This is a genomic window from Micromonospora lupini str. Lupac 08 (assembly GCF_000297395.2).
Classification (GTDB): Bacteria; Actinomycetota; Actinomycetes; order Mycobacteriales; family Micromonosporaceae; genus Micromonospora; species Micromonospora lupini.
Genome location: NZ_HF570108.1, coordinates 6740938 through 6797959 on the forward strand (window position 1 = coordinate 6740938; position 57022 = coordinate 6797959).

Consider the following 57022-nt stretch of genomic DNA (forward strand, 5'->3'; position numbering starts at 1 on the left):
CACCGAAACGTCCGCACTGACACAGACGACGATCGGGACCTCTGCACCACCCGCGACCACCACCCGATGATAGTGACGCATGCCGATCTATTTCGGGACCCCGCCCACGGTCGGAATGACGCCACGTCACTGACCAGGTACTGAACGGCGTTATTCACTGAGCACCGTCCGAGTACGCCTGAGCAGGACTGTCAGCGGACGTGGGGGCGCCACCCCACCCCACCACCCGCTGGGCGGCCGTCCCGGCGGTGCGCGCCCGTCCCGAACCCGTCGGGACCCAATGTGGGGAGGAACAGTGCTCCGACCATCAACCCTGAGGTCCGCTCTCTGGCGGACGGCCGTGGCCTGCGGCGCGGCCCTGCTGGCCCTCACCGCCCAGCCCGCGGTCGCCGCCCGACCCGCGCCCGCGCCGGCCCACGTGGACAAGCGACTGCTCCGCCAACTCGGCACGACGGGCCACGTGAGTTTCCTGGTCTACCTGCGGGACACCGCACCGGTGGCGCGAACCGCGAAGCTGCGCGACCCGGACGACCGGGCCCGCGAGGTGCACCGGCTGCTCACGACGACCGCCACGCGCACCCAGAAGGGCCTGCGCGCGCTGCTCACGACCCGCAGGGCGCCGCACACCGCCTACTGGATCGCCAACGCCGTGCGCGTGACAGGCGACCGCACGCTGCTCGACGAGATCGCCAAGCGGCCCGAGGTGGCCCGGATCGAACCCACCCACAGCTACCGCCTGGTGCGCCCGACACCGACCACCGGCGGCCACGCCGACGCCGACGGGCCCGAGTGGGGACTCACCAACATCAACGCCCCGCAGGTGTGGAACGAGCTCGGCGACCGCGGCGAGGGCGTGGTGGTCGCCAACATCGACAGCGGCGTCCAGTACGACCACCCGGCGCTTGTCGGGGCGTACCGCGGCAATCTCGGCGGTGGCGCCTTCGACCACAACCACAACTGGTACGACCCGGCCGGCGTGTGCCCGAGCGCCGCGCCCTGCGACAACAACGGGCACGGCACGCACACCATGGGAACGATGGTCGGCGACGACCGCGCCGGCAACCAGATCGGCGTCGCACCCGGCGCGAAGTGGATCACCGCGAAGGGCTGCGAGACCGACTCCTGCTCCGACGCCTCGCTGCTCGCGGCCGGCCAGTGGGTGCTGGCGCCGACCGACCTGAACGGACAGAACCCCCGCCCCGACCTGCGCCCCGACGTGGTCAACAACTCCTGGGGCGGCGCCGGCGGCGACCCGTGGTTCCAGCAGACCATCGCGGCCTGGCGGGCGGCCGGCATCTTCGGAGTCTTCTCGGCCGGCAACGACGGCCCGGACTGCGGCAGCGCCGGCTCACCCGGAGACAGCGCCGACGCGTACGCGGTCGGCTCGTACGACGTGCACGACGCGATCTCCGACTTCTCCGGCCGGGGCGACGCCACCGACGCGCGGTCGTACAAGCCGAACGTCGCCGCTCCGGGCAGCAACGTGCGCTCCAGCGTCCCGGGCAACTCCTACGCCGCGTTCGACGGCACCTCGATGGCCGCGCCGCACGTCTCCGGCACTGTCGCGCTGCTCTGGTCGGCCGCTGCGGGCCTGAAGGGCGACGTCACCGCCACCGAGGAGCTGCTCGACCGGACGGCCCGCGACGTCGACGCCACCACCTGCGGAGGCACCGCCGCCGACAACAACGTCTTCGGCGAAGGCCGGCTGGACGCGTACGCCGCGGTGCGGGCCTCCTCGCGCGGCGCCGTCGGGCGGATCATCGGCACGGTCACCGCCGCCGGGAACGGCGACCCGATCGTCGGCGCGACAGTCGGCGACGGCACCCGCAGCGTCACCACCGGCACGGACGGCCGGTACGCGCTCACCCTGCCGGCCGGGCAGGCCACGGTCACCGTCAGCGCCTACGGGTACGCCGGGCAGACGGCCACGGTCACCGTCACCGACGACGGCACGGTCACCGAGGACTTCGCACTGGCGGCGAACCCGCCGGTCACCGTTCGTGGCCGGGTCACCGACGGCTCGGGGCACGGCTGGCCGCTGTACGCCCGGATCGAGGTCGCCGGGCGTCCCGGGGGGCCGGTGTTCACCGACCCGGCCACCGGGCGGTACTCGTTCACCGTTCCGGGCGACACCACGTACCGGCTCACCGTCACCGCCCGCTACCCCGGCTACCGCACTGTCACCCGGGACGTGGTCACCGGCACCGGGCCGGCAACGGCCGACGTCGCCGTACCGGTCGAGCCCGTCTGCACGGCTGCCGGTTACACAGGCAGCTTCGGCGCGCCGGTGCTGGACGAGAGCTTCGACGGCCGCACCGCGCCGGACGGCTGGTCGGTGCGCAACCGCACCGACGACGGTGGCTGGGACTTCACCGACGCCGGTGAGCGGGGCAACCTCACCGGCGGCAGCGGCGCCTTCGCCATCGCCGACAGCGACCGTCTCGGGTCCGGCAAGACCCAGGACACCGACCTGGTGACCCCGACCGTCGACCTGCGTGCCACACCCGCGCCGGTGCTGCGTTTCCGCAGCGACTGGTGGGCGGTAGGCGTGACCGACGCCGCCGACGTGGACGTCTCCACCGACGGCGGCGCCACCTGGACCACGGTCTGGCACCAGACCGGCAGCCGGCGTGGACCGCTGCTCGAGGAGGTGCCCCTGGCACCAGCGGCCGGAGCCTCCACCGTGCGGGTCCGGTTCCGCTTCCACGGCACCTTCGCCTGGTGGTGGCAGGTGGACGACGTACAGCTGGTCAACCGCGACTGCGTGCCGACCGCCGGCGGCCTGCTGCTCGGCGTCACCACCGACCGCAACACCGGCACACCGCTCAACGGGGTCGCCGTGGTCAGTGCCGACCGACCCGCCGACCTCGCCACGTCGGCGTCGACACCTGACGACCCGACCCTGCCGGACGGCTTCTACTGGCTCTTCTCCGGGCTGACCGGGGCGCATCCGTTCACCACGAGCCGTACTCCGTACCAACCGAGCACGAAGACGGCGACGGTGACCGCCGACGACGCCCGACGCCTGGACGTCGCGCTGGCCGCCGGTCGACTCACCGTCACCCCGGCCGACGTCCAGTCGTACCAGCCGTACGCCAGCAGCCGGACCACGAAGGTGACGGTGCGCAACACCGGCAGCGCGCCGGCAGCCGTGAACCTGGTGGAGCGCGGCGGGCGGTTCGACAGGCTGTCCAGAGCTGGTGCGCCCCTGCGGGAGCAGAAGGTGAAGGGGATCAGCAAGGCCCGCGCGGGCACCGCGTACGGCGGGGCCGCGACCGAGGCCGCGTCCCGGGCCCAGGACGCCTGGACCGGGATCGCCGCCCTGCCGGCGGCGGTCTACGACAACGCTGCGGCCACCCTCGACGGCAGGGTCTACTCCGTCGGCGGTGGCGGCGGCAGTGGCCTGGAGGGCAAGGCCTGGCGCTACGACCCCGACACCGACGCCTGGGCCGCGCTGCCCGACCTGCCGACCCCCCGGGCCAAGCCCGTCGCGGCAGCGGTCGGCGGCAAGCTGTACGTCCTCGGCGGCTGGGGCGCCGACAACGACACGGTCGCCTCGGTGGACGTGTTCGACCCGGCCACCGGAAGTTGGAGCACGGTGGCCGGGGCGACCAACCCGTTCCCGGCGGCGGCGGCCGGCGGCGCGGTGACAGGTGGAAAGGTCTACCTGGTCGGTGGCTGCCTGGACAGCGACTGCACCGACTCGGACCGGCTCGTCGTCTTCGACCCGGCGACCGGCGCGTTCCACACCGGCGCCGCCTACCCGCATCCGGTCTCCTGGCTCTCCTGCGGCGGGATCGGCGGCGCCGTCTACTGCGCCGGCGGCACCGGCGGCGCCGGCGGCACCGAGCACACCGACGCCTACCGCTACGACCCGGCGGCGGACGCGTGGCACCCGCTGCCGAACCTGCCGCTGGACCTCTGGGGTTCCCAGTACACGGCGACCGGTGACCTCCTGGTCCTGGCCGGCGGGGTCACCGCGGCGTCGACCACTGTGACCAACCGGACCATCGCGTACGACCCGGTGGCCGGGAGTTGGCGCGACCTGCCCAACGTCCAGTTCGGCAGGTACCGGGGCGCCGCCGCCTGCGGCGCGTACAAGATCGGTGGTTCGCCGTCGTCCTTCGTCGGCTCGACCGAGAGTGAACGGCTGAGCGGCCTGGACCTGTGCGGCGGGGAGGCGGACCTCCCCTGGCTCGCCACCACGCCCGGCACCTTCACCCTGGCCCCGGGCGCCTCCCGGACGGTCACCGTCAAGCTGACCGCCACGGCGACGGCCGGCGTGGCCCAGCCGGGCACCTACTCCGGCGAACTGGCCATCGCCTCCGACACCCCGTACCGGGTCTCGGCGGTGCCGGTGCGGATGAACGTGTCGCCGCCGGCCAGTTGGGGCAGGATCCAGGGCACCGTCACCGGTGTCACCTGCCGAGGCGCCACCGTCGGCGTCGCGGCGACGGTCCGGGTGAACCTGCTGGGTACCACGACCGGCTACACCCTGACCGCGGACGCCCAGGGCCGGTACGTCTGGTGGCTGCCGAAGGGCCGCTACGAGGTGATCGTCGCCAAGGACGCCTGGGTGCCGCAGACGCAGCGCACCCGGATCGAGGCCGGCATCGTCCAGACGCTCGACTTCACCCTCGACCCGGCCTCGTCCTGCACGAGAGCCACAGGCATCTGACGGACACCCGCGGGTGGCCGGCGACCTTTCGGTCCCGGCCACCCGGCGGTGACGACGACCGGGGCCGGCCACCCAGGAGGGTGACCGGCCCCGGTCGATCAGAGCAGTGGGTCAGGCGACGGTGACGGTGACCTCGTTGATGCCCCGGCCGGCGGTGACGGCGGCGTCGCCGTTGCCGTGCCGGGACAGCGCCCGCAGCGTCCAGGAACCCGGCGCGGCGAAGAACCGGAACTGGCCGGCCGCCGAGGTGACCACCTCGGCGGTGAACTCACCTGTCGAGTCGAGCAGCCGGACGTACGCGCCCGGCACGGCCTCGTCCGTCGCCGAGCGGACGATGCCCGTGATGACGGTTTCCTTCTCCAGGTCCAGGCTGGCCGGCAGCGGCGCGGCCTGGTCGGGTGCGGCGCAACCCGCAGCGGTGGGAGCAGTCATGGCGGATCAGGCCTCCCCGGGCTCGTCGCCGAGCGCGACCGGCACGCCGACGAGCGAGCCGTACTCGGTCCAGGAACCGTCGTAGTTCTTCACGTTGCGGTGGCCGAGCAGCTCCTGCAGCACGAACCAGGTGTGCGAGGAACGCTCGCCGATCCGGCAGTACGCGATGGTCTCCTTGCCGTCGTCGAGCCCCGCGTCGCCGTAGATCTTGCGCAGCTCGTCGTCGGACCGGAAGGTGCCGTCCTCGTTGGCCGCCTTGGACCACGGGACGCTGATCGCGGTCGGGATGTGACCGGCCCGCTGCGCCTGCTCCTGCGGCAGGTGGGCGGGGGCGAGCAGCCGGCCGGCGAACTCGTCGGGGCTGCGCACGTCGACCAGGTTCTTGGTGCCGATCGCGGCGACGACCTCGTCGCGGAAGGCCCGGATGGAGGTGTCCGGCTCCTGCGCGACGTACTGGGTGGCCGGGCGGGTCGCCGTCTCGGTGACAAGCGGACGGGCGTCCAGCTCCCACTTCTTGCGACCACCGTCGAGCAGCTTGACGTCGCGGTGGCCGTAGAGCTTGAAGTACCAGTAGGCGTACGCCGCGAACCAGTTGTTGTTGCCGCCGTAGAGGATGACGGTGTCGTCGTTGCTGATGCCCCGCTCGGACAGCAGCGCCTCGAACTGGGTCTTGTTGACGAAGTCGCGGCGGACCTGGTCCTGGAGGTCGGTCTTCCAGTCGATCTTGATGGCGCCGGCGATGTGGCCGGTCTCGTAGGCCGAGGTGTCCTCGTCGACCTCGACGAAGACGACGCCCGGGGCGTCGAGGTTCTTCTCGGCCCACTCGACCGAGACGAGTGCGGTGTCGCGACTCATCGAATCACTCCCTGGTGAGGATGGATGGTGAGCCAACGCGCGAATATCGATGGGTTGAACTGTCGCACCGCGCGCGGGACCCAGCGGAAGGACGGGATCACGGGTTCGTGCGACGGCGCCGCTGCCGGGCGTTCGGTGGGATCACCGCAAAGGGTCGAGGACCCTGCGTGCCGGTGGCCGCCGTCAGGCGGCCAGAAACAGCCCCGCCGTCAGATGACAGGGCGACACAGGCAGGTGGCCACGCGGCACAGGTCGACCGCGCGCCGTTTGGTGAGGTGGGTCCCCATGAGCACGGAGCCTACCAGCCAGTGACCGGCCTGCCACTGGACCGACCACCATCCGGGATCGTCCGGGCTGCGGGGCCGGTGCGGCGTCCCGCGGCCCGGACGATTGACGCGCCGCTCAGCCGGCGGAGTTGATGGGCACGTTCTTCGCGTCGGCGGTGACCGCCAGCCCGTCGGGCAACGGCCGGACCTCCCGGACCGCGAGCTGGAACGGCAGGTCGGGCAGCGGCACGTCGATGGAGATGCCCTCGGCGTACTTGTTCAGGATCGTGCGGGCAAGCGGCAGGTTCGGCAGGCCGGCGGCGTCCAGGTTGCTGAAGCGCAGGGCCACGGCGCCGTTCTTGGCGACTGTGACGTCGGCGGTGCCGGCCACTGTGAACTTCTGGCCGAGGATGTCGACCGGGGCGGTGACGGCGAGCTTGCCGCCCTGCTCCCCAAGGGTGAGCCCGGGTCGCTTCAGCAGCGCGGCGAGGCTCTCGTAGCTGATCGTGCCGGTGCCGTTGACCGTGTCGGCCACGACGTCGCCCTGCCCCGACCGCAGCGTGTCCAGCGAGGCACGCACGTTGCGGGCGTCGACGTCCAGCACCGGCAGCCGTACGGCGTCACCCTCCACCGACCCCTGCACGTCCCGCAGCGTGATGGAGATCCGCTCGTACCGCCCGTCCAGCACCTGGGTGAGGAACGGCGTCCCGGCGACCTCGACGTCGGGCTCGGCCGACTGCGCCCCCTGCTTGCTGATCTCCTGGCTGACCCGCTCGGCGATGAGCCGCTCGGCAACGCCGACCGCCACCCGGTCGGCGACCACCAGCAGACCCGCCACCACCAGGAGCAGAACGACCAGGCCGATGAGCAGCTTGCGGCCGCGCCGTCGGGGCCGGGTTTCGCCAGCCGGATACTCCTGGGCCACGCCGCCTCCTGTCTTCGCCCGCCGCGATGCGGCGGGACGTCCGAACCGGTGCCGCAGCGCGGCGCACCCGTAGGTACCCGACCGACACCGGCCTCAACCGTGGGCTCAGAGGAACAGCATGCACATGGCGTACGCGGCAGGCGCAGCCAGGGCGAACCCGCCGAGCGGACCCTGCATGTGCCGGGCGACCCACATGGTGGGCGGTTCGCCGGCCATCAGACGACCCGCCTCCGCGTACCCCACGGCGAGATCGGAGAGGACGGCGGTGACGGCCGCGACCAGGCCGATCATCGCGGCCCGGGTCGGCGTGAAGGGTGCCACCAGATAGCTGCCGAGGACCGCGCTGCCAAGCGTGCCCACCATCGCGCCGGCGACGACGCCTGCCGCGCCCCGGGGCACCTGCGGGGCCAGCCGGGGCCACGGCAGCACCGCGTCGGTGAGCCGGGCGACGGTCAGGGCCACCCCACTCGCGGTCAGGCAGACCGTGATCGCCTGCGTGCCGGCCGGGATGCGGCTGAGCACGATCAGGGTGCCGAAGGCCACGACCCCGACCACGATGAGCAGTGTGGCGCCGAGTGAGTCAGTGACCCGGATGCGGTCGACCCGGCGGACCAGTTGGCCGAGCACTGCGGCGAGGAAGCCACCGACGGCCAGGTAGCCCAGCGGCGCCAGACCGGCGACGTCGCTCTGGACGGCGGCGATGTCGGCGGCTGCGGCGACCACGGCGCTGATCCCGCCGACCAGCAGCAGCGCGGGCGGGCGCATGGCCATCGTCCAGGCGAGCACGAACAGCAGTTGGACGCCGAAGACGATGAAGGCGAACGGCAGGCGGTGACCCGGCCCGGACGTCTGCGCGCCGAGCACCAGACCCACCCCGAGCAGCGCGGCGAAGCCGGCGATGGTCAACGCCAGCGGGCGGTGCACCTCCACCGGGACGACGGCCTCCTCCTCCGGCTCGTCGACCTCGTCCTCGGATCGGCGGGCCGGTTCCCCGGCGCGGCGGGCCCGGCGTGGCTTGCCCCGTTCACGGCGTTCGCCGTCGACGACGGCCGGTCCGGTGCGCGGCGCGGGGGGCTGGCCACGGGTCGGAGCGGCCGGACCCGGGCGGGGACCGTCGGACCACGATTCGCGGCCGGCGTCGGGCGAGGTGGAGGGAAACACGCCCCGATCGTGCCAGATCGGCTGCCCGACGCGGCGGTCACGGGTTTCCGCAACGTTAAAACCTGCGCCACGATCAGGGGCAAGCTAGACAAACGGGAAATGGCCTGGAGGCGTGGCCGAGGCGATCGGTTACGCTCAACGCGTTACCCGCCCGTCAGCGACGCCGGGACCACGCAATTTCTCAGCGCACTCTGCCACGAGTGTGTCTGGTCGCGTGCGGCCTCGCGCCGCCGGGACGGAGGTGATCGTGGAGATCCTGCTGCTGGTGACCGCGCGCGCAGGGGAACCGTCGGCTGTGCTGCCGGCGCTCGACCTGCTGCCACACTCAGTTCGCACCGCGCCGCGCGACGTCCGCACCCTGGTCGCCGGGCCCAGCCCCGACGCGGTGCTTGTCGACGCCCGCTCGGAGCTGAGCGAGGCCCGAGCGACCTGCCGGATGCTGCACGCCACCGGGCTCGGGGTGCCGCTGGTCGCGGTGGTGACCGAGGCCGGCCTGATCGCGCTGAACGCGGACTGGGGCGTCGACGACGTCATCCTCGCGTCGGCCGGTCCCGCCGAGGTCGAGGCGCGACTGCGGCTCGCGGTCGGCCGCCTGAGCAACGCGACCGCCGGCGCCGGCGGCTCGATCCGGGCCGGTGAGCTGAACATCGACCCCGACACGTACGCGGCCAAGCTGAAGGGTCGTCCGCTCGACCTCACCTACAAGGAGTTCGAGCTGCTGAAGTTCCTGGCCCAGCACCCGGGCCGGGTGTTCACCCGCGATCAACTGCTGCGCGAGGTCTGGGGCTACGACTACTTCGGGGGCACCCGGACGGTGGACGTGCACGTCCGGCGGCTGCGCGCCAAGCTCGGCTCGGAGTACGAGTCGATGATCGGCACGGTCCGCCAGGTGGGTTACAAGTTCGTCGTGCCGCCGTCGCGCTCCCTGCCCGAGACGGAGCACGCGCCGCTGCCCGTCTGACCTCCAGCCCGAGTTTCCCATATGCCCCTTTTGCGCAGCTCGCCAGTCCTATTCTGACTGCCGGGTTTGTCGGAAAAGGGGGGCGACGGTGTCGGCAGGTAGCACGGGGGCGAGGTGCCGGCACGTCCGGCCGGCCGGGTGGAAGCCGTGACGCGGGTCAGCTCGACCGCGCGGGCGGCAGGGATCGTGACGGTGGTGGTGGTCGCGCTGCTCGGCTCGGCGTACGTGCTGGGCCGCAGCCTCGTCCCCGACCAGGCCCAGCAGCACGCCACAGGTGTCACCACCGAGGGCGACGGGCCGCACTACGCCGACCAGCCTGCCGAAAAGCCCTCGACCGGCACCCCGGCCGGCACCCCGACCGACATCCCGACCACGGGCCAGAGCGCCGGCCCCAGCGAGGCCGGCCAGGACGGCTCGGGGCGGGACGCCGGCGGCGACAAGCTGTTCGGCGCCCACACCGGCACCGGCTCCGCCAAACTCGCGCTGACCTTCGACGACGGGCCGGACCCGCGCTACACCCCGCAGGTCCTCGCGACACTGCGCGAGTACGACGTCAAGGCCACGTTCTGCGTGGTCGGCGAGAACGCCCAGGACCATCCCGACCTGATCCAGGCGATCGTGGCCGACGGCCACACCCTCTGCAACCACTCCTGGCACCACGACGTCTCCCTGGGCAACCGCTCCGCCGCCCAGATCCGCGCCGACCTGGTACGCACCAACGAGGCGATCCGCGCCGCGGTGCCGGACGCGCCGATCGTCTGGTACCGCCAACCCGGTGGCGCCTGGACCTACCCAGTGGTGTCGGTGTGCACGGGGCTCGGCATGACCCCGCTGCACTGGTCGGTGGACCCGTCGGACTGGCAGGCCCCCGGTGCCAGCAAGATCGCCACGACGGTGCTCGCGCAGGTGCAACCCGGTGGGGTGGTCCTCATGCACGACGCCGGCGGGGACCGGCAGGGCACCGTCGACGCGCTGCGCCGGATCCTGCCCGAACTCAGCACGCGCTACGAGTTGGAGGCGTTGCCCACCGACCCGACGTGAGCCACGGCCCCTTACTCGGCGACCCTCCGAGGCGTACGAGGCGCAGCCGCTACGGTGACGGAATGAGCAGCGCGGAGCCGACCAGCGACCAGGTGACCCGGACCGACCGACTGGCCCCGACGGAGATCGCCGGCGTGCTGGCCCTGGCCCGCACGGCGGGCGACACCGACGGCGCGGACCCGCTCGACGAGCACGTCCTGCTCCGCCTGCGCGATCCGGAGGCGCCGGCGGTGCACCTGCTGGCCCACGCCGACGACGGCACCCTCACCGGGTACGCCCACCTGGACACCACCGACCCGGTGGGCGGGATCGGGGTGGAGCTGGTGGTGCACCCGGCGTACCGGCGGCGGGGCACCGGTCGGGCGCTGGCCCGGGGGGTGCTCGCCTCGGCCACCGGGCCGCTGCGGGCATGGGCGCACGGCGACCACCCGTCGGCGGCGGCACTCGCCGTGGACCTCGGGTTCACCCGGGCCCGCGTGCTCTGGCAGCTCCGCCGGCCGTTGGCCGCCCCGCTGGGCGAGCCGCGCCTGCCCGACGGGGTGACGCTGCGCGCGTTCCGGCCGGGGGCCGACGACGCGGCCTGGCTGACCCTGAACGCGCGGGCCTTCGCCGAGCACCCCGAGCAGGGTCGGTGGACGTCGGACGACCTCCGGGTCCGCCTCGCCGAGCCGTGGTTCGATCCGGCCGGCTTCCTCCTCGCCGAGGAGACCACGACCGGGCGGCTGCTCGGCTTCCACTGGACGAAGGTGCACGAGCGGCCCGGGTCGGCCCGCATCGGCGAGGTGTACGTGCTCGGCGTGGAGCCGACCGCGCACGGCGGCGGGCTCGGTCGGGCGCTGACCACCGCGGGGCTCGCGTACCTGCGGGACAAGCGCGGTCTCGACCGGGTGATGCTCTTCGTGGACGACTCGAACACCGGAGCGGTCGCGCTCTACGAGCGGTTGGGCTTCGCCCGCTGGTCCGCGCACATCAACTACCACCTGGGCTGACGGCCGGGCACGCGACGGGCGGGTCACCGGCGGATCACGGGCGCGACTCGGCGGGATAACAGCGTACCGGAAATATGGCCATACTTCCGACAGGCGTACCCCGGTTCACTTAACGGACAACTCACCCTCAGCAAGCGGTCACCTCGGGGGCCGTACGTGTTCACCTTGCGTTCACTTGCGACCGGCGAACCGGCTACCTGGCACTCCTAACTTTCGTGTCAGCCGGTCAGTGCCGGTCCTCGGGCCCCGGTATCGGGGCGCCAAGTCAGACGCGAAGGGAAACCCCTCAGGTGAAGCTCCAGCGGTACGGCACTATTGCCTGCCTCGCTCTTGCCGCGACGCTCGGCCTCAGTGCATGCGGCTCGGACAACAACGAGCCCACTTCCGGCGCCAGCGCCTCGGGCTCCGCCGCCGCGGTCGACTGCGGTACCGGCACGGTCAACGCCCAGGGCTCCTCGGCCCAGAAGAACGCCATGGCCGAGTGGATCAAGGCCTACCAGCAGAAGTGCGCTGGCACCACGATCAACTACGAGGGCACCGGCTCGGGCGCCGGCATCCAGGCGTTCATCGCCGGGACCGCCGACTTCGCCGGCTCCGACTCCGCGCTCAAGCCGGAGGAGCAGCCGCAGGCCGACGCCAAGTGCGCCGGCGGCAAGGCCCTCAACCTCCCGATGGTGATCGGGCCCGTCGCGGTGGTCTACAACGCCGGAAGCGGCGTGGACAACCTCCAGTTCAAGCCGGCCACCCTGGCGAAGATCTTCGCCGGCAAGGTCACCAAGTGGGACGACGCGGCGATCAAGGCGGACAACCCGACCGCCAAGCTCCCGTCGGCCCCGATCCAGGCCGTGCACCGCTCCGACGAGTCGGGCACCACCGACAACTTCACCAAGTACCTGTCGAAGACCGCCGAGTCGGACTGGACCTTGGGCAACGCCAAGGCGTGGAAGGCCCCGGGTGGCGTCGGTGCCGCCAAGTCCGACGGCGTGGCCAGCAAGGTCAAGAGCACGGTGGGCACGATCAGCTACGTCGAGTGGTCGTACGCCGAGAACTCCGGCCTGAACAAGGCCAAGGTGCAGAACGGTGCCGGCGAGTGGGCCGAGCTGACCGCCGAGTCGGCCGGCAAGACCATCGCCGGGGCGAAGATCGAGGGCCAGGGCGACGACCTCAAGCTGTCGATCGACTACAACACCAAGGAGGCCGGGGCCTACCCGATCGTCCTGACCACCTACGAGATCGTCTGCAGCAAGGGTCTCGCCGCCGACAAGCTCAAGCTGGTCAAGGGCCTCCTCGGCTACGCCGCCAGCACCGAGGGCCAGACCTCGCTGACCGACCTGGGCTACGCCCCGCTGCCGGAGACGGTCCGCACCAAGGTCGAGACCGCCGTCAAGAACCTCTCCTGATCCGACCCCACCACCTCAGCAACGGAATCGAGCGAGCAGATGGGTGAAACCCCTCACCGCTCGGCCGACGCCGGCACCGGCGGGACGCGCGTGACCCAGAGTCACGCGTGGCCCGCCGGTGCCTCGGCGCGTGTGGCCGAGGCACCAGTCAGCGCGCCTACCCCCGATGGCAATGGGCTGGGAGGCGGTGGCGCGCTGCCGACAAACCGGAAGTTCGGCGCCGAGCGGGCCTTCCACGGCCTCACCATGGCAGCCGGCGCGATGGTGTTGGTCATCATCGTGGCCATCGCGGCCTTCCTGATCGCGAAGGCGATCCCGGCCCTTCGTGCCAACACGGCGAACTTCTGGACCTTCGAGGGCTGGTTCCCGAACGACAACCCGCCCACGTTCGGCATCGGCGCGCTCGCCTTCGGCACCGTTCTCAGCGCCGCCCTGGCTCTGCTGATGGCCGTGCCGGTAGCCATGGGCATCGCGCTGTACCTGTCGCACTACGCGCCGCGGCGGCTCGGCAACAGCCTCGGCTTCCTGATCGACCTGCTGGCCGCCGTGCCCAGCGTGGTGTTCGGCCTGTGGGGCCGCGACTACCTCATCGGCCCGGTCACCGACCTCTCGGGCTGGCTGAACAAGTACTTCAGCTGGATCCCGATCTTCGGCGGCGACGGCCCGTACGGCAACTCGATCCTGCTCGGCTCGCTGGTCCTGGCGATCATGGTGCTGCCGATCGTCACCTCGCTCACCCGCGAGGTGTTCCTGCAGACGCCGACCGCCAACGAGGAGGCGGCAATCGCCCTGGGCGCCACCCGGTGGGAGATGCTGCGCACCGCCGTGCTGCCGTACGGCCGCCCCGGCATCATCGCCGCGGTGATGCTCGGCCTGGGCCGGGCGCTGGGTGAGACCATCGCGCTCGCGCTGACCCTCGGATCCACGTACGCCATCTCGTTCAACGTGCTGGAGAGCGGCGGCAACACCATCGCCGCCAACATCGCCAACCGCTTCGCCGAGGCGAACGACACCGGCCGGGGCGCCCTGATCGCGTCCGGTCTGGTGCTCTTCGCGATCACCCTGGTCGTCAACATCATCGCGCGGGCGATCATCTACCGCCGCCGGGAGTTCACGGAGTCCGCCGCATGAGCACCACGGTCACCTCACACCGCCCCCGGCCGCCGGCACAGCCGGAGTCGCTGCGGGCTCGGCGGCTGCCCGCGTACGCCGCACCGGTCATCGCCGTGGCCGCGCTGGCGCTCGCCGCCGCAATTGTCTACGGCGCGAGCATCGGCGGGCCGGTCCTCGTGATCGTCCTGGGCGCGGTGCTCTACCTGGTCGGGCTCTTCGCGGCGTCAAACGCCGTCGAGGGGCGGCGGTCCGCCCGTAACCGCACCTGGAGCGCCCTGATCCACTCCGCGTTCGTGCTGGCCGTGGTGCCGCTCGCCTCGGTGGTCTGGACGCTTGTCAGCAAGGGCACCGAACGGCTCGACGCCAACTTCTTCAACACCTCGATGAACAACATCGGCGCCCGCGACCCGAACGGCGGCGCGTACCACGCGATTGTCGGCACGCTGGAGCAGGTAGGCATCGCCGCCCTGATCACCGTGCCGCTGGGCATCCTCTGCGCCATCTACATCGTCGAGTACGGCCGGGGCCGGTTCGCCTTCGCGATCCGGTTCTTCGTCGACGTGATGACAGGCATCCCCTCGATCGTCACCGGCCTGTTCGTGCTGGCGTTCTGGGTGCTGATCGTGTCGCCGTGGTTCAACGACGGCCGGCCGAGCTTCTCCGGCTTCGCCGCAGCGCTCGCGCTCAGTGTGCTCATGCTGCCGACAATCGTCCGGTCGACCGAGGAGATGCTCCGCCTCGTACCGCCGCCGCTACGCGAGGGGGCGTACGCGCTCGGTGTGCCGAAGTGGAAGACCATCCTGCGGGTGGTGGTGCCGACGGCGCTGCCCGGAATCGTCACCGGCGTCATGCTCTCCATCGCCCGCGCGGCCGGCGAGACCGCCCCGGTGCTCCTGGTCGCCGGTGGTGGCGCCGCGATCAACTTCAACCCGTTCGAGAACAACCAGTCGTCGTTGGCCCTCTACGTCTACCAGCAGGCCGGCGAGGCCTCGAAGTACTCGCCGGCACGGGCGTGGACCGCGGCACTCACCCTGGTCGCCCTCGTGCTCATCCTGACGATCGCGGCGAAGTTGCTGGCCCGTCGCAACAGGCTCAGCCGATGAACCCCGGAGGTACCACCATGGCCAAGCGCGTCTCCGCCTCGAACGTCACCGCCTACTACGGCGCGTTCAAGGCGATCGAGAACATCAACCTGACTGTCGAGCCGAAGACTGTCACCGCTCTCATCGGGCCGTCCGGCTGCGGCAAGTCCACCTTCCTGCGCTCGATCAACCGGATGCACGAGGTGCTGCCGGGGGCTCGCGTCGAGGGCAGCCTGACCATCGACGACCAGGACATCTACCACCGGGACGTGGACGTCACGGCGGTCCGGCGCACCATCGGCATGGTCTTCCAGCGGCCGAACCCGTTCCCCACCATGAGCATCTTCGAGAACGTGGTGGCCGGGCTGAAGCTCAACGGGGTCCGGAAGAAGTCGATCCTCGACGAGGCGGCCGAGAAGGCGCTGCGCTCGGCGAACCTGTGGGACGAGGTCAAGGACCGGCTGGGCAAGCCCGGCGCGGGCCTGTCCGGCGGTCAGCAGCAGCGGCTCTGCATCGCCCGGACCATCGCCGTCGAGCCGCAGGTCGTGCTGATGGACGAGCCGTGCTCGGCCCTGGACCCGATCTCCACGCTGGCGATCGAGGACCTGATGTTCCAGCTCAAGGACAAGTTCACGATCATCATCGTGACGCACAACATGCAGCAGGCCGCACGGGTGTCGGACCGGACCGCCTTCTTCTCGATCGAGAAGACCGGCGACCCGGGCCGCCTGATCGAGTACGACAACACCCAGAAGATCTTCAGCAACCCGAGCGTGAAGAAGACCGAGGACTACATCACCGGCCGCTTCGGCTGAGCGGCTGGTCTCCTCCGCTCCTGCGCGACACGGGCGGTCCGTCTCCGGACGGACCGCTTCGTCGTTCCCGCGGCCGATGACCGTCGATCCGTGCGCCGCCTACGATCACCGGGTGCGTTCACCCGGCAGCCTCCTGCGCGGATGCCGACCTGACCTGCGGGTCGCCGTCGGCCTGTTCGTCGCGCTCGCGGCGCTGATCCTGGTCACGCCGAACGGGCCACACGACCCGATCGGGTACACCGCGGCCCTCGCGTTGGCGGCGGTGCAGGCCAGCACCATCGCGGTGCTGCGCCGCCACCCGGAGGGCGCGATGGCGGTGGCCGTCCTCGCCGGGATCGGCATCGAGTCGCTCGCCCCGGCCATCGGCTGGCTCGGTCAGGCCGCCGCGGTGTTGGCCGGGTACGCACGGCGAAGGCCGCCGTCGCGGTCGCTGTGGGTGCTCGGCCTGCTGCTGGCCGGCACGCCCTGGAAGCTGGCGCACGGCGACTGGCGCAACGTGCTGCTCGCGATCGCCGGCCCGGCGCTCGGCTGGACCCTCGGTGAGCTGGGTCGGACCCGCGCGCTGCGCCGGCAGGACTCCGAGCGGCGCATCGTCACCCAGGAACGCGAACGGATCGCCCGGGAACTGCACGACGTGCTGGTCCACACGGTGTCGGTGATAGTCGTGCAGGCCGGCGCCGCGCAGGACGTCTTCGACAGTCGACCCGACCTGGCCCGCGCGGCGCTCACCTCGATCGACCTGGCGGCCCGGTCCACCCTGTCCGAACTGCGGGTGCTGTTGCAGACGATGAGCGCCGACAGCGGGCCCGACTCGGCCACCCCGCAGCCCGGCCTGGCACAACTCGACACCCTCGCGGCGTCGCTGCGGGCCACCGGGCTGACCGTCGAGCTGGATCGGGAACCGGCGGTGTCGCCGTTGCCTGCGGCGGTCGACCTCTCGTCGTACCGGATCGTGCAGGAGTCGCTCACCAACACGCTGCGGCACAGCCAGGCCACCCGGGCCCGGGTGACGGTCCGGTGCTCGCCCCGCTCGGTGCGGCTGGAGATCCGCGACGACGGCCCGGCCCGTCCGAGTGGCCGGGTCGACCGTTCCGGGCACCGGGGGATCGTGGGCATGCAGGAACGGGCCCGGCTGCTGGGCGGGACGCTTGACGCCGGGCCGGTGCCGGGCGGCGGCTTTCGGGTACGGGCGGACCTGCCGCTCGCCTCGTCATGACGGCGGCCGCCATCCGGGTGCTGATCGCCGACGACCAGGCCCTCGTCCGAGCCGGCTTCGCGATGATCATCGGGAGCCGCGAGGATCTCGAGGTCGTCGGCGAGGCAGGCGACGGTCTGGAGGCCGTCGCGCTCGCGGGTCGCCTGCGACCGGACGTGATCCTGATGGACGTGCGGATGCCCCGGCTGGACGGCATCGAGGCCACCCGTCGGCTGGTCGCCGCCGGCCAGCCGGCGAGGATCATCATGCTGACCACGTTCGACCTGGACGAGCCGGTGTTCGCGGCGCTGCGGGCCGGCGCCAGCGGCTTCCTGCTCAAGGACATCCGCCCCGACGAGCTGGCCACTGCGGTACGGGTGGTGGCGCGCGGCGAGGCGCTGCTCGCACCGACAGTCACCCGGCGGCTGCTCGACCGGTTCGCAAGCGAACTGCCCGGTGGCACTCCCCCGCCGACGCTCGACGCGCTCAGCGCCCGGGAGATCGAGGTGCTCACGCTCGTCGCGCGGGCGCTCTCCAACGACGAGATCGCGGAGCGCCTGGTCCTCAGCCGGGCCACCGTGAAGACCCACCTGTCGGCGATCCTGCTCAAGCTCGGCCTGCGCGACCGGGTGCAGGCGGCCGTGCTCGCCTACGAGTGCGGCCTGGTCCGGCCGGGCACCGCTCCGCCTCGGGGATGACCGGTAGTCCGGTCCCGGGACCGATCCGGCAGGCCCACCGAGCTGCCTAATCTCCCTCCAAAGAGGAGGGAAACATGATCCGTTCAGTGCTGGCACTGCTGGCCGCCGTACCACTGCTCGTCACGCCCGGAGCCGCCGCCGACCCGCCCGCCGACCGGTGCGCGGGGTTGGCCCGGGCGCGCATCCCGCAGGTGTCGGTGTCCTCGGCGGAGCGCGAAACGAACGACGCGGGCCAGGAATTCTGCATGGTGCAGGGGGTGATCCGGCCGCAGACGCGGTTCACCGTCAAGCTCCCCGTCTCCGGATGGACGGGGCAGTACGTACAGCAGGGCTGTGGCGGACTGTGTGGCGAGGTGCCCGACCTGACCCTGCCGCTCTTCGGGTTCCAGTGCGCGGCCGCGCGGGACGGCCGGCTGGTGCTGGCCTCCGACGACACCGGGCACACCGGCGATCCGATGACCAGCGAGCCGGCGACCTGGGGCGCCGACCCGCGGGCACGACTGGAGTTCGGGCTGCTGTCCGAGCACCGGCTGCGGTGGGTCGCGGACGCGGTGATGGTCGCGTACTACGGGCACGGCCCGACGTACCGGTACTTCGACGGCTGCTCGACGGGCGGGCGGCAGGGGTTGATGCTGGCGCAGCGGTTCCCTGCCGACTTCGACGGCATCCTGGCCGGCGCGCCGGTGCACAACCTGGCGCCGCTGGCGCTGCTGAACGCCTGGGTGGTGCTCCGCAACACCGACGCGTCGGGCCGGCAGATCCTCGGCCCGGAGAAGATCCCCGCGCTGCACGAGGCGGTCGTCGAGAAGTGCGGTGAGGTCATCGACGACCCACGGCGGTGCGGGTTCCAGCCGTCGTCGCTGCGCTGCCCGCGGGGCACGGACCGGCCGGACTGCCTCACGCCCGCCCAGGTGGCGGCCGTGGTGGCGTTCTACCGGGGCCCGAACGGCCTCTACCCCGGAGGCATGCCGTACGGGTCGGAGCTGGGCTGGATCGACGAGTTCGTGGTGCGCTCGGGCTCCCCGGTGGACGGCAACACCGGGAGGATCGCGCTCAACTACCTGCGGTACCTCGCGTACCCGCAGAACCCGCCCGCCGACTTCCAGCTGACCGACGTGCGGTTCACCCGGGCCACGTTCGACCGGCTCAATGTGCTGGGCGACGCCATCTACAACGCCACCGACGCGGACCTGTCCGAGTTCCGCGCACGGGGCGGCAAGGTGATCCTCTACCACGGCTGGGCGGACCCGTCCGTCCCCCCGTTCTCGACCGTCGACTACTACGCGGCAGTGCAGCGTCGCGGCGGCAGCGAGGCGTTCACGCGGTTGTATATGGTGCCGGCCGGCTACCACTGCCTGTTCGGCCCCGAGCCGACCGAGCACCCGTCGGAGGTCGGCATCCCGGAGTTCCTCCAGCCGCTGATGGACTGGGTCGAGCGCGACGTGGCCCCGGGCGACATCGACGTCCTCACCTACGCCCCGAATGAGGAGCCGGATCAGCAGTTCGTCCGCTTCCTCACGGTGGCGCCGTTCGACGCGCTGGCGCCGGCGCACGCTGCCCCGGGCAGCCTCAACGCCAACTACCGGTACGTCGGGCACTACTGACGGGCCGCGACCTCCAGGGGTGCGGCGGCCGTCAGCGAAGCACGAAGCGCGGTTCGCCGTCGGCCGGGAGGTCCAGGCGTGGGGTGATGGGGGTGGCGGCGTCCCGATCGGCCGCCGCCCTCGCCACCCCGGCCAGGTCGCCGGCGGCGGCCACCTGGGCCAGGGTGACCAGGGTCGGCGGCAGCATGGTCAACTCGCCCGCCTCGGCGCGGGCCAGCGCGTCCGCCGGCCGGATCCAGAGGGTGTGGTCGGCCTCGCCGGAGACGTCGCGGGTCCGCTGCCCCGCCGGCAACAGGGCCACGAAGAAGTACGTGTCGAAGCGGCGCGGCTCGAACTCCGGAGTGACCCAGCGGCTCCACGGCAGCAGCAGATCCGACCGCAGCGTGAGGTGCCGGTCGGCGAGCAGCGCCGCGAAGCCGAGTCGGCGCCCCTCCAGGTCCTGCCGGGCAGCCTCCCAGTCGTCGCCGCTGACGTCACCCACAACTGTCGCCGGGTCCGGCCCGGCGAGCAGCACGCCGGCCTCCTCGAAGACCTCGCGGGCGGCGGCGCAGACCACCGCCTGGGCGGCGTCCGGGGCCACCCCGAGCCGCCCCGCCCACTCGGTCGGCGCGGGGCCGGCCCAGTCGAGGTGCGCCGCCGAGTCGGAGGCGTCCACCCCTCCGCCGGGGAAGGCGTACATCCCGCCGAAGGTCATCGCGGCGACACGGCGGATGACGTACACCTCGAAGTCGGTGTCGGTCGGACGCAGCAGGAGCACGGTGGCGGCGACGCGCGTCGTCGCCGGGGTGCCGCCCTCGGCCCGGAACCGGCGGGCGTGCTCGACCAGGGCGGCCGGCGCGGCAAAGCCGTCGCTGTCGATCGTCATGCCGCGAGCCTAGTTCCCGGGCCGCCGACGCTGACCTGTCGGTGGGCCGGCCTGCTGGTCCCCGGCGAGCTGGTGTGCCCGTCGCCGCCGTTCGGCCGCGAGCTGGTGTGCCCGTCGGCGCCGCTCGGCCGCCGCCCCACCCATGCGCGTCCTTTGCTCTGCTTCAACCCACGCAACAGAAGCAGCCGGAAACTGTTGCGTCCGTTGAAGCAGAGCAAAGGGAGCGAACGAGGTGAGCGGCCGGCGAGGCGCGAGCGCGCCGGGACGCCGGCCCAGCGCAGGTCCACAGTCGTTCGCGGCGGGGAGCACCGGGGTCCCGGCGGATGAGTGGAACGGTGGTCGGCGAGCGGGCGGTTCAACCCGGTCGACTAGCGTGCCGAGCATGACTCGTTGGGGCATCCTGGCCACCGGCCACATCGCCAGCCGTTTCGCCGAAGACCTCCGGTTGGTGCCGGACGCCGAACTGGTCGCGGTCGGCTCCCGCGCCGCCGACAGCGCGCAGCGCTTCGCCGAGACGTACGGCGCGAAGCGCGCGTACGGCTCGTGGGTGGAGCTGGCCGCCGACCCGGAGATCGACGTGATCTACGTGGCCACGCCGCACGCCGCGCACCACGAGGCGGCGATGACCTGCCTGACCGCCGGCCGGGCGGTGCTGCTGGAGAAGCCGTTCACCCTCGACCTGGCCAGCAGCACCGAGCTGGTGGACACCGCCCGCGCGGCCGGGGTCTTCCTGATGGAGGCCATGTGGATGCGCCTGAACCCGATCATCCGGCGGGTGGTCGAGCTGGTCGAACAGGGGGCGATCGGCACGCTGCGCAACGTCCGGGCCGACTTCGGGGTGGCCGGACCGTTCCCGGCGGAGCACCGGATGCGCAACCCGGCGCTGGGCGGCGGCGCGCTGCTCGACCTCGGGATCTACCCGATCAGCCTGGCCCACCTGCTGCTGGGCGTGCCTGAGCACATCCGCTCCTGGGCGCACCTGGGCCCGGAGGGGACCGACGAGAACACCGGCATCCTGTTCGGCTACGACAGCGGGGCGGTCGCCACGCTGAGCTGCGGCATGGTCGGGGCGAGCGAACTGTCCGCCTCGATCACCGGCAGCACGGGCCGCATCGACCTGCCGGAGCCGTTCTTCCGGCCGGGTTCGGTGATCCTGCACCGGGACGGCTTCGCGCCCGAGACGATCTCCGCCGAGGAGGCCGGCAACGGCTACCAGTACGAGGCGATCGAGGTGCAGCGCTGCCTGGCCGCCGGGCTGACCGAGAGCCCGCTGGTGCCGCACACCACGACTCTTGAGGTGATGACCCTGCTGGACACGGTCCGCGAGCAGATCGGCGTGCGGTACGTCTGAACGGCGGAAGGGCCCCTTGCCACGGTGAGACCGTGACGAGGGGCCCTTCGGAAAGGTCAGCCGAAGAGCGGCCGGACCAGCAGGTAGGCGACGCAGGCGATGAGCGCGGCCGCCGGGAAGGTGATGATCCAGGCGATCACGATGTTGCCGGCGACGTTCCACCGGACCGCGGAGAGGCGCTTGGTCGCGCCGACACCCATGATCGCCGAGGTGATCGTGTGGGTCGTGGAGATCGGCGCCTTCAGCACCAGGGCGTTGAAGTAGAGCACCGCGCTGGCCACCGTCTCGGCGGCGAAGCCCTCCGGAGGACCGAGGTCGATGATCTTGCGGCCGAGGGTACGGATGATCCGCCACCCGCCCGAGTAGGTGCCGAGCGCCAGCATCGTCGCGGAGGTCCAGAACACCCAGCCCGGGATGTGCGTCTTGTCGCTCTGGAAGTCACCGGTGTAGAGCGCCAACACGATGATGCCCATGGTCTTCGCCGCGTCCTGCATGCCGTGGCCGACGGACATGGCCGCCGCCGACACGGTCTGCGCCCACCGGAAACCCCTGTTGAGCTTGCCCGGCTGCCCCTTCCGGAACAACCAGAGGATGGCCAGCATCAGCAGGTAGCCCAGGGTCAGGCCGACGATCGGGGAGAGCACCATCGGCAGGATGACCTTCTCGCCGATGGTGGCCCACTGCACGACGCCGCCCGCGGACAGCAGGGTCGCACCGACCAGGCCACCGAAGAGGGCGTGCGAGGAGGACGACGGCAGGCCGAAGTACCAGGTGATCAGGTTCCAGGCGATGGCGCCCAGCACACCGGCGAAGACCACGCCGAGGCTGCTCACGCCGGTCGGAAGCGTGACCAGGCCGTCACCGACGGTCTTGGCCACCCCGGCGCCGAAGTGCGCGCCGATGAAGTTGCCGACCGCGGCCAGCAGCAGGGCGAGCCGGGGTGTCAACGCCCGGGTGGAGACGCTTGTGGCGATCGCGTTCGCCGCGTCATGGAAGCCGTTCGTGTAGTCGAACGCCATGGCGGCGACGATCACCGCCAGCACGGCGATGAGTTCGGGTGTCACCGGCTCAGGACTCCTTGACCGCGATGGTCTCGACCGTGTTGGCCACGTGCTCGAAGGCGTCGCAGGCGGCCTCCAGCTCGTCGGCGACCTCCTTCATCTTCAGCACGGTCAACGCGTCGTACTCACCCGAGAAGAGGCGGACGAGCAGCTGCCGGTTGATCCGGTCACCCTCGTTCTCCAGCCGGTTGCACTCGATCCAGTAGTCCTCGAGGTCCTTCATCGACTGCAGTCGGGGCATCGCCTCGGCGGTCAGCTTGGCCTGCTGGTCGAGCACGTTGACCATCTCGTGCAGCTCCCGGGGCAGCGCCGGCAGCTCGGTCAGCCCGTACAGGTAGAGCAGGTCGCCGACCGCCTCGAGGTGGTCCATGACGTCGTCGAGCAGCGAGCCGAGCCGGTAGATGTCCTCCCGGTCGAACGGCGTGATGAAGGTCGAGTTGATCTTCTTGTAGAGATCATGCGTGATCTGGTCGCTGTCGTGCTCGACCTCGGTCAGGCGCTCGCTGACCGACTGCACGTCGACACCGGGCAGAGCCAGTTCGTTCAACAGCGCGGTGCCCCGGACCAGGTTCTGCGCGGCCCTGGTGAAGAGCTCGTAGAAGGCGCCCTCGGTGGGGCGGAAGGAAAACTTCACAGCACAGACCTCGTCGCGTCGGTGGAAGGGTGGCGGCGTCCGTAGGCGTCCGCTCGGTGAATGCTAGGAAACGCCAGAACCGCCAGTTCGCCGGCCCACCCCTGGCCAGGCCACATTCACCGCTCGTTCACCTGCTGTTCATCTCGGGCGTCCCAACCGTCCCCGCTCCCCCAGCGGCCAACCGCTCGCGCTCGTGCGCCACGTCGAAATCGGCAGGCGGATACCCCAGATCAAGCGTGTCGAACGTCTCTCGCAGCAGGTGGGCCACCGCCCAGTCCCGGTACCACTTGCGGTCCGCCGGCACCACGAACCACGGCGCGGCGTCCGTCGTGCACCGGCTCAGCGCCTCGGCGTACGCGGCCTGGTAGTCGTCCCAGTGCGACCGGGAGTCGACGTCCGAGGGGTTGTACTTCCAGTGCTTGTGCGGGTCCGTCAACCGCTCCAGCAGCCGCTCGCCCTGCTCGGCGTACGAGATGTGCAGCATCACCTTGATCACGGTCACCCCGTCGTCGACCAGCTCCCGCTCGAAGGCGTTGATCTGGTCGTAGCGGGCCCGCCAGGTCGCCTTCGGCACCAGCGACCCGACCCGGGCGATCAACACGTCCTCGTAGTGCGAGCGGTTGAACATCCCCACGTACCCGGGCGGCGGCAGCGCCCGGCGGATCCGCCACAGGAAGTCGTGCCGCAGCTCCTGCGGGGTCGGCGGACCGAACGAGCGGATGTGCAGGCCCAGGGGGTTCATCGCGCCCGCCACCCGCTTGATCGTGCCGTCCTTGCCGCCACAGTCCATCGCCTGGAGCACCAGCAGCACCCGGTGCGCCGGCTGCGCCGAGCCGGCCTTGGCCATCGCGAAGAGCATCTCCTGCTGCCGGCCCAGCTCCTCGCCGACCAGCTCCACCTGCGCACGGGCCCAGGTCTTGCGGCGCTCCCCGCCCGCCTCCTTCGCGGGCAGGCCGGGCGTGGACCGGGGATCGATCGCGGCGAGATCCACCGGCGCGCCGACCCGCAGCAGGTCCCGCATGGGACCGCCGTCCGGCGCCACGATCCGCTCGCTCTGCCCCTGCCGGGTTTCGCTCATCCTCGGATCATCGCCCACCCGCCGACCATCCGCCCGCCGAGGCCCACCGCCGTCACGTCCGGGGCCGCCGGCGCGTCCGGTTGGTTGGAGGATGTACGCCAGGGCGCGTGGCGGTTCGGGGGAGGGTGGTGGGTCGTGCAGGACCTGGCGACGGAGTTCGAGGCCGAGCGGGGCCGGCTGCTCGCGGTGGCTCACCGGATGCTTGGCAGCCGCAGCGAGGCCGAGGACGCGGTGCAGGAGACCTGGCTTCGCTACGCCGGGGCGCTCGCCGACCCGGACGCCCGCGCCGAGATCCGCGATCTCTCCGCCTGGTTGACCACCATCTGCGCCCGGATCTGCCTGGACGTGCTGCGCTCGGCGCGGGTCCGCCGTGAGGCGTACCCCGGGCAGTGGCTCCCGGAGCCGGTCGTGGGCCCGCTGGACGGCGGGCCTCCCACCGGCGGTTACGCCCCCGACCCGGCGGAACGCGCGGTCCGCACCGACCAGGTCGGCACGGCGCTGCGGGTGATGCTGGAACGGCTCGCGCCCGAGCAGCGGCTCGCGCTCGTGCTGCACGACGTGTTCGCGGTGCCGTTCGCCCGGGTGGCGGACGTCCTGGGCACCAGCGAGGTGGCCGCCCGGCAGCTCGCCTCCCGGGCCCGGCGGGCCGTCACCGCACCCGACGCGCCCCGGCACACCGCCGACCCGGCCGAGCAGCGGCGCGTCCTCGCGGCGTTCGTGGCCGCCACCGAGTCCGGCGAGCTGGATCCGCTGCTGCGGGTGCTCGCGCCGGACGTGGTCCTCATCGGCGACTCGGGTGGGCACTTCCCGACTGCCCGCCGGCCGGTGGTCGGCGCGGACACGGTGGGCCGCTTCACGCTCGGCCTGTTCGGTCGGACCGGCCGGTACGCGCAACGGACGCGGACCCGCCCGGTGCTCGTCGACGGCGTCCTCGGCCTGCACATGGAGACGACGCACAGCGACGGGCGGCCGATTCGGCTGGTCACCGCGTTCGCGGTCGACGGCGGCCGGATCACCGGCATCTTCAACCAGCTCAACCCGGAGAAGCTGGCCGACCTGCCGCCGCTTGGCGACGACGACAGGTGGCCGCCGCGTTGGTGAGCCCGCGCCGGCTCAGACCACGAGCGCCAACCACTTGCGGTACGAGCTGGCGAACGGCTCGGTGCCGTCGCCGAGAGCGCCGTACAGCCACTGGGCCGCCGCCTCGGCCTCGACCACCACGTCCTGCGGGTAGCCGAAACGGGCCCGGTGCTCGGCGAACTCGTCCTCGTCGAGCAACTCCACCAGGCCGGTCGCCCGCCGCCGGACCACGTCCAGGTCGAGGTCGATCAGGTGGACGGTGTCGTCGGACTCCCAGCGGGCCGGGGTGGCGATGTCGCAGTAGACCTCGCTGGTGCGCGGCGGCGGGTTGAACATGCACGTCCACCAGGCGTGGTGCGGCACCAGCAGGACAAAGGGGATCTTCTCCACCGACGGCCGGCCGTGGTAGACCGACTCGGTGCCGAACGGGACACCCAGCCAGACACCGAGGTCGTCCTCGGTGAGGCGACGGGCCGGGTAGTCACGGTGCGCGCTGCCGTCGTACTTGCGGTAGATCACTCGGACCACGTCGCTCGGCATGATTCGCACCCTAACCGATACTGCCCACGCGTCGTAGCACGGTCGTAACCGGACGGGGTGGATCAGCGGGGTCGATGGGTGGTCCGCGCCACGCGGGCGGATGGGCGCGGTCGCTGTCGGCGGCGGCGGGTACCGTCGCACGGTGACTCCGCCCCGCACCGCCACCGGTTCCGCCACCCCGTCGGCCCGTGGTGGGAGCCGGCGGCGGGGTGCCCGGCCCAGCGGCACCGACCTGCTCGCGGCGGCGGTCGGCGCGGTTCCCGGCGGCACGGCGCGGCCCGGCCAGCAGCAGATGACGACCGCCATCGAGGAGTGCGTGACAAGCGGTGAGCACCTGCTCGTGCAGGCGGGCACCGGCACCGGCAAGTCGCTTGCGTACCTCGCGCCGGCCCTCACCGTCGACGGCCCGGTGGTCGTCTCCACTGCCACGCTGGCGTTGCAGTCCCAGCTCGTCGACCACGACCTGCCCCGGCTGGCCGACGCCGTCGAGCCGCTGCTCGGCCGCCGGCCCACGTTCGCGGTGCTGAAGGGCCGGCACCACTACCTCTGCCTGGCGCGGCTGGACAACTCCACCGAGGACGAGCCGGAGGACACCCTCTTCGACGCCCCGGCCTCCCGCCCGGGCGGCGGCACGAAGTGGCTCGGCGAGGCGGGCCGGCTGGGCAAGCAGATCGAGCGGCTGCGCGGCTGGGCCGAGAAGACCGACACCGGCGACCGCGACGAGCTGGACCCGGGCGTCGACGACCAGGCCTGGCGGCTGGTCTCGATGCCGTCGCGGGAGTGCGTCGGCGCGACCCGCTGCCCGTTCGGCGCGGAGTGCTTCGCCGAGGCGTCCCGCGCCCGCGCCCGCGAGGCCGACATCGTGGTGACGAACCACAGCCTCCTCGCGGTCGACATGCTGGCCGACCGGCACATCGTCCCGCCGCACAAGCTGCTCATCGTCGACGAGGCGCACGAGCTGGCCGACCGGGTCTCCTCGGCCGCCCAGGCCGAACTGGTGCCGGAGCTGATCGACCGGACCACCCGGCGGGCCCGTACGCTGCTGCGGCCGGAGACCGCCGACGCGCTCACCGCCGCCGGTGACGCCCTCGCCGTCGGGCTGGCCGAGGCCCCGGCCGGTCGACTCACCGCCGGCCTGCCGACGCCGCTACGGGAGGCGTGCACGCTGCTCGACGCGGCCACCCGCACCGCCCTGGACGCGATCGGCGACGTCAAGTCCGATGATCCCGACCCGGTCCGCAAGCAGCAGGCCAAGGCCGCGCTTGACGACCTCTCCACCACCGCCCAGCGACTCCTCGAAGAGGCCGACCACGACGTGGCCTGGGTGGAGAAGAACGACAGCGGCAGCCGGCGGGCCCTCGTGGTCGCGCCCCTGTCGGTGGCCGGCACCCTCGCCACCCACCTGTACGACGAACGCACAGTCGTCGCCACCTCGGCCACCCTGGCGCTCGGCGGCCGGTTCGACACGGTGGCCCGCGCCCTCGGCCTGGACGCGCCGCCGGTCCCGGCGTCCCCGGCCGCCGCCTCGCTGGCCGCCCGTACCGGGGCGGGTCGCCCGGCCGCCGAGACGCCGGGCCGCCGGCTGGCCGACGCCACCATCGTGCCGGCGACCGAGGGGCCGGGCTGGCGCTCGCTGGATGTGGGCTCGCCGTTCGACTACGCCCGGCAGGGCATCCTGTACGTCGCCGCGCACCTGCCCCGGCCCAGCGTCTCCGGGCTGCCCGACGCGGCCGGCGAGGAGCTGCTCGGGCTCGTCGAGGCGCTCGGTGGTCGTACTCTCGGGCTCTTCTCCTCCCGGCGGGCCGCGCAGCAGGCGGCGGAGCTGCTGCGCGCGCGGACCGACCTGCCGGTGTTGCTCCAGGGCGAGGAGGCGCTGCCGCTGCTGGTCCGCCGTTTCCGCGAGGAGCGGTCCAGCTGCCTGTTCGGGGTGATGTCGCTCTGGCAGGGGGTGGACGTGCCCGGCGACGCCTGCCAGCTCGTGGTCATCGACCGGCTGCCCTTCCCCCGACCGGACGAACCCCTCGCGGCGGCCCGCGCCGCGGCCGTGGACGCGGGCGGCGGCTCCGGCTTCGCCGCGGTCAGCGTGCCGATCGCGGCGGTCCGGCTGGCGCAGGGCGTGGGCCGGCTGATCCGGGCCACCGGCGACAAGGGCGTCGTCGCGGTGCTCGACTCACGGCTGGAGACGGCCCGGGGTTACGGGCCGTTCCTGCGCCGCTCGCTGCCCCCGTTCTGGTACACGACACGCCCCGAGGTCGCCCGAGGCGCCCTGCAACGCCTCGCCACCACCTGAGCCCACGCTGACGCGCGGCCCCCGTCAGGGGGCCTGGGCGGCGACGACCACGGCGTCGGGTGGGGTCTCCGGAACTCTTCGAGCGGCAAGCCGGCGAATCGCGGTGTTCAGCACCGCGATGAGCGGCACGGAGACGAGCGCGCCGGTGATGCCGGCGAGGACGACACCGGCGGCGATTCCGATGATCACCGCGAGCGGGTGGAGGGCGACCGCGCGTCCCATGATCAGCGGTTGGAGCACGTGCCCCTCGATCTGCTGCACACCGATCACCGCGCCCAGGATGATCAACGCGGTGACCGGGCCGCTGTCGACAAGCGCCACCAACACCGCCACACCACCGGAGAGCGCCGCCCCGACGATCGGGATGAACGCGCCGAGGAAGACAAGCGCGGCCAGCGGGAAGGCGAACGGGACGTCGAAGATGACCAGGAAGATGCCGATGCCGACGGCGTCGATGAAGGCCACCAGCACGGTGGCCCGGACGTAGGCGCCGAGCGTGTGCCAGGAGGCGCGGCCGGCATCGTCGACCTTCCAGCGGGCGGCGACCGGCAGCAGCCGGACCAGGAAGCGCCAGATCCGGTTGCCGTCGCGCAGGAAGAAGAACGTCGCGAAGAGCACCAGCAGCGTGCCGGTCAGCACCTCGGCAAGCGTCGCGGCGGTGCTCAGTGCCCCGCTCGTGAACCTCGAGGTGTTGTCGTTGATCCAGGCCTGCGCCTCGTCGATGTAGCGGTCGAGCTGGGTGTCCGAGAGGTGCAGCGGGCCCGTCTTCAGCCAGTTCTGGATCTGCCGGACGCCCTCCGACGACTTCGCGCTCAGCTCGGGCACACCGCGAATGAACTCGTTGACCACAAGCGTCAGCGTGCCGATCACCGCGGCCAGACCGCCGACAAGCACCACCGCCGTCGCCAGCGACCGGGGCAGTCGGGCCCGCAGCAGCCAGCCCACCGCCGGCGCGAGCAGCGCGGAGAGCAGCAGCGCGATGGCCAGCGGAATGATCACGATCTTGATGGTGCCGACGATCCGGAGCAGCGCCCACGCCACCACACCGATCACGATCAGCCGCCAGCACCAGGCCGCGGCGATCCGCAGCCCGTGCGGCACGTCCGCGTCGTCCCGGCTGGTGGTCGAGCTGTGCAGGTCGACCGGAGGTTCCGCGCCGTAGACCGCGGCGCTCGGCGGTGCGGTCGGCCCCGGAACGGCCGGCGACGCCACCCGGGCCGTCTCCGACACGTCGTTCAACTCTTCACCCGACGTGTCCTCCTCGGTGCGCGCCGACTCCTGTCGCGACTGGTAGGCGCGGCGCAGCCGCCCGCGTACCCGCTCGAAGCGGCTCAAGCGCACCTCCTGGCAGAAGAGTCGTCGGCCCACGGCGACAGGTCGGACAGCATACGTCCGTTCCCGACACCGTAGGGCAGTTCCGCCACACAATGCCCAGACCACCTCGGGCGTAACCACCGGCGGTCGGCCGTCCGCGACACGGTAGCGTCTGCCCCGTGACCGCCGACCAGGTTTTCGACTCCGGCCTGCCGATCCGCCTGCTGCACGACCGCGTGCTGGTGCGGATGGACGGCAGCGAGGGCGAGCGCCGTTCCACCGCGGGCATCGTCATCCCGGCGACCGCCGCCGTCGGCAAGCGCCTCGCGTGGGCCACCGCCGTCGGCGTCGGGCCGAACGTCCGGGCCATCGTCTCCGGCGACCGGGTGCTCTTCGACCCGGACGACCGTTCCGAGGTCGAGCTGCACGGCCGCGGGTACGTGCTGCTGCGGGAGCGCGACGTGCACGCCGTGGCCGCCGAACGGGTCGACAACGACTCCACAGGCCTCTATCTCTGACGAACCTCCCCCGGCTCTGACACACCAGCGGGCGCCGTCGCGCCGTTTGCCGGCCCGTGGCGCGGGAAGCCAGCCGGCGACCGTGGCCCTGGGGAGGGACGATGCCGGTATTCGTGAAGAAGCTGCTCACCTGGGGAAGCGTCGCGTTCCTGATCTACTTCGTGGCGTTCCGGCCGGACGGCGCCGCGCAGATGTTCAAGGCGATCGGGGCGGCGCTGATGGCGATGTTCCAGGGCCTCGGCGACTTCCTCACCACCCTGATGACCTGAGCACCGCCGACCGCCGTCAGGAGTGACCGGGCGGCCAGGGCGCGGCGGGGCGCAGGCCGTGCCAGCCGGGCGGCGGGTAGCCCATCGGAGGTGGCGGCGGAGCCAGCACCACCGGGATCGGGACCACCGGCTCTTCGGGCGCGGCCACCGGCCGCGACGTACCGTCCGGGAAGCGCAGGTGGTAGCTGCTTCCGTCCCAGACGCCCACCGGCGCCTGCGGATCACGCCCCACGAAGAACGACCGGTGCGCGGTGATCGCCTCCAGCAGTTGCCGTTCCTCGGCAACCGCCCGCTCGCGGTCGCCCGGCTTACGGTCCAGACCACGCAGCATCCCGTCGCGCAGCAGCGCCAGCCGCGTCGCGGCGACCTGGTACCCGCGCATCGCCCGCACCCCGGCGTCGCCCGCGACCCGGCGTGCCCAACTGCGGGCCGCGTGCCGGCGACCCAGGCTGCTCAGCGCGGCCACCTCGGGCGGGCTCAGCCAACCCGCGCGCACGTAGTCGGGCAGGATCCGCTCGGTGAGTCGCCCCTCCCAGGCGCGCAGCCACAGGGCCAGCCCGACCATCCCGAAGAAGACCGGCACCATCAGGCCGAGGAAGCCGTACAGCATGATCACCGCTTCGCCGGTGGCCTGGGTCAACGTCGGCAGCAGGTTCCACGTGCCGTGCAGCATCATCGCCAGCAGCAGGCCGGCGATCGGGGCGAGCACGCGGACCCGCCGGTCGGCCGAACGCGAGGCGACACCGAGCCCCACACCTGTCATCGAGGTGAAGAGCGGATGGGCGAACCCGAACAGGAGGATCCGCACGATGAAGATGGCGATCACCTGCTGGGCGCCGGTCGCCGGGCCGTACCGGTCGGCGCCGGCCGCGTAGCCGTACCCGCCCAGGTAGAGGATGTTCTCCACCATCGCGAAACCGACCGCGGAGAGCCCGCAGTAGACCAGGCCGTCGGTGATGCCGGACCACTCCCGACGCCGGAACACCAGCAGCAGGATCGGGCCGAGGGCCTTGGTCAGTTCCTCGATGAACGGCGCCACCAGCACCCCGGTGAGCGCGTCCGGCAGCCCCCAGTCGGCGAACCGTCCGGCGGCGAACTCGTTGACGTTGAGGGCGGCGGCGGTGGAGACGAACGCGCCCCAGGCGAAGCAGAAGATCAGGTACTTCAGCGGCTCCGGCTCGTACCGGTCGAGCCACAGGAAGCAGGCGATCAGCACCGGCACCGGCAGGATCGCCGCCCCCACCCCGACCAACAGAGCCTGCACGCCGAGCGACTCGCCGAGCTTGAAGACCATGAAGACCGCGCACGCGGCGATGAACGCCACCACCCCGGCCAGCACCAGGAACCGCAGCCAGTTCGGTCGGCGCGGCGGCATCCGGGGCGCCGCGACGACAGCCGGATCGGCGGACGCGGGCGGCGACGACGGCAGGGGTGCACCGGGCGGGGTGTCGGCCATGCGGTCAGCGTAGCCATCCCCCGCCGGCTGGTCCGGTCGCATCCGCAGCCGCTATGCTGCGGGCAGGTCACGAGTGCCAGCGTTCAGCCCCGGCTTGCTGGCCGGCAACCCTCGTCGAGTTCGCGGTGGGGTGCCCCGGGTGATGACCGGGCCCAGCCCGATCCTCGTGCTGGGCAAGCGCGGACCCCGTCCCGACACCACCCGGGGTCCCTGACCCCGGAGGTTCCGGCGTGTCCGTCACCCTCGTACCCTCGCTGCCCGCCCTGCCCACCGTCGCGCCCGCGCCGTCGGCGCCGCTCGACGTGCTCGGCGTACCCGGCGAGATCAACCTCGACTACGCGGCCACCGCGCCGTGCGCGCGGGCCGCGGCCGACGCGGTGACCGAACTGCTCCCGTGGTACGCCAGCGTGCACCGCGGCGCAGGAGCGCTGTCGCGGCGCTGCACGCTGGCCTACGAGCGGGCCCGGCAGACGGTCGGCGACTTCTTCGGCGCCCGCGCCGACGACCACGTGATCTTCACGCGGAACACCACCGACGCCCTCAACCTGCTGGCCCGGGCGCTGCCCGCCGGCACGACTGTCGTCACCTTCGCGGGCGAGCACCACGCCAACCTGCTGCCCTGGCCACGCGGCTCGGTGCGCCTGCCGGTGCCCGCCGACCCCGCCGGGGCGGTACGCGCTCTCGCCGCCGCCCTCACCGAGCTGCGCCGTGACAGCAACCCCGCGCTGCCGGTGCTGGTCGCCGTGACCGGCGCGAGCAATGTGACAGGCGAGCTGTGGCCGGTCGCCGAGCTGGCCCGGGTGGCCCACCGCCACGGCGCCCGGATCGTCCTCGACGCCGCGCAGCTCGCCCCGCACGCCCCGGTCGATCTGGACACGCTCGACGTGGACTACCTGGCCGTGTCCGGCCACAAGCTGTACGCCCCGTTCGGCACGGGTGTGCTCATCGGCCGGGCGGACTGGCTGGACGCCGCCGCGCCGTACCTGGCCGGTGGCGGCGCCACCAGCCACGTCGGGCCGGCCACCCACGACGTCACCTGGGCGTACGGCCCGGCCCGACACGAGGGCGGCACCCCGAACCTGCTGGGCGCGGTGGCGCTGGCGGCGGTGTGCGCCGCGCTGACCGACGCCGACCGGGTCGCGCTGGCCGCCCGTGAGCAGGCGCTGCTGGCCCGGCTGCGCACCGGCCTCGCCGCCCTGCCGCACGTGGTGGAGCTGCGCACCTTCGGCCCCGACGCGCCCCGGGTCGGCATCGTCTCGTTCGTGGTGGCCGGCTGGGACTCCGCCGCGGTGGCCGCCCGGCTGGCCACGGAGCACCGGATCGGCGTACGGGATGGTCTGTTCTGCGCCCACCCGCTGGCCCGGCGGCTGCTGGGTGAGGCTGCCGGACGTGCCGGCCGGCGGGATCTTCCGCCGACCGCGTTGCGCGCCAGCATCGGTCTGGGCAGCACGGCCGCCCAGGTCGACCGACTGCTCGCCGCGCTCGCCGAGCTGAGCTGAGCTGGGCCGAGCTGAGCTGGGCTGGGCTGGGCTGGGCCGAGCTGGCACGGGGCGGGCGCGCGCCGCCCGCGTTCAGCCGACAGGCGGGGCGGTGGGTGGCTTCGGCGCCTCACCCGGCTCGGCCGGTTCGCCGACCGGCCGCTCCTGCTCCCCGAAGGCGGTCCGGATCCACCGGTTCGCCTCCTCCTGCTCGACGCCGGAGGCCACCAGCAGGTCGCTCGCCGTGGTCCGGATCTGGGCGACCACGACACTGCCGGAGAAGCCGACCCCGGCCCCGTACGCCCGGCCGGCCTCGCTGACGGCCCGCAACGACCGCTCCCGCGCCTTCTGCGGCTCCTCGCCGGCCGCGAACTCGTGCTTGAGCAGGCGGACCGACTCGGCGAGGTGACCGATCGAGTCCGGCATCGTATCCGGTACCGGCTCGTCGTCCTCGATCAGGGTGACGGACCGCCGGATCAGCGTGCCGCTGTTGCGCATCGCGCGGTCGATCGGATCGGCCGCCTCCGCGTAGTGGATCAGCTCGCCGCGGCGGTGCCAGCGGGCCGGCGACAGGGTGGCCGTCTCCTTCGCGCCCTCGATCGCCTCGGCCAGGGTGGCCAGCTCGTCCTTGTTGTTGCGCAGCCGCTCCAGCGCCCGCTGGATGGCGCCCCGGTCCCGGTCGCGCAGCCCGTCGGCGGTGGCGTCGAGCTGGGCGGCGAGCAGGTCCAGCGCCGGTCGCGCGGCTCGGTTGATCACCCGGAGCGGGTTCAGCGGCAGCAGCACCGCCGTCACCAGCAATGCGACGCCACCGCCGAGGAAGGCGTCGACGAAGCGGGGTATCTCCAGGTTCTGGGTGGACGGGCTCAACGTCACGATCAGCACCGCCGTGGCCGCCGCCTGGATCACGATGGCCACGCTCGCCCCGGCGAAGATGGTGAGCAGGATCGCCACCGTGACCACCAGGCCGAGCTGCCACGCGCCGGTGCCGAGGAAGTAGATCAGGAGGTCGCCGACGAACACCCCGACGCCCACCCCGACGATCAGCTCCACGGTGCGGCGGAACCGCTGCCCGACCGACGCGGCAAGCGTGCCGACCGCGGAGATCGGCGCGAAGACCGGTTGCGGGTTGCCCAGCACCTTGTGCGAGATGAGGTACGCCAGGCCGGCCGCCAACCCGGCCTGGACGGCCAGCCCACCCGCCATCCGCACCCGGTGCAGCCGGTCGTGCAGGGTGGCCCGCCCACGATGCCGCAGTTGCTCGGTGGCCTCGGCGATGCGCGCCCCGTCGACGTCCACCAACCCGTCCCGCAACGGGGCACGTCGCACCATCGGAGGTCTCTTGTCCCGGGCCACCGCCATGGGCGCGACTACCCGTGGCGGGCCCGGTGAATCCTCCCGCCCGCATACGACGCGCGGGATGCGGCAGACTCGGGCGGTGGCCGATCTGCTGGACCGGTGGCGGGCGGCGGCCCGTGCTGCCGGGGCGAGACCCGACGAGAGCTGCACCACGGCCGGCGAGGAACTGCTCGCCCGGTGGCGGGAGCCGCACCGGCGCTACCACACGGTGGCGCACCTGGGCGCCGTCCTCGACGTGGTGGACCGGCACGCCGCGCTGGCCGACCGGCCCGACCTGGTCCGGTTGGCCGCCTGGTGCCACGACGCGGTCTACGACCCGCGGGCCCCGGGCGACACCAACGAACGCGACAGCGCCGCGCTGGCCGGGAACGTGCTCACCGGGCTCGGGGTGCCGACGCCCGCGGTGGTCGAGGTGCGCCGGCTGGTCCTGCTCACCGCCGGGCACGCCGTGGCGCCCGGCGACGCCGACGGCGCCCTGCTCTGCGACGCGGACCTCGCCGTGCTGGCCGGGCCGCCGGCCGCCTACGACCGCTACGCGGCGGCGATCAGGCAGGAGTACGCACACGTGCCCGAGTCGGCCTTCCGGACCGGACGCGCCGCCGTGCTCACCGGGCTGCTGGCGCTCCCCGCGCTGTTCCGGCTGCCGCCGCTCGCGCAGCGGTGGGAGCAGCGCGCCCGGGACAACCTGCGCCGCGAGCTGGCCGCACTCAGCGGGCCGCCGACGATCCCGGTCTGACCAGGTGCTTCGGACGACGCAGCCCGGCGTCGCGCAGCAACCGGACCAGTTCCCGGCTCGGCACCACCCGGGCACCGAGCCACACCGCCGCCGCGAACCGGTCGGCCGGGATGTCGTAGTGGTCCCGGTCGAACCCGCGCCGGGGCGCGCCCAGCGCCTCGGCGAAGGCGTGCAACTCGGCGTAGGAGACGTCGCTGATCAGGTGCGACCAGAGTCGACCGCGCCACGGCCAGGCCGGCCGGTCCAGGTAGAGCATGGTGCCCAAGTTAGCCCGCGTTGATGATCGGTGGCCGGCGACCTAGCCTCGGCGGCATGGCCCCCACCGGACTCCTCGACGACCTGCGTGCCGCCCTGGGCGAGAACGCCGTACTCACCGACCCGGACCTCCTGCGCGTACACCAGCGCGACGAGGCCGACCTCTGCGCTGCCGGCGTCCCCCTCGTGGTGACCCGTCCGCGCACCACCGAGCAGGTGGTCGCGGTGGTGCGGGCGGCGGCGCGGCACGGCGTACCGCTGGTGCCGCAGGGCGCGCGGACCGGGCTGGCCGGCGCGGCGAACGCGGTGGACGGCGCGGTGGTGCTCAGCACCGTCGCGATGGACGAGATCCGGGAGATCGACCCGGTGAGCCGGATCGCGGTGGTCCAGCCCGGCGTGGTCAACGCGGCGCTCGCCGCGGCGGTCGCCGAACAGGGCCTCTGGTACCCGCCGGACCCCGGCTCCTGGGAGTCGTCCACGATCGGCGGCAACGTGGCCACCAACGCGGGCGGCATGTGCTGCGTGAAGTACGGCGTGACCACGGAGTACGTGCTCGGCCTGGAGGTGGTGCTCGCCTCCGGCGAGGTGCTGCGCACCGGGCGGCGGACGGCCAAGGGGGTGGCCGGCTACGACCTGACGCGGCTCTTCGTCGGCTCGGAGGGCACCCTCGGGGTGATCACCGAGGTGACCGTGGCGCTGCGGCCCGCCCCGGCCGACTCGTTGACCCTGGTGGCGGTCTTCGGCTCCACGGCGGCGGCCGGCACGGCGGTGGCGCAGATCGCCGCGCGGGGCCTCACGCCCAGCCTGCTGGAGCTGCTGGACCAGACCCACCTGCGGGCGATCGAGGCGTACCAGCCGATGGGGCTGCGAACCGACGCGCAGGCCCTGTTGCTCGCCGCCGCCGACACCGGCAGCCGGGCGGGCGACGACCTGGCCGCCCTGGCCGAGGTGTGCGAGGCGGCCGGCGCCGAGGAGGTCTACGCGGCCACCGACGCGCTGGAGGCGGCGGCGTTGTTGCAGGCTCGCCGCCTGGCCCATCCGGCGATGGAGAAGTTCGCCGCCGACACCCACCCGGACGGCAGCGGTGGTCTGGTGATCGACGACGTGGCGGTGCCGCGGGGCGCGCTCGCCGCGCTGCTGGACGGGGTGGCCCGGATCGCGGCGGACTGCGACGTGCCGATCGGCGTGGTGGGGCACGCCGGGGACGGCAACATGCACCCGAACATCGTCGTCGACCGGGCGGACCCGGCGAGCGTGGAGCGGGGCCGGCGGGCGTTCGACGAGATCATGCGGCTCGGCCTGGAGCTGGGCGGCACCTGCACCGGTGAGCACGGGGTGGGGCTGCTCAAGCGGGACTGGCTGGCGCGGGAGATCGGCCCGGTCGGCGTCCGGGTGCACCAGGCCATCAAGGCGGCGCTGGACCCGGCCGGCCTGCTCAACCCGGGCAAGGTGCTCTGACTCCGGTCGGCGGCGTGCGGGTCAGCCCTTGACCTCGGCCGGCGTCGCCTGGGTGAGCAGCAACAGGATCTCCCCCGCCACCGTCGGGCGTTCCTCACCCGGGCAGTCCTGCGAGGTGATCAGCCCGGACGAGGTGAGCAGGCTGGACGTCAGCGCGTCGATGCAGGTGGTCCGGTAGCGCCGGACCTGGTCGGTCTCCTCGGCGAGCCGGGGGTCCGCGAGCAGCACCTGGAGGCGTTCGGTCTGCTCCGGAGCCAGCCGGCCCCGGGAGGTGACCCCGTCGCCGGCGCAGTCGAGGCACTGCCACGAGCCGTCCCGCTCGACGCTCAACGTGCGCAGCGGAGCGTCCGCGCCGAGCCGTTGGATCAGGCTGACCTGGCCCACGGCGACAGTGGTCGGGATCTCGGGTGCGGACCCGCCGGCCGCCGAGCCGGCCGGCGGTTGGGCGACAGATGTGTCGGCGTCGTCGCGGCCGAACAGCGAACACCCGGTCAGGGCGACGGCGAGCACCACGGCAAGTAGGGGGGTGAGCAGACGGGGGTGCGCGCGGTAAAGCACGCGCGGAAACCTACCCCACCGTAGGTAGCGTTCGAAACCACCATCCGGGCCGGTATCGATAGTTACCACTCGGTAACGTTACTTTCCGGTCATCTCGCCGTCGGGCGCAGCTCGGCCTGGTCGTCGTCACCCCGGTCCGCCGCGTAACCCCGTACGTCCGGCGCGCCGAGTCGGGCCGCGTCCGCCCCGGCGTCGTCAGGCATCAACTGGGACTGCCGCTCCGCCTCCACCCGCGCGCGGTAGTGCTCGACCTCGCGGGCGCTCCTCGCCGCGTCCCACCCGAGCACCGCACCCATCAGCTCGGCGGTGTGCTCGGCCGACTCCAGACCACGGTGGCTGGTCTCGAACGAGATCCGGGTCCGCCGGGTCAGCACGTCCTCCAGGTGCAGCGCGCCCTCGGCCCGAGCCGCGTAGGCGACCTCCGCGGCCAGGTACTCCGGGGCGCCGGCCAGCGGGGACGCCAGCAACGGATCGGCGTCGACAAGCGCAAGCAGGTCGAGCGTGAGAGTGCCGTACCGCTCCAACAGGTGCTCCACCACGCCCACCGGCACGCCGTGCCGGCGCGCCAGGTCGGCCCGGTCCCGCCACATCGCCGGGTACCCGTCGGCGCCGAGCAGCGGCAGGTCGGCGGTACGCGACGCGCGGGCGCCACCCAGGCGGCGTACGGCCCGGTCGACCACGTCGGACGCCATCACCCGGTACGTCGTGTACTTGCCCCCGGCCACCAGCAGCAGCCCGAGCATCGGCTCGAACACCGCGTGCTCACGGGAGAGCTTCGAGGTGGAGTCGGCCTCGCCGGCCAGCAGCGGGCGCAGCCCGGCGTAGACACCCTCGATGTCGGCGGTGGTCAGCGGCCGGTCCAGCACGGTGTTGACCTGCTGCAACAGGTAGTCGATGTCGCGGGCCGACGCCGCCGGGTGGGACCGGTCCAGTCGCCAGTCGGTGTCGGTCGTGCCGATGATCCAGTGCCCGCCCCACGGGATGACGAAGAGCACCGACTTCGCCGTACGCAGGATGAGCCCCGTCTCGCCGGTGATCGCCGAGCGGGGCACCACCAGGTGCACCCCCTTCGAGGCGCGCACCCGGACGCCGGGCCGCAGACCCACGTCGTTGAGCATCCGGGACATGTCGTCGCTCCACACGCCGGTGGCCGCGATGACGGTCCGGGCGTGCACCTCGAACTCGGCGTCCGGGGAGCCGGCCGGCGCCTCCAGGTCGCGGACCCGGACGCCTGTCACCTCGCGCGCCTGCCGGATCAGCCCGACGGCGCGGGCGCTGCTCACCACCGTGGCGCCGAGGCTGGCGGCGGTACGGGCCAGGGTGACGACCAGCCGGGCGTCGTCGACCTGCCCGTCGTAGTAGCGGATCGCCCCGGCCAGCGCGTCGGCCCGCAGGCTCGGGAAGATCCGCCGGGCCCCCTCCCGGGTCAGGTGCCGGTGCAGCGGCATGCCCCGACCACCGCCGAAGAGACCGGCGAAGGCGTCGTAGGTGGCCACGCCCGCGCCGTAGTACGAGCGGCGGAAGATCCGGGCGGGCAGGTCCCGCAGGCCCCGACCGGCCGGCAGCGGCACCAGGAACGGCACCGGGCGGACCAGGTGCGGCGCGAGCCGGGTGGCCAGCAGGCCCCGCTCGGTAAGCGCCTCGTGGACCAGGTGGAACTCCAACTGCTCCAGATAGCGCAGCCCGCCGTGGATGAGCTTGCTGGATCGGCTCGACGTGCCCGAGGCGAAGTCGCGCGCCTCGACCAGGGCCACCTTCAGGCCCCGGGACGCCGCGTCGAGGGCGGCGCCCGCACCGGTCACCCCACCCCCGATGACCAGCACGTCGAAGCGCTCGGCGCGGAGTCGGCGCAGGTCGGCCGTACGGCGGACCGGCGAGAGTTGCGCGGCGACGGATCGGGAGATGTTGGGGTCACGCACCCATCCACCGTAACCGCCACGCCAGCGTGTCGACATTCAGCGCCGCACCCCGCCCCCACGGCGGCGGTCGCAGATCTTGGACAGTTTCCGTCATCCGTTGACGGAAACTGTCCAACATCTGGGCGATTCTTCGGTGTCCCGTCCCGTGACGGGCGGGTGGGGAACCTCTGTCGTGGTCGTAAGGTTTCCGGATGCACGGTCAACCTGCGCAACCCGGTCGCTCCTCGCCATGGTCGGTGGTCGCCGCCGTGCTGGTCGGCTTCTGGACCGTTGCGGTCACCGCGGCCACCCAGACCGGCGGCTGGGTCACCGACCAGGTGCTGCTCAGCTTCGGACGGGACCGGGTCGGCTGGCTCTGGCCGGTGCTCGGCCTGACCGTCGTCGTGTTGGTCGGCACGCCCGCCCTGCTGCTGGCGGTGCTGCCCCGGTCGACCCCGGTCCGGGCCACCGGGCGGGCCTGGCTGGTCGGGGCACTCGCCCTCGGGGTGCTCACCCTGCTGCGGGTCGTGCCGCCGGTGCACCATGAGGCGTACCTCGCTGGGCTGGCCGGCGCCGCGGTGCTCAGCGCACTCGCCGTGGCCTGGTCGGCGCGCCGCTCGTCCGCCTCGGACGTCGGCAGCGCGCCCAACGCCACCGCGCGGACCGGCGACGAGACCGGCGGCGCGGTGCTGCACCGCGACGTCGCCCGAGCCCAGACCGCCGAGAGCCCGGAGCCGAGCGACGACGCCACGTCGTCGGCCGCCGGTAACCCGGACATCCACGCCGCGTCGACAGCCGCCGAAAGCCCGGACATCCACGCCGCGTCGACAGCCGGCGGGCGCCCGGAGTCGGTCGGGGGCCGGCGGGGATCGCGCCGGCCGGGGCCGGTGCCGCTGCTCGCGGTCGCCGCCGGTCTGGCGCTGCTGCTGCCGTGGGCCTGGCTGGGCGCGCTCGGCGGGCTCCTGGAGACGGTGCTCGCGCTGGTGGCGGCAGCGGCGCTCGGGGTGCTGGCCGCGACACTGTTGGACGCCACCTTCTGGTCGGAGTTCGCGGTCGGCCGGCCGCCCCGGCCGGCCCGGCTGGTCCTGCTCGGAGGTCTGGTCGCCGGGGTGGCGCTGCTGCTCCTCGCGGCCGGCACCGGCCAGTCGGGCGCGCAGTTGCCCGCGCTGCTGACCCTGCCACCGGTGGGTTTCGCACTGGCCGCGCTGTGGGCCGCAGCCTGGCGGGCCACCGCCGACCCGGCCGACGCCGCACGGGCCGGCCGGACGGCGACCGGCTGGCTGGTGGGTCTGGCCGCGCTCGGCCCGCTGGCGTTCACCGACCCGGAGGAGATCAGCCTGCTGCTGATCGGCACCCGGGACGTGCCGTTCTGGGTGGCGGCCGCCGCCGTCGCCGGCCTCGCCGTCGCGGTCGTGGTCGCCATCGGGTACGCGGTGCTGCTGGCCCGGCCGGCGGCGCATACCCCGAGTCGCCGGGTCGCCGCGCTGGCGGCGGCGGTCCTGCTGGTGACGGTGGGTGTCGTCGACGTCGGGCCCGGCCAACCCGGCCTGTACGGGGAGCGGCTGCTGGTGGTGCTGCGCGAGCAGGCCGACCTGAGCGGCATCCCGGCCGGCGCCCCCGGGCAGGCCGGACGGGACGCCCGGGCGGCGGAGGTCTACCGGCGGCTGGTGAGCACCGCCGACCGCAGTCAGGCCGACCTGCGCCGCACGGCGCGGCGGCTACGACTCGACCCGGTGCCGTACTACCTGGTCAACGCGGTCGAGGTGGATGGTGGCCCGGCCGTACGGGCCTGGCTCGCGCGGCGACCCGAGGTGGCCCGGGTGCTGGTCAGCCAGCGCCTGCGGCCGCTGCCGGCCCCGGCGGGACAGAATCGGGGCACCGCGCCGGCACCGACCGGCCCGGAGTGGAACATCCGTCAGCTCGGCGCGGACCGCGTCTGGTCCCAGTTGGGCGTGACCGGCAGGGGAATCGTGGTCGGCAGCTCCGACTCCGGCGTGGACGGCGGCCATCCGGCGCTACGGGCCGGGTTCCGAGGCGGGGACGACTCCTGGTACGACCCGTGGGACGGCACCCGGGCGCCGAACGACCAGGGCGGCCACGGCACCCACACGGTGGGCAGCGCGGTCGGACGGGACGGCATCGGGGTGGCGCCGGACGCGCAGTGGGTGGGCTGCGTCAACCTGGACCGCAACCTGGGCAGCCCGGGGCACTACCTGGACTGCCTCCAGTTCATGCTGGCGCCCTTCCCGACCGGCGGTGACCCGTTCACCGACGGCCGGCCGGAGCGCGCCCCGCAGGTGCTCACCAACTCGTGGGGCTGCCCGGCGATCGAGGGCTGCGACCGGGAGGCGCTGCTCCCGGCCACCACGGCGCTGGACGCCGCCGGGATCTTCGTGGTCGCCGCGGCCGGCAACACCGGCCCGTGGTGCGCGTCGATCGACGACCCGCCCGCTCCGTACGCGAACGTGCTGACCGTCGGCGCGGTGGACGCGCAGCGGCGGGTGGCCGAGTTCTCCTCACGCGGGCCGGTGCCGGGCGGCACGGGCAAACCGGACGTGCTGGCCCCCGGGGTGGGCGTGGTGTCGGCCATGCCCGGCGGCGGGTACGCGGCGCTGGACGGCACGTCGATGGCGACCCCGCAGGTGGCGGGGGTGGTCGCGCTCATGTGGTCGGCGAACCCGGCGCTTGTCGGGGACCTGACCCGCACCCGGCAGATCCTGCGGGACACCGCCACGCCGGCCGAGCCGACGTACCGCTCCGACAACCGCGCCGACGCCTGCGGCGGCCCGGGGAACGTCACAGGCGCCGGCCAGGTCGACGCGTACGCCGCCGTTCGCGCCGCCCAGGGGTGAACGAGGGCGGGGCCGGTCACCGCCAGCAGGTGATCTAGGGTCGGCGACCATGGACGCCGAGATCACCGTCGCCGAACTGAGCCCCGACCTCGCGCCCACCGTGGCGCGAGTCTGCGAGCAGGCGCTCGACCTGCCCGAGGACGCCGCCGAGGCGGGCGCCATCGTGGACGTGCTGTGGACCCGGGCCGCCGCCGACCGCGCCGTGGTCGGGCTGGGCGCGTACCGGGGCAACGACCTGGTCGGGGTGCTGCTCTGCTCGGTGTCGCCGACCGAGGTGGGCGTCGGGCACGTGGACCTGGTCGCGGTGCTCCCCGGGCAGCGCCGTCGGGGGGTGGGCCGCGCGCTGCTGTCGCGCGCCGAGCAGGCGCTCGGCCGACGCGGTGTCACCGAGGTGCTGCTGGCCGGGAACCCGCCGTACTACGCCTGGCCGGGCATCGACGTGCGTTACACGCCGGCGGTGTGCGCCGCCCTGGCTCTCGGCTACCGCCAGGACCAGACCGCCTGGAACATGACGGCGGACCTGTCGTACGACGAGTCACCGGCCCTGCGGTCCACGGAGGCTGCGGAGCAACGGCTGGCCGGGCAGGGCATCACGGTACGCCGGGCGGAGCCCGCGGACCTGCCGGCGCTGGCCGCGTTCGCCCGGTCCACCTTCGGTGGCGCCTGGGACGGGGAGCTGGCCGGGTCGGTGGGCCGCGCGAGGGCCGGCTGCCACCTGGCGGAGCGGGCCGGCGAGGTGCTGGGCTTCGCGGCCTACGGGTCGTCCCGGCCGAGCTGGTTCGGGCCGATGGGCACCGCGCCCTCCGCCGAGGGTTCGGGCATCGGTGGGGTGCTGCTGCGACGCTGCCTGCGCGACCAGCGGGCGGCGGGGGTGGACCGGGCGCAGATCGGCTGGGTCGGGCCGGTGCCGTTCTACTCCGGCAGCGCGGGTGCCCGGATCGAGCGGGTCTTCTTCCTGTACCGGCGGTCCCTGCCGGTGACGTGAGAGGGCAAATGGGACATCAATCCATTCGCCCGCATCGCCCATGGACGCCTTCTACCGTTTCGGTAGAGGAGGCAGCCATGACCACGGATGACGACCAGACCGAGGACGGCCCGCCGATCACCTGGAAACCGGTAGGCGAACTGCCCGGCCACGTGCCGTTCGACCGGCTCGACTACGGCGACGCCGAGCAACTGGCCGAGATGACCACCGACGGCGAGCCGCTGGCCGAGGAACCGCAGGAGATGGTGGACGCGCCGATCCAGCTGCTGCCGCCGTACGACCGGGCGCAGAAGCGCCGCAACCAGCGCCCGCTGCCCACCTGACGACGAACGGGGCGGACCGCGTCAGCGGCCCGCCCCGTTCGGTGTGTCGGAACTGGACTCAGAAGTCCATGTCCCCGCCACCCGGGCCAGCCGGGGCAGCCGGGGTCTTCTCCGGCTTGTCCGCGACGACGGCCTCGGTGGTGAGGAAGAGCGCCGCGATGGACGCGGCGTTCTGCAGCGCCGAGCGCGTCACCTTGGCCGGGTCGATGATGCCCGCGGCCAGCAGGTCGACGTACTCGCCGTTGGCGGCGTTCAGACCGTGACCCGCTTCGAGGTTACGGACCTTCTCCACCACGACGCCGCCCTCGAGGCCGGCGTTGACGGCGATCTGCCGCAGCGGGGCGTCCAGCGCGACCTTGACGATGTTCGCACCGGTCGCCTCGTCGCCGACCAGGTCGAGCTTGTCGAAGGCGGTCTTGCCGGCCTGCACCAGCGCGACGCCACCACCCGGGACGATGCCCTCCTCGACGGCCGCCTTCGCGTTGCGAACGGCGTCCTCGATGCGGTGCTTGCGCTCCTTGAGCTCGACCTCGGTGGCCGCGCCGACCTTGATGACCGCAACGCCGCCGGCCAGCTTGGCCAGCCGCTCCTGCAGCTTCTCACGGTCGTAGTCGGAGTCGCTCTTGTCGATCTCGGCCCGGATCTGGTTGACCCGACCCTGGATCTGGTCGGCGTCGCCGGCACCGTCGACGATGGTGGTCTCGTCCTTGGTCACCACGACCTTGCGGGCGCGGCCCAGCATGTCGAGACCGACGGCGTCCAGCTTGAGGCCGACCTCCTCGCTGATGACCTGGCCACCGGTGAGGATGGCGATGTCGGCGAGCATGGCCTTACGGCGGTCACCGAAGCCCGGCGCCTTGACGGCGACGGACTTGAAGGTGCCCCGGACCTTGTTGACGACCAGGGTCGCCAGGGCCTCGCCCTCGATGTCCTCGGAGATGATCAGCAGCGGCTTGCCCGACTGCATGACCTTCTCGAGGATCGGGAGCAGGTCCTTGACCGACGAGATCTTGCTGTTGACGATCAGGAGGTAGGGATCGTCGAAGACGGCCTCCATGCGCTCCGGGTCGGTCATGAAGTAGGCCGAGATGTAGCCCTTGTCGAAGCGCATACCCTCGGTGAGCTCAAGCTCCAGCCCGAAGGTGTTGCTCTCCTCGACGGTGATGACGCCTTCCTTGCCGACCTTGTCCATCGCCTCGGCGATGATCTCGCCGACGGTGCTGTCGCCAGCGGAGATGGAGGCGGTGGAGGCGATCTGCTCCTTGGTCTCGACGTCCTTGGCGAGCTTGGACAGCTCCTCCGAGACGCTCGCGACCGCGGCCTCGATGCCCCGCTTCAGGGCCATCGGGTTGGCGCCGGCGGCCACGTTGCGCAGGCCCTCGCGAACCAGGGCCTGGGCCAGGACGGTCGCCGTCGTCGTGCCGTCACCGGCAACGTCGTCGGTCTTCTTGGCGACCTCCTTGACCAGCTCGGCGCCGATCTTCTCGTACGGGTCCTCGAGCTCGATCTCCTTGGCGATGCTCACACCATCGTTGGTGATGGTGGGGGCACCCCACTTCTTCTCGAGCACGACGTTGCGGCCCTTGGGGCCGAGGGTCACCTTTACGGCGTCGGCGAGCTGGTTCATGCCACGCTCGAGGCCGCGGCGCGCCTCTTCGTCGAACGCGATCATCTTTGCCATACGGCGTTGTCCTCCTGGACACTCACGGCCACCCGAGTGTGTGTCCCGGATGGGCCGCCTGGTGTACGCACCTTGGGACGTCGCCACCAGGCGACGACGACGTCCTTCGGCCGGGCCGGATAGCCCGCGACGACCGGCCATGTGCCGCCCCGGCGTCTCCACGCCCGGGCAACCTGGCCCCACCGTCCCGACCATTGGCACTCACGGTGTGCGAGTGCCAATGACTTGTTTAGCACTCTCACCTGCCGAGTGCAAGCACGATGGGCCCGCTCAGCCGAGTTCCGCGGCCAGTGTGGCCCCGTTCACCGGCGCCTCATGGGCGCGTTGCTCGGCGTACGTGATCAGCAGACCGACCAACTGGGCGAGATGGGCCGGCAGTGCCAGCAGCGCCGTGACAGCGATCACGGCCACCGCCCCGACGGCGGCGCCCGGGGAGGCGAACGGGTCCGCACCGAACGCGGCGGTGCCCGCCGACTCGATGACGCCGGGAACCGCGGTGCCGACGATCACCGCTGCGCCCACCACTGCCACCCGACCGAGCATCAGCCCGAGGCGGGCGTGGAACATCCCGAACGACCGGCCGATCGGGTTCTGCCGCTCGAAGAGGTAGACCGGGCCGGCCAGGCTCAACGCGAACGCCAGATAGATGCCCGGCAGGACGCAGCAGCAGGAACCGATACCGATGAGGAGACTGATCAGCAGCGTCCAGCCCCACAGGCCGAGCGCCCGGCGTAGCCCGTACCGCAGCGCCGAATCGAGGTTGCCGGGCCGGCCGGTCGCCTGCTGGGTGATCACCCAACTGCCGGCGGCCCACCCCACCGCCTGCACCAGACCGATCAGCAGGCTGCTGCCGACCAACGCGCCGACGAGGGTTGCCAGGGTGACGGCGAAGTTGTCCGGCAGCCCGGCCGCCGGATCCATCTGGGCCTGCGCCTCCCAGGCGGGCGTCGGGTCCACGCCCAGCAGGACGATCGAGACCACCGCCGCCGGCAACACCTGCGTGAGCAGCATGATCGGCACCAATTGCCGCCAGCCCCGGCGCAGCGCGCCCCCGCACCGCTCGAACCAGGCCCCGATGCCGGCGCCGGGCGGAGTGACCAGGGCGTCGGTCGGATCGAACCCGTGACCCGGCGGGTACCAGCCGACCGGCGCCCCCGGATACCACTGCTGTCCACCGTAGGGGCCCGCCCCGGGCGGGTAGTCGCCGGCGGGCGGATAGCCCCACCCCTGCGGCGGCACACCGGGAGGCGGCCCAGCCGGCGGACTCCAGCCACCCTGCGCGGGATCCCAACCGGGAGGCGACCCAGCCGCCGGACCCCAGCCACCCGGCGCGGTGGGATCGGGCGTACCCGCCGGGCCCGCCTGCCCCCAGCCCTGAGTCGGGCCGGGCGGCGGCCCGTGTCCGGGAGGCGTCCCGGGGCCGAATCCGGGCGGCGGCCCGGGGTCTGCGCCGGAGACGGGTGGCGTGCCCGGGGCCGCGCCCGAGACGGGTGGCGTGCCCGGGGCCGCGCCGGAGACGGGTGGCGTGCCCGGGGCCGCGCCGGAGACGGGTGAGGTGGGGTCGGACGGGCCCGGTTCACCCGGCCCGGAGGGCGTGGTGGGCGGGGGCGACTGGTCGGTCATGAACCCTCCTCAGCATCGGCTGGAACGGTTCACGATCTTCCCGGGCGGGCGTCCGCATCGCAGCACCGACCCGCCAGCCGATCGGGGGCAATCCGCGAGCGAGGAGGTCGGGAAATCGCTCAGGCGATGACGCGTACGTGCTCCGCCTGCGGGCCCTTCTGGCCCTGGGCGATCTCGAACTCCACGCGCTGACCGTCGTCCAGCGCCTTGTAGCCGTCCATCTCGATCGCGGAGAAGTGGACGAACACGTCCTGACCGCCGTCGACGGCGATGAAGCCGTAGCCCTTTTCGGCGTTGAACCACTTCACGGTGCCCTGTGCCACGGTGCACATCCCTCACTCTTGCGCGGCGTTGCCTGCCCGGGCGCGCGGCACGGCCGGACGCCCTCGACCACCGCGTCAGCGATCGATGACCGCCGCTGAAAGGGTGACCGAAATCGCACGCTACACGAGGAGTGACGGCGACGCACGACCCCAAATCGGGCATATTCCTGGACGGTCGGCCGGGGCCGGGACGGGGTCGGAAAGGGCTGCGGACGACCGTTGCGGAGGGGGACCAGAACGGCGGCAGGCAGGCCCGCCCGGCCACCAGGCGTCGGACCCTGGCACGCCCCGAGTCGGCTCACGCGCCTGTGGTAGGCATGCGGGCATGACCACCGACACGGGCTCACCGGTCCTGCGGCAGGCGCAGATCCACCGGGTTCGGCCGGAGGACGCCGCCCGGATGCGGGCGCTGCGCCTGGAGATGCTCGCCGACGCGCCGTTGGCCTTCCTGGAGACCCTGGCGGACGCGGCGGCCCGACCGCACCGCGAGTACGCCGCCCGCATCGCGTACACCTCGGCCGGCCCGAACAATGCGCAGTTCGTCGCGGACCCGGGCGGTCGGCTGGTCGGGCACGCCGGCGGCACTGTCGCTCCGGACGAGCCGGGGCTGACAGTCATCTACGCCGTGTACGTCACGCCGGCCTGGCGGGGCAGCGGGCTGCTCGGCGAGCTGATCGACGGGGTGGCCGCCTGGTCGCGGGCCTGCGGTCGGCCGGAGCTGCTGCTGGAGGTGGTGGTGGGCAACGACCGCGCCTACCGGGCCTACCAGCGGCTGGGCTTCACCGACACCGGCGTACGAGTGCCCCACCCCACGATCCCCGCCCTCAACGAACTACAAATGCGCCGAACCGCCTAGAACAAGAGAACCCATCCCAAGGCAGAACCCCGGTACTGACGAAAAAAGACGGCAGCGACGCCACCGCCGTGCCCACAGAGGGTTTCCGGGGCAGCCCGACCCGCGCAGGGATCAAGCCTGACCGCCCGAAGCGGGTCGGGCTGCCCCGGAAACCCCCCACCGCAACCACTACACGTGACGCCGAGACTGCACAATCCGGAACCGGTTCGCCACGTAAGCCCCGTCGGTGAGCGCCGAGTTGGCCGCCGCGTTCGCGCCGCTGCCGTGGAAGTCGGAGAACGCCGCCGACTGGTTGACGAAGACACCGCCGGTGAGGTTGCAGGACAGGTGCACCCCGACCTCGACCGCCACCGCCTCGGTGGCGTCCAGCACGGCCTCGTCGGTCGAGTAGACCCCGGCGGTGAGCGCGCCCTTCTCGCCGACCGTCCGGCGCAGCAGTTCCAGGCTGTGGGCGGTGGAGTCGGTGGCGATGGCGAAGGAGATCGGCCCGAACCACTCCCGGCCGTACGTCTCGGCGTCGTCCGCGCCCAGCTTGACGATCGTCGGGGTACGCACCACCGCGTCGGCGTACGCCGGGTGGGACACGGCCCGCGACTCCAGCACCGGCTCCCCCACCTTCGTGACCTCGGCCAGCCGTTCCAGCACCCCGTCGTTGACGATGGCGCCGGTCAGCTCCACGCCCCGGGCCGGGTCGGCGGTCAGCTTGCCGACGGCTGCGGCGATCCCGCCGGCCACCTCGTCGAAGCTCTTGTGCCCCTGGTCGGTCTCGATGCCGCCGGCCGGGATCAGGATGTTCTGCGAGGTGGTGCACATCTGCCCGCTGTAGAGGGTCAGCGTGAACCCGAGGTTGCGGCACATGCCGGCGAAGTCGTCGGTGGAGTCGATGACGACCGTGTTCAGGCCGGCCTTCTCGGTGTAGACCGAGGCCTGCCGGGCGTGCGTCTCCAGCCAGTCGCCGTACTCCGTGGAGCCGGTGAAGTCGACGATCTTGACGGACCGGTGCAGGGCCAGGTCGCTGGCGAGCTTCTCGCCGGGCGCCTCGGCCGCCAGCATGATCAGGTTCGGGTCGAAGCCGGCCTCGGCCAGCACCTCCCGGGCGTACTTCACGGTGATCGCCAGCGGCAGCACCGCGCGCGGGTGCGGCTTGACGATCACCGGGTTGCCGGTGACAAGCGAGGCGAACAGCCCCGGGTACGAGTTCCAGGTCGGGAAGGTGTTGCAGCCGATCACGAGCGCGACCCCACGCGGCACCACGTGGAAGGTCTTGGTCATCCGCAGCGGGTCGCCCTTGCCTGCGGCCTTCTCCCAGCCGGCCGTGCCCGGGTGCCGGGTCATCTCGGCGTACGCGTACGCCAGCGCCTCCAGCGCCCGGTCCAGCGCGTGCGCGCCGCCGGCCTGGAAGGCCATCACGAACGCCTGCCCGCTTGTGAACTGCACCGCGTTGGCCAGCTCGAAGATGTGCTTGTGCAGCCGGTCGAGGATCTCCAGGCAGACGCCCACCCGGGCCTGCGGGCCGGCGTCGCGCCAGGCCGGCAGCGCGGCGGAGGCGGCGGCGATCAGCTCGTCGGTGCCGGCGTGCGGGTAACGCACCGCCAGCTCGACCCCGAACGGGCTCGTCTCGGTGGCGATCCGCTCGCCGGTGCCCGGCTGGTCGAGGGGGAAGTCACCACCCAGGTACGCCTCGAAGGCGGCCTTGCCGTCGGCGGCGGCGGTCTCGCCGTACACGCGGGGGCTGGGGGATTCGGGGTACGCGGACCAGTAGCCCCGCTCCGTGATCGCGGTCAGCGCACGGTTGAGGGTGTCGGCGTGCCTGTCGTACAGGGGATGCGGGGTCTCCGTCATGCCCGCCATCATGCAACAGCCCGGTCCACGAGCAGTAGGGGCGGATGCCCGACAGCGACGCGTGCGGCACGCGGGCCCGAGCGGCAGGGCCCGGGATTGATCGTGACGCCGGCGGGTAACCGCCGTCCTCGGGCCAGGAGAGGACAACGGGTGAGGATCACGGAGATCCGGGTGCACGGGGTCGCCGACAAGGGCCCGGAGACGATCCTCGACCGGCCGGTGGTGGCGCGGGTCGCGGGGGACGACGAGGCAGGCTTCTACCGACCCCGGCCGGGCTTCGGCGATCCGGAGGGTCCGGGCGGGCCGACGCTTGAGGCGTACCGCTGGAGCAGTTTGACCGGCGGCACCGCGACCCGGACCTTCTCGCTGGTCCTGCTGCTGCCGTTCATGCTCAGCAACATCGCGATCTGGATGTTGCCGGTGGCCGGTCGGCCCGGCGGCGTGGCTCGGGCGCTCTGCCGCCTGCTGGCCGCGTCGATGACCGCGATGTACGTGCTCTCCGCTGTCGGCGCCGCCCTGGACCTGATCGCCTGGCAGTGCGCGGCGTACCCGCGGTGTCTGGAGGGGCGTCGGGAGATCTCCTGGCTGGGCGGCGTGCCGCCGGGCCAGCGCCTCGCCCTGCTGGCCGTGCTGCCGATCATCGCGGTCGCCCTCATCTGGCGGGTCGGCGCCCGCACCTCGCAGCTACCCGAGGACGGCGTGCACACGCCCGGGGTGGGCGCGGACCGACTCGACACCCCCGCCTTCTGGGACAACCGGGCGCTGCTGCGCCGGCTGCGCTCGGTGCACGTGGCCGTGGCGCTGGGCACGCTCGACGCCACGCTGCTTGTGGTCCTGGCACCGCACGACGCCGCCCCTCCCGGCTACCTGCTGCTGGTCGCCGACGTGCTGCTGCTCGTCGCCGCGCTTGTCGCGCTCTGCCGGTCGGCGATGGACGGGCACGGCGAGCAGGGCCTGATCACCGCGCGGAGGTTGCGGTGGACGGCTATCGCGCTCACGGCGCTGACCCTGGGCTACGCGCTGTGGCCCCGGCCGCCGTGGTCGGCAACCGGCACACTGCCCGGGTACGGCCTCCTGGTCTCCCTGCTCTTCGCCGCGCAGGTCGTCCTGCTCGCGGTGCTGGGACTGGTGAGCCTGGCACAGCGCCACCACCTGCCGCGCCCGCGTCCTCTGATCAGCGGGCTGGGCGCCCCGCTGATGGGTTCCATCGCGATCGGGCTGGCCGTGTCGTACTCGTCCGGGCTGACCTACACCCTCGCCGAATACCTGGACCGGGGCTCCAGCCCCACACCGGTCCGGCCACTGCCGCCCGGCGCGCCACCGCTCTCGCCTCCCGTCGCGTACCGCTGGGCCACGCTCGGCTTCTCCCTGGCGGTGCTGGTGGTGGTCCTGGTGGCGGTGCTGGGCGCTCAGATCGGGCGGGCACGGCAGCTCCGGACGGCCGAGGAGCTCGTCCGGCGGGACTTCCCCGAGGCGCCCCGGGTGCCGCCGGAGCGGGTGCGGGCCGTCCGGGACGCCGTCGTCCGCGCCGACCGGACGGACCGGCTCTGGCCGCTGCTGCCCTCGGCGTACGCGGTCCTGGCGGTACTCACGCTGGCGGCGGCGGGGTTGTCGGTGCGAGGGCAGGGACCGGGTGCGCTCGCGCTGCGGCTGGGCGGCCTGTCGCTGGCCCGCCCGGTGGTCTTCGTGACCGATCTGGGCGCCCTGCTGATCGGCCTGTTCGCCCTGTTCCTGGCCGGGGCGGGACTCGTCGCCTACCGGTCCGGCCCGATCCGACTGGTCGGGGTGCTCTGGGACCTCGCCACCATCTGGCCACGCGCCGCCCATCCCCTCGCCCCGCCCTGCTACGCCGAACGGGCGGTTCCCGAGCTGACCCGCCGGATCGGGCAACTCACCGCCGACGGGGGCGGGGTGGTGCTCTCCGGCCAGAGCCACGGCAGCGTGCTGATCGCGGCGACGGTGCTGCAACTCCCCGACGACTCCCGCCGTCGGGTCGCCCTGCTCACCTACGCCGCGCCGCTGGGCAACAGGTACACCCGGTACTTCCCCGCGTACGTCAACGACGACGTGCTGCGCGAAATGGGTGACCGCCTGTCCTGGCGGTGGGTCAACCTGTGGCGGTACACCGACCCGATCGGCGGGCGGATCTTCCCGCCTGGCGAGGCGGAAGCGCCCGACGATCCGGCGAGCCGTGTCGACCACTGGGTACGCGACCCGAAGACCCTGCTGGTGCCGCCGACCGACACCGTGCCGCCCCCGGTGGAGGGACACCGGTTCATCCCCGACGAGGACTTCCACGCCGCGGTTCGCGAGCTGGCCCGGCGGCTGGAGGAGCCGGAGGCCCCACCTCCCGTCGTCAGAGTGTGAGCTGCCAGTTGTTCCAGGCGTCCACCGGGCGGAACCCGAGCTGCTCGTTGATCGCCACCATGTAGCTGTTGCTGGCCGCGTTCCACGTGTCGATCACTCGTACCGCCGGCTCGTGGGTGAGCAGGTGGTGCAGGTTCTCCGCCTTGGCGATCAGGCCGAGGCGGTGCCCACGGTGGGCCGGGTCGACGATGGTGATCTGCTGGAAGGCGTGCCAGTCGGCGGAGGCGCCCACGTCCAGCAGGGTCCAGGCGACCAACCGACCGGACGCCTCGTGCCGCATCCCGAGGTGGTAGCGCCGCCGACCCTTGGCGTCCAACGCGCGCTCGTTGCCCCGGATGCGCTCGGCGTCCACCTGCTCCGGCTCCCACTGCACGTCACCCATGGGCGCGTCCATGAGCAGCCGGCCGTCCAGGTAGGCGACGTCCGCCACGTACTCCTGAGGGGTGGCGCCCTGCCAGCAGACCGACCGGTAACCCTCGGCGCGCGGCGCGGCCTCGGCGAGCGCCGCCCGCAGCGCGATCCGGTCGATGTCGGCGATCTCCAGCCGGCGGCGCACCTCGGCCAGGGCGGGCTGGGCGCCGATCGACGCGGCGAACGCTCCACCCGCCGCCGATCGGGCCGGCCCGCCGGGCAGCGCGGAGACGGCCATCGCGACCACCCGCTTGCGGCCGTGCTCACGCAGCAGGCGCACCCCGTACTCGTGCAGTGCCCGGCCGACGCCCCGCCGCCGCAGCTCGGGATGCACCGTCAGCTCGGCGGTGGCGTTGTCGGTGTTGTCGAGCTGCGGCAGGTCGAGCTGGAGGTAGCCGGCCGGCGCCCCGTCCAGCCGCGCCAGCGCCCAGAGCGATCGGGTGCCGGGCGCCGGCGTGTGGAACTGCGCGTCGAAGCGACGCCGGCAGAAGGGCGGGAGGTCCGGAAGGTCGACCTCGCTGGCCGCCACCCCGACCCGGTACGCCTCGTCGACAGCGACCCGGTCGGCGCCGTCGAAGGACGTGATCGTGATGCTCATGCCGGGAGCCTGACAGCCGGAAAAGCGATGGGGCCAGCGAATTAATCGCTGGCCCCATCGAACGTGGTCGGGAGGGACACTCGCACAACGCCTCCGGCGTTGGGTCGCAAGAACTTCAAAAGTCTCCGGCGAAATGCCCTCCCGCACGGAGCATCTTGCGCCGTCCGGTTCCTGCCGTCAAGTCCAGACCGGCGGGTTTTCCACACTCACAGCGAAAACCCAGTTACCGGCCGGCCCGAGGGTCAGCCGAGGAGGCCGGCGTCGCGGGCGGCGCGAAGGCTGGGCTTGATGTGGTGGGTCGGGCCGACCTGACTGGCCACCGCGTCGATGGTCTTCAGGCCCTCGCCGGTGTTGAACACGACAGTCTCCGCCGTGGGGTCGAGCCGCCCGGACTCGACAAGCTTGCGCAGCACCGCCGCGGTCACTCCGCCCGCCGTCTCGGCGAAGACGCCAGTGGTACGGGCCAGGTCGCGGATGCCGGCGCGGATCTCGTCGTCGTCGGCGTACTCCATCCAACCGCCGGTGCGGCGGACCGCCTCCAGGGCGTAGAGGCCGGCGGCCGGGTCGCCGATGTTCAGCGACTTGGCGATGCCGGTGGGCTTGACCGGGATGATCGTGTCCGTGTCGGCGTGCAGCGCGGTGGCGATCGGGTTGCAGCCGGCCGACTGTGCGCCGAAGACCTTCCAGCCGCCGGCCGGCGCCTCGACCAGGCCGATCTCGACCAGCTCGGAGAACGCCTTGTCAATCTTGGTGAGCAGTTCACCGCTGGCCATCGGGATGACCACCTGGGCCGGGATGCGCCAGCCGAGCTGCTCGGCCACCTCGTAACCGAGGGTCTTGGAGCCCTCCGCGTAGTACGGGCGGACGTTCACGTTGACGAACGCCGTGTCCTCGAATTCGTCGGTCTCCACGAGCTCACCGCAGAGTCGGTTGACGTCGTCGTACGAGCCGTCGATGGCGACCAGCTCGCCGCCGTAGACGGCGGTGGTGATGACCTTGCCCTGCTCCAGGTCGCTGGGGATGAAGACGACCGAGGGCACGCCGGCACGGGCGGCGTGCGCGGCCACCGAGTTGGCCAGGTTGCCGGTGGACGCGCAGGCGAACCGGGTGAAGCCGAGCGCCTTCGCGGCGGTCAGCGCCACCGAGACGACCCGGTCCTTGAACGAGTGGGTCGGGTTGGCGCTGTCGTCCTTGACCCAGAGCGGTGCGGTGATGCCCAGCTCGGCGGCGAGGTGCGGGGCCGCCACCAGCGGGGTCAGCCCCGGGTCGAGGGTGACCCGGGTGGCCGGGTCCTGACCGGCGGGCAGCAGCGCGGCGTACCGCCAGATGTTGTTCGGGCCGGCCTCGATCTGCTCGCGGGTGACCGCGGCCAGGGCCGCGGTGTCGTAGTCCACCTCAAGAGGGCCGAAACACTCGTAACAGGCGTGCTGCGCGGCGAGCGGGTAGCGGGCCGAACAGGCGCGACAGACCAGGGCCCGGGCGGGGCTGGCGGAGGTGTCGATGCCGGAGGCGGCGAGCGTCGACGTCATGTCGAGAGTCCTCTCATCTTTCCCCGCATCGCACGGTGCGGCGGGGACGGAATTGGCACCTGCCCCGCCTGTCGCTCAGCGGTGAGCGCGCGGGGTGGTTGCCGGGGCGTCGTCGGGCCGTATCCCTCAGCCCCTCTGGATGAGGTATGCAGTTGTGCCGCCGAGTCTAGGCAACGTTGCCTGCGGCCTACACCGGGTATCCCAGGGAGTGGGTCAGCGGACCGCCACCGCCACCGGGTCGACCACGGCGATCGGGTCGGTCACCGCGCTGGACTGCGGCAGGGACGACGAGCGGGTCCGTGCCCTGGTGGCGAGGTTCGCGGCGACCAGAGCGGCGATGGTGATCGCGGCGCCGACCAGCTCGACCGCCTCCGGCCGGTAGCCGCGGGCGATCTGCACGACGAAGGTGGTCACCGGGACCAGGTTCATGAACAGGGCGGCGTTGGCGGCGCCCAGCCGCTGCACGCCGGTGTTCCACGCCAGCACCGCGACGACGGCGGCGACGATCACGGCGTACGCCAACTGCGGGGTGATCGCCACGAGGTCGGCGGCGGCCGGCGCGTGCTGCCACCCGACGGCGTCGGCGCCGATGCTCGCGGCCAGCATGGCGGCCGTGCCGGCGAGCGCGGTCAGGGTGGTGAACCGCAGCGGCGACCAGGCGCCGAACCGGCTGGCGCCGTGGGTGTAGATGCCCCAGCCGAGCACCGCGCCGATCATCATGAGCCCGCCGAGACCGAACTGGCCGAGCCCGGCCAGGCTCCCGCGGGTGATCACCAGGCCGACTCCGAGGAGCGCCACCAGGGAGAGGGCCAGCAGGAGCGGCTTCGGTCGTACGCCGTCGCGGGCCCACCGGACCAGTTGGGTGACGACCGGCGTGGTGGCCACGAAGAGGGAGATCTGCTGCGGGGCGGCGTGTTCGAGTGCCAGGTTGGTGAGCAGGTTGAAGCCGGCGAAGCCGACGACGCCGAGCACCACCAGCTCGACTCCCCGCCCGCCGGTCCGCAGCGCGGCCGAGCCCTCGCGGAGCAGCAGGATGGCGACCAGGATGACGGCCGCGAGCAGGTAGCGGGCGGTGGTCAGGTTGAGCGGGTCGACCCGGGTCAGCGCGCTGGCCAGGATCGGAAACATCGCGCCCCAGGCGAGCACGGCGAGCAGCGGGTAGGTGGCGGCGCGGGATCGCATCGTCAGCTCCTTTGTTCGAGTATCTTCGAACTAACGACACCGACCATAGGGTGTTGTTCGAATGTTGTCGAACAAGGGTTAGACTGGTCACATGGAGCCGCACGAACCCGACCTGACCGCCGTACCGGTCACCGCCGTGCTGGCCGCACTCGCCGACGACGTACGCCTGCAGATCGTGCGGGCGCTCGCCGAGGGTGGCGAGGCCGCCTGCGGCAGCTTCGACTTCGGCGTCTCCAAGGCGACCCGCAGTCACCACCTCAAGGTGCTGCGCGAGGCGGGCCTGACCCGCACCCGGGCCGCCGGCACCAGCCGACTGGTCCGGCTCCGCCGCGACGAGGTGGACAAGCGGTACCCGGGCCTCCTGGACGCGGTCCTCACCCCGCACCCTCCGGCCTGACGCCACCGTCACCGCCCCCGTTCGCCGCTGGGCATCACCGGAGGCGGTCCCACCCGGGCGCGCCGCCGGAGCCGCCTCGTTGAGGCTCCGGCGGCGCGCGGTACGGGTGCGGTCAGGCGGAGACCGGGCTGGGGTCGGTCACCGACGCCGGTGGAGCGTCGGCGCGACGCCTGGCGAACAGCGCGTCGAGCGCCCAGGGGCCCGAGCCGAGCGCCGCGACCAGCAGGAACGACCAGCAGAAGAGCGCCGACAACTCACCGCCGTTGTGCAACGGAAGCAGGTCTTCGGGCTGGTGGACCACGAAATAGGCGTACGCCATCGAGCCGGAGGCGAGGAGCGCGGCGGGCCGGGTGAAGAGCCCGGCCAGCACCAGCGCGCCGCAGACCAGTTGGATCAGCGCGGCCCACCAGCCCGGCCAGGAGCCGAACGGTATGGCCGCGCCGGTCATCGGGTTGCCGCCGAACAACCCGAAGACCGAGGACAGACCGTGGAGCATGAACAGCAGGCCGGTCACGATGCGGAACAGGGACAGGGTCGGCCCGCCGAGCCGAGAGACGTTCATGGAGACCTCCATCGAAGGGGATAGATGCCTTCAATGGTGGGGCACGAATGTATCCAGGGTAATAAATTCCTTGCTGGTGGG

General features: G+C 72.7%; 50 protein-coding genes and 2 riboswitches (1 of these 52 cut by a window edge). Of the genes, 25 read left to right on the top strand and 25 right to left on the bottom strand.

Annotated features, from left to right (window positions below; translation table 11 throughout):
- Positions 1-81: the 5' portion of a winged helix-turn-helix domain-containing protein gene (locus tag MILUP08_RS32005; RefSeq protein ID WP_007465746.1), read on the bottom strand. Its footprint begins 456 nt before the window's first position; only the first 81 of its 537 coding nucleotides appear in the window; its start codon is at positions 79-81; its stop codon lies beyond the left edge, outside the window.
- Positions 82-280: 199 nt separating this feature from the next.
- On the opposite strand from MILUP08_RS32005, the gene MILUP08_RS32010 reads away from it, so the two are divergent.
- Positions 281-4678 (top strand): S8 family serine peptidase, encoded by a 4398-nt coding sequence (locus MILUP08_RS32010; protein WP_039907003.1) that lies wholly within the window; start codon positions 281-283, stop codon positions 4676-4678.
- A 111-nt stretch (positions 4679-4789) separates the two neighbouring features.
- On the opposite strand, the gene MILUP08_RS32015 is transcribed toward MILUP08_RS32010, so the two are convergent.
- From MILUP08_RS32015 to MILUP08_RS32030, 5 genes are all read right to left on the bottom strand, one after another.
- Positions 4790-5110: a DUF1416 domain-containing protein gene (locus tag MILUP08_RS32015; RefSeq protein WP_007465751.1), complete on the bottom strand. Its 321-nt coding sequence runs from the start codon at positions 5108-5110 to the stop codon at positions 4790-4792.
- Positions 5111-5116: 6 nt separating this feature from the next.
- Positions 5117-5965 (bottom strand): sulfurtransferase, encoded by an 849-nt coding sequence (locus MILUP08_RS32020; RefSeq protein ID WP_007465753.1) that lies wholly within the window; start codon positions 5963-5965, stop codon positions 5117-5119.
- Between the two features lie 209 nt (positions 5966-6174).
- Positions 6175-6252: an Ms5788A family Cys-rich leader peptide gene (locus MILUP08_RS37505; RefSeq protein WP_310503780.1), complete on the bottom strand. Its 78-nt coding sequence runs from the start codon at positions 6250-6252 to the stop codon at positions 6175-6177.
- A 115-nt stretch (positions 6253-6367) separates the two neighbouring features.
- Positions 6368-7156 carry an LmeA family phospholipid-binding protein gene (locus MILUP08_RS32025; protein WP_007465760.1) on the bottom strand — a complete coding sequence of 263 codons (789 nt, stop codon included), beginning with the start codon at positions 7154-7156 and terminating at the stop codon, positions 6368-6370.
- 105 nt (positions 7157-7261) lie between these two features.
- Positions 7262-8317: a hypothetical protein gene (locus tag MILUP08_RS32030; protein ID WP_007465763.1), complete on the bottom strand. Its 1056-nt coding sequence runs from the start codon at positions 8315-8317 to the stop codon at positions 7262-7264.
- 241 nt (positions 8318-8558) lie between these two features.
- On the opposite strand from MILUP08_RS32030, the gene MILUP08_RS32035 reads away from it, so the two are divergent.
- The 10 genes from MILUP08_RS32035 (at position 8559) to MILUP08_RS32080 (ending at position 19215) form a co-directional block, all read left to right on the top strand.
- Positions 8559-9278, top strand: a complete 720-nt coding sequence (locus MILUP08_RS32035) for a winged helix-turn-helix transcriptional regulator (protein WP_193376656.1) — start codon at positions 8559-8561, stop codon at positions 9276-9278.
- A gap of 138 nt (positions 9279-9416) precedes the next feature.
- Positions 9417-10319, top strand: a complete 903-nt coding sequence (locus MILUP08_RS32040; RefSeq protein WP_039909077.1) for a polysaccharide deacetylase family protein — start codon at positions 9417-9419, stop codon at positions 10317-10319.
- Positions 10320-10381: 62 nt separating this feature from the next.
- Positions 10382-11308 (top strand): mycothiol synthase, encoded by a 927-nt coding sequence (mshD, locus tag MILUP08_RS32045; protein WP_007465768.1) that lies wholly within the window; start codon positions 10382-10384, stop codon positions 11306-11308.
- 290 nt (positions 11309-11598) lie between these two features.
- On the top strand, positions 11599-12708 hold the full coding sequence (gene pstS / locus MILUP08_RS32050; protein ID WP_007465769.1) for a phosphate ABC transporter substrate-binding protein PstS: 1110 nt from the start codon (positions 11599-11601) through the stop codon (positions 12706-12708).
- A gap of 39 nt (positions 12709-12747) precedes the next feature.
- Complete coding sequence (gene pstC / locus MILUP08_RS32055) at positions 12748-13839, top strand: phosphate ABC transporter permease subunit PstC (protein ID WP_007465771.1); 1092 nt, start codon at positions 12748-12750, stop codon at positions 13837-13839.
- Positions 13836-14924 carry a phosphate ABC transporter permease PstA gene (gene pstA, locus MILUP08_RS32060; protein WP_007465773.1) on the top strand — a complete coding sequence of 363 codons (1089 nt, stop codon included), beginning with the start codon at positions 13836-13838 and terminating at the stop codon, positions 14922-14924. Before pstC ends, pstA begins: the two co-directional genes overlap by 4 nt.
- Positions 14925-14941: 17 nt before the next feature.
- Entirely contained in the window at positions 14942-15718 is a 777-nt protein-coding gene (pstB, locus tag MILUP08_RS32065) for a phosphate ABC transporter ATP-binding protein PstB (RefSeq protein ID WP_039907006.1), read from the top strand.
- A 112-nt stretch (positions 15719-15830) separates the two neighbouring features.
- The gene (locus MILUP08_RS34080) at positions 15831-16934 is read left to right on the top strand and encodes a sensor histidine kinase (protein WP_237747216.1); all 1104 of its coding nucleotides are present in this window, start codon (positions 15831-15833) and stop codon (positions 16932-16934) included.
- Entirely contained in the window at positions 16931-17611 is a 681-nt protein-coding gene (locus tag MILUP08_RS32075) for a response regulator (RefSeq protein ID WP_007465778.1), read from the top strand. Before MILUP08_RS34080 ends, MILUP08_RS32075 begins: the two co-directional genes overlap by 4 nt.
- A 74-nt stretch (positions 17612-17685) precedes the next feature.
- Positions 17686-19215 (top strand): tannase/feruloyl esterase family alpha/beta hydrolase, encoded by a 1530-nt coding sequence (locus tag MILUP08_RS32080; RefSeq protein WP_007465780.1) that lies wholly within the window; start codon positions 17686-17688, stop codon positions 19213-19215.
- Positions 19216-19246: 31 nt separating this feature from the next.
- Here the strand turns inward: MILUP08_RS32080 and MILUP08_RS32085 are convergent, their stop codons facing one another.
- Positions 19247-20080: an NUDIX hydrolase gene (locus MILUP08_RS32085; RefSeq protein ID WP_007465782.1), complete on the bottom strand. Its 834-nt coding sequence runs from the start codon at positions 20078-20080 to the stop codon at positions 19247-19249.
- A 382-nt stretch (positions 20081-20462) separates the two neighbouring features.
- Between MILUP08_RS32085 and MILUP08_RS32090 the strand changes: the two genes are divergently transcribed.
- Positions 20463-21431: a Gfo/Idh/MocA family protein gene (locus MILUP08_RS32090; RefSeq protein ID WP_007465784.1), complete on the top strand. Its 969-nt coding sequence runs from the start codon at positions 20463-20465 to the stop codon at positions 21429-21431.
- Positions 21432-21487: 56 nt separating this feature from the next.
- Here MILUP08_RS32090 and MILUP08_RS32095 read toward each other — a convergent pair whose 3' ends face one another.
- The 3 genes from MILUP08_RS32095 to MILUP08_RS32105 all read right to left on the bottom strand — a co-directional run bounded on the left by MILUP08_RS32095 (position 21488) and on the right by MILUP08_RS32105 (position 24204).
- Positions 21488-22495, bottom strand: a complete 1008-nt coding sequence (locus MILUP08_RS32095; RefSeq protein ID WP_007465786.1) for an inorganic phosphate transporter — start codon at positions 22493-22495, stop codon at positions 21488-21490.
- A gap of 4 nt (positions 22496-22499) precedes the next feature.
- Positions 22500-23126, bottom strand: coding sequence for a DUF47 domain-containing protein (locus MILUP08_RS32100; protein ID WP_007465788.1), 627 nt, complete (start codon positions 23124-23126; stop codon positions 22500-22502).
- A 127-nt stretch (positions 23127-23253) separates the two neighbouring features.
- Complete coding sequence (locus tag MILUP08_RS32105) at positions 23254-24204, bottom strand: PPK2 family polyphosphate kinase (RefSeq protein ID WP_007465790.1); 951 nt, start codon at positions 24202-24204, stop codon at positions 23254-23256.
- A gap of 135 nt (positions 24205-24339) precedes the next feature.
- Here MILUP08_RS32105 and sigJ point away from each other — a divergent pair, with 135 nt between their 5' ends.
- On the top strand, positions 24340-25305 hold the full coding sequence (gene sigJ / locus MILUP08_RS32110; protein ID WP_007465792.1) for an RNA polymerase sigma factor SigJ: 966 nt from the start codon (positions 24340-24342) through the stop codon (positions 25303-25305).
- 12 nt (positions 25306-25317) lie between these two features.
- Here sigJ and MILUP08_RS32115 read toward each other — a convergent pair whose 3' ends face one another.
- On the bottom strand, positions 25318-25824 hold the full coding sequence (locus MILUP08_RS32115) for a DUF402 domain-containing protein (RefSeq protein WP_007465794.1): 507 nt from the start codon (positions 25822-25824) through the stop codon (positions 25318-25320).
- Between the two features lie 100 nt (positions 25825-25924).
- Here MILUP08_RS32115 and MILUP08_RS32120 point away from each other — a divergent pair, with 100 nt between their 5' ends.
- Positions 25925-28114, top strand: coding sequence for an ATP-dependent DNA helicase (locus MILUP08_RS32120; RefSeq protein ID WP_007465795.1), 2190 nt, complete (start codon positions 25925-25927; stop codon positions 28112-28114).
- 24 nt (positions 28115-28138) lie between these two features.
- On the opposite strand, the gene MILUP08_RS32125 is transcribed toward MILUP08_RS32120, so the two are convergent.
- Entirely contained in the window at positions 28139-29449 is a 1311-nt protein-coding gene (locus MILUP08_RS32125; protein WP_007465797.1) for an AI-2E family transporter, read from the bottom strand.
- A gap of 158 nt (positions 29450-29607) precedes the next feature.
- On the opposite strand from MILUP08_RS32125, the gene MILUP08_RS32130 reads away from it, so the two are divergent.
- On the top strand, positions 29608-29946 hold the full coding sequence (locus tag MILUP08_RS32130; RefSeq protein WP_007465799.1) for a GroES family chaperonin: 339 nt from the start codon (positions 29608-29610) through the stop codon (positions 29944-29946).
- A gap of 101 nt (positions 29947-30047) precedes the next feature.
- Positions 30048-30215 (top strand): hypothetical protein, encoded by a 168-nt coding sequence (locus MILUP08_RS36205; protein WP_007465801.1) that lies wholly within the window; start codon positions 30048-30050, stop codon positions 30213-30215.
- A 16-nt stretch (positions 30216-30231) separates the two neighbouring features.
- On the opposite strand, the gene MILUP08_RS32135 is transcribed toward MILUP08_RS36205, so the two are convergent.
- Positions 30232-31713 carry a PrsW family intramembrane metalloprotease gene (locus MILUP08_RS32135; protein WP_007465804.1) on the bottom strand — a complete coding sequence of 494 codons (1482 nt, stop codon included), beginning with the start codon at positions 31711-31713 and terminating at the stop codon, positions 30232-30234.
- A gap of 23 nt (positions 31714-31736) precedes the next feature.
- Positions 31737-31857: riboswitch (SAM riboswitch) on the top strand.
- A gap of 44 nt (positions 31858-31901) precedes the next feature.
- Between MILUP08_RS32135 and MILUP08_RS32140 the strand changes: the two genes are divergently transcribed.
- Entirely contained in the window at positions 31902-33170 is a 1269-nt protein-coding gene (locus MILUP08_RS32140) for an aminotransferase class V-fold PLP-dependent enzyme (protein ID WP_007465807.1), read from the top strand.
- Between the two features lie 72 nt (positions 33171-33242).
- Here MILUP08_RS32140 and MILUP08_RS32145 read toward each other — a convergent pair whose 3' ends face one another.
- The gene (locus tag MILUP08_RS32145) at positions 33243-34478 is read right to left on the bottom strand and encodes an FUSC family protein (protein ID WP_051066098.1); all 1236 of its coding nucleotides are present in this window, start codon (positions 34476-34478) and stop codon (positions 33243-33245) included.
- Positions 34479-34584: 106 nt separating this feature from the next.
- On the opposite strand from MILUP08_RS32145, the gene MILUP08_RS32150 reads away from it, so the two are divergent.
- Positions 34585-35241 (top strand): HD domain-containing protein, encoded by a 657-nt coding sequence (locus MILUP08_RS32150; protein ID WP_144057050.1) that lies wholly within the window; start codon positions 34585-34587, stop codon positions 35239-35241.
- On the opposite strand, the gene MILUP08_RS32155 is transcribed toward MILUP08_RS32150, so the two are convergent.
- On the bottom strand, positions 35213-35497 hold the full coding sequence (locus MILUP08_RS32155) for a DUF4031 domain-containing protein (protein WP_007465813.1): 285 nt from the start codon (positions 35495-35497) through the stop codon (positions 35213-35215). The two genes, MILUP08_RS32150 and MILUP08_RS32155, sit on opposite strands and share 29 nt — an antisense overlap.
- A 56-nt stretch (positions 35498-35553) precedes the next feature.
- Here MILUP08_RS32155 and MILUP08_RS32160 point away from each other — a divergent pair, with 56 nt between their 5' ends.
- The gene (locus tag MILUP08_RS32160; protein WP_039907010.1) at positions 35554-36954 is read left to right on the top strand and encodes an FAD-binding oxidoreductase; all 1401 of its coding nucleotides are present in this window, start codon (positions 35554-35556) and stop codon (positions 36952-36954) included.
- 21 nt (positions 36955-36975) lie between these two features.
- Here MILUP08_RS32160 and MILUP08_RS32165 read toward each other — a convergent pair whose 3' ends face one another.
- Entirely contained in the window at positions 36976-37512 is a 537-nt protein-coding gene (locus MILUP08_RS32165; protein ID WP_007465817.1) for a hypothetical protein, read from the bottom strand.
- A gap of 89 nt (positions 37513-37601) precedes the next feature.
- Positions 37602-39416: a glycerol-3-phosphate dehydrogenase/oxidase gene (locus MILUP08_RS32170; RefSeq protein ID WP_039909087.1), complete on the bottom strand. Its 1815-nt coding sequence runs from the start codon at positions 39414-39416 to the stop codon at positions 37602-37604.
- Positions 39417-39622: 206 nt separating this feature from the next.
- On the opposite strand from MILUP08_RS32170, the gene MILUP08_RS32175 reads away from it, so the two are divergent.
- The 3 genes from MILUP08_RS32175 (at position 39623) to MILUP08_RS32185 (ending at position 43570) form a co-directional block, all read left to right on the top strand.
- Positions 39623-42262 carry a S8 family serine peptidase gene (locus tag MILUP08_RS32175; RefSeq protein WP_007465821.1) on the top strand — a complete coding sequence of 880 codons (2640 nt, stop codon included), beginning with the start codon at positions 39623-39625 and terminating at the stop codon, positions 42260-42262.
- A gap of 49 nt (positions 42263-42311) precedes the next feature.
- Positions 42312-43247, top strand: a complete 936-nt coding sequence (locus MILUP08_RS32180; protein WP_007465823.1) for a GNAT family N-acetyltransferase — start codon at positions 42312-42314, stop codon at positions 43245-43247.
- Positions 43248-43324: 77 nt separating this feature from the next.
- The gene (locus tag MILUP08_RS32185; protein WP_007465825.1) at positions 43325-43570 is read left to right on the top strand and encodes a hypothetical protein; all 246 of its coding nucleotides are present in this window, start codon (positions 43325-43327) and stop codon (positions 43568-43570) included.
- Positions 43571-43628: 58 nt separating this feature from the next.
- On the opposite strand, the gene groL is transcribed toward MILUP08_RS32185, so the two are convergent.
- The 3 genes from groL to MILUP08_RS32200 form a co-directional block, all read right to left on the bottom strand.
- Positions 43629-45251 (bottom strand): chaperonin GroEL, encoded by a 1623-nt coding sequence (gene groL / locus MILUP08_RS32190; RefSeq protein ID WP_007465827.1) that lies wholly within the window; start codon positions 45249-45251, stop codon positions 43629-43631.
- A 270-nt stretch (positions 45252-45521) separates the two neighbouring features.
- A complete protein-coding gene (locus MILUP08_RS32195) occupies positions 45522-46490 on the bottom strand; it encodes a YciC family protein (protein WP_051065858.1) in 969 nt (322 codons plus the stop codon).
- Positions 46491-46993: 503 nt separating this feature from the next.
- Positions 46994-47197, bottom strand: a complete 204-nt coding sequence (locus MILUP08_RS32200) for a cold-shock protein (protein ID WP_039909088.1) — start codon at positions 47195-47197, stop codon at positions 46994-46996.
- Positions 47198-47522: 325 nt separating this feature from the next.
- On the opposite strand from MILUP08_RS32200, the gene MILUP08_RS32205 reads away from it, so the two are divergent.
- Positions 47523-48053 (top strand): GNAT family N-acetyltransferase, encoded by a 531-nt coding sequence (locus MILUP08_RS32205; RefSeq protein WP_007465837.1) that lies wholly within the window; start codon positions 47523-47525, stop codon positions 48051-48053.
- Between the two features lie 168 nt (positions 48054-48221).
- Here MILUP08_RS32205 and paaN read toward each other — a convergent pair whose 3' ends face one another.
- Positions 48222-49895 (bottom strand): phenylacetic acid degradation protein PaaN, encoded by a 1674-nt coding sequence (paaN, locus tag MILUP08_RS32210; RefSeq protein WP_193376592.1) that lies wholly within the window; start codon positions 49893-49895, stop codon positions 48222-48224.
- A gap of 150 nt (positions 49896-50045) precedes the next feature.
- Between paaN and MILUP08_RS32215 the strand changes: the two genes are divergently transcribed.
- Positions 50046-52262: a hypothetical protein gene (locus MILUP08_RS32215; RefSeq protein WP_007465841.1), complete on the top strand. Its 2217-nt coding sequence runs from the start codon at positions 50046-50048 to the stop codon at positions 52260-52262.
- Here MILUP08_RS32215 and MILUP08_RS32220 read toward each other — a convergent pair.
- The 3 genes from MILUP08_RS32220 to MILUP08_RS32230 form a co-directional block, all read right to left on the bottom strand.
- The gene (locus MILUP08_RS32220) at positions 52252-53271 is read right to left on the bottom strand and encodes a GNAT family N-acetyltransferase (protein WP_007465842.1); all 1020 of its coding nucleotides are present in this window, start codon (positions 53269-53271) and stop codon (positions 52252-52254) included. The genes MILUP08_RS32215 and MILUP08_RS32220 overlap by 11 nt on opposite strands.
- A 242-nt stretch (positions 53272-53513) precedes the next feature.
- Positions 53514-54800, bottom strand: coding sequence for a threonine synthase (thrC, locus tag MILUP08_RS32225; RefSeq protein ID WP_007465844.1), 1287 nt, complete (start codon positions 54798-54800; stop codon positions 53514-53516).
- A 10-nt stretch (positions 54801-54810) separates the two neighbouring features.
- Positions 54811-54946: riboswitch (SAM riboswitch) on the bottom strand.
- A gap of 67 nt (positions 54947-55013) precedes the next feature.
- Positions 55014-55982: a DMT family transporter gene (locus MILUP08_RS32230; RefSeq protein ID WP_007465846.1), complete on the bottom strand. Its 969-nt coding sequence runs from the start codon at positions 55980-55982 to the stop codon at positions 55014-55016.
- 91 nt (positions 55983-56073) lie between these two features.
- On the opposite strand from MILUP08_RS32230, the gene MILUP08_RS32235 reads away from it, so the two are divergent.
- Complete coding sequence (locus tag MILUP08_RS32235; RefSeq protein ID WP_007465848.1) at positions 56074-56379, top strand: ArsR/SmtB family transcription factor; 306 nt, start codon at positions 56074-56076, stop codon at positions 56377-56379.
- A gap of 112 nt (positions 56380-56491) precedes the next feature.
- Here the strand turns inward: MILUP08_RS32235 and MILUP08_RS32240 are convergent, their stop codons facing one another.
- Entirely contained in the window at positions 56492-56941 is a 450-nt protein-coding gene (locus MILUP08_RS32240; RefSeq protein ID WP_007465850.1) for a DoxX family protein, read from the bottom strand.
- Between the last annotated feature and the right edge of the window lie 81 nt (positions 56942-57022).

What these genes read in the sequence shown, in the direction of transcription:
- MILUP08_RS32115 (WP_007465794.1), bottom strand. Translation starts at nt 25,824, where the DNA reads ATGCCGAGCGACGTGGTCCGAGTGATCTACCGCAAGTACGACGGCAGC.
- MILUP08_RS32135 (WP_007465804.1), bottom strand. Translation starts at nt 31,713, where the DNA reads ATGCGACCGGACCAGCCGGCGGGGGATGGCTACGCTGACCGCATGGCC.
- MILUP08_RS32090 (WP_007465784.1), top strand. Translation starts at nt 20,463, where the DNA reads ATGACTCGTTGGGGCATCCTGGCCACCGGCCACATCGCCAGCCGTTTC.
- MILUP08_RS32240 (WP_007465850.1), bottom strand. Translation starts at nt 56,941, where the DNA reads ATGAACGTCTCTCGGCTCGGCGGGCCGACCCTGTCCCTGTTCCGCATC.
- MILUP08_RS32105 (WP_007465790.1), bottom strand. Translation starts at nt 24,204, where the DNA reads ATGAGCGAAACCCGGCAGGGGCAGAGCGAGCGGATCGTGGCGCCGGAC.
- pstB (WP_039907006.1), top strand. Translation starts at nt 14,942, where the DNA reads ATGGCCAAGCGCGTCTCCGCCTCGAACGTCACCGCCTACTACGGCGCG.
- MILUP08_RS36205 (WP_007465801.1), top strand. Translation starts at nt 30,048, where the DNA reads ATGCCGGTATTCGTGAAGAAGCTGCTCACCTGGGGAAGCGTCGCGTTC.
- MILUP08_RS32020 (WP_007465753.1), bottom strand. Translation starts at nt 5,965, where the DNA reads ATGAGTCGCGACACCGCACTCGTCTCGGTCGAGTGGGCCGAGAAGAAC.
- MILUP08_RS32120 (WP_007465795.1), top strand. Translation starts at nt 25,925, where the DNA reads ATGGGCGCGGTCGCTGTCGGCGGCGGCGGGTACCGTCGCACGGTGACT.
- pstC (WP_007465771.1), top strand. Translation starts at nt 12,748, where the DNA reads ATGGGTGAAACCCCTCACCGCTCGGCCGACGCCGGCACCGGCGGGACG.
- MILUP08_RS32080 (WP_007465780.1), top strand. Translation starts at nt 17,686, where the DNA reads ATGATCCGTTCAGTGCTGGCACTGCTGGCCGCCGTACCACTGCTCGTC.
- groL (WP_007465827.1), bottom strand. Translation starts at nt 45,251, where the DNA reads ATGGCAAAGATGATCGCGTTCGACGAAGAGGCGCGCCGCGGCCTCGAG.
- thrC (WP_007465844.1), bottom strand. Translation starts at nt 54,800, where the DNA reads ATGACGTCGACGCTCGCCGCCTCCGGCATCGACACCTCCGCCAGCCCC.
- MILUP08_RS32155 (WP_007465813.1), bottom strand. Translation starts at nt 35,497, where the DNA reads ATGCTCTACCTGGACCGGCCGGCCTGGCCGTGGCGCGGTCGACTCTGG.
- MILUP08_RS32230 (WP_007465846.1), bottom strand. Translation starts at nt 55,982, where the DNA reads ATGCGATCCCGCGCCGCCACCTACCCGCTGCTCGCCGTGCTCGCCTGG.
- MILUP08_RS32205 (WP_007465837.1), top strand. Translation starts at nt 47,523, where the DNA reads ATGACCACCGACACGGGCTCACCGGTCCTGCGGCAGGCGCAGATCCAC.
- paaN (WP_193376592.1), bottom strand. Translation starts at nt 49,895, where the DNA reads ATGACGGAGACCCCGCATCCCCTGTACGACAGGCACGCCGACACCCTC.
- MILUP08_RS32075 (WP_007465778.1), top strand. Translation starts at nt 16,931, where the DNA reads ATGACGGCGGCCGCCATCCGGGTGCTGATCGCCGACGACCAGGCCCTC.
- MILUP08_RS32235 (WP_007465848.1), top strand. Translation starts at nt 56,074, where the DNA reads ATGGAGCCGCACGAACCCGACCTGACCGCCGTACCGGTCACCGCCGTG.
- MILUP08_RS32085 (WP_007465782.1), bottom strand. Translation starts at nt 20,080, where the DNA reads ATGACGATCGACAGCGACGGCTTTGCCGCGCCGGCCGCCCTGGTCGAG.
- MILUP08_RS32185 (WP_007465825.1), top strand. Translation starts at nt 43,325, where the DNA reads ATGACCACGGATGACGACCAGACCGAGGACGGCCCGCCGATCACCTGG.
- MILUP08_RS32010 (WP_039907003.1), top strand. Translation starts at nt 281, where the DNA reads ATGTGGGGAGGAACAGTGCTCCGACCATCAACCCTGAGGTCCGCTCTC.
- MILUP08_RS32220 (WP_007465842.1), bottom strand. Translation starts at nt 53,271, where the DNA reads ATGAGCATCACGATCACGTCCTTCGACGGCGCCGACCGGGTCGCTGTC.
- MILUP08_RS32015 (WP_007465751.1), bottom strand. Translation starts at nt 5,110, where the DNA reads ATGACTGCTCCCACCGCTGCGGGTTGCGCCGCACCCGACCAGGCCGCG.
- MILUP08_RS32180 (WP_007465823.1), top strand. Translation starts at nt 42,312, where the DNA reads ATGGACGCCGAGATCACCGTCGCCGAACTGAGCCCCGACCTCGCGCCC.
- MILUP08_RS37505 (WP_310503780.1), bottom strand. Translation starts at nt 6,252, where the DNA reads ATGGGGACCCACCTCACCAAACGGCGCGCGGTCGACCTGTGCCGCGTG.
- MILUP08_RS32175 (WP_007465821.1), top strand. Translation starts at nt 39,623, where the DNA reads ATGCACGGTCAACCTGCGCAACCCGGTCGCTCCTCGCCATGGTCGGTG.
- MILUP08_RS32145 (WP_051066098.1), bottom strand. Translation starts at nt 34,478, where the DNA reads ATGGTGCGACGTGCCCCGTTGCGGGACGGGTTGGTGGACGTCGACGGG.
- mshD (WP_007465768.1), top strand. Translation starts at nt 10,382, where the DNA reads ATGAGCAGCGCGGAGCCGACCAGCGACCAGGTGACCCGGACCGACCGA.
- MILUP08_RS32160 (WP_039907010.1), top strand. Translation starts at nt 35,554, where the DNA reads ATGGCCCCCACCGGACTCCTCGACGACCTGCGTGCCGCCCTGGGCGAG.
- pstA (WP_007465773.1), top strand. Translation starts at nt 13,836, where the DNA reads ATGAGCACCACGGTCACCTCACACCGCCCCCGGCCGCCGGCACAGCCG.